Origin of the sequence: Chelativorans salis (assembly GCF_025336525.1) — a bacterium.
GTDB lineage: Bacteria > Pseudomonadota > Alphaproteobacteria > Rhizobiales > Rhizobiaceae > Chelativorans > Chelativorans salis.
The window spans coordinates 112,394-169,131 of record NZ_JAOCZP010000008.1; the positions used below are offsets into that span (position 1 = coordinate 112,394).

The window sequence follows — 56,738 nt, forward strand, 5'->3', positions numbered from 1 at the left end:
CCCGCAGGCGTTGATCGGCGGCCTTCGCGGTGCACTGAAGCCCGGCGGCGTCTATCTGATGCAGGATATCGGCGGCTCGGCGAAACTCGAGAACAACCACGATTTCCCGATGGCCGGTTTCCTCTACGCGATCTCCTGCGCCCACTGCACAACGGTTTCGCTGGGTCAGGGTGGCCTGGGGCTCGGCACCATGTGGGGGTGGGAAACGGCAAAGGGAATGCTAGAGGCCGCCGGTTTCCGTTCAGTGGAACGGCTCGTTTTGCCGCACGACCCGATGAATGTCTGGTTCGTGGCGCGCGTATGACTCGCGTCGCCACCGTCCCGCTGCCTGTATCTCACCCTCCAGCTGTGCCATTCTGTCGCCGCTTCGACGGATCGATGAAGGTGGAACGATATGGGCGTCGCCCCGAACACAAGCGTCGACCGGCTCCATGCCCGGCTGGTCGGCGTTTTGCGCGCTAGTGGAGACCCGGACCGGGCGGAAAAGGAAAAGGCCTATCAGAAGTCGGCATGGGGACATTGGGGCGTCTCAATGCCGAAGATGGACGCGGTCATCCGGGAGACGCTGAAGGGTGTGGCCGAGGAGGGCATGCTTCTCGACTTGAGTGAACGGCTCTGGAGTTCTCCCGTATGGGACCTGAAGATCGCCGCCGCACGGATTCTGGCGGGCAGTCTGTGTCGCCCGTCGGCGTCAATATGGCGGTTCGTGCTTCGCCGCATGAGCGACCTCGACGGCTGGGCGGTGGCGGACAATCTGGCCAATGTCGGCGCACGCTGCATCATCGACGATCCGCGGCGGCTCGATAAGGTCGAGACATGGGTCGAAAGCCGCCATCTGTGGACCCGGCGCGCCGCGCTCGTCTTCACCCTGCCGTGGACCAAGCCAGGGCGCGACCCAGAGCGGATGCTCAGCTGGGCCGCCCGCTTGGCGCCCGACCGGGAATGGTTCATCCAAAAGGCCATCGGCTGGTGGTTGCGCGAACTCTCCAAGCACGATCCGGCGCGGGTGCGCGGCTTCCTCACCGACCATGGCGCCGCGCTCAAGGGCTTTGCGCGGCGGGAGGCGACGAAATATCTGCCGGAGGAGGAGGCTCCCGCTAGTCCTCCAGGCTGACATAGCCTTCCGGGCGGAAACGCGGGGTACAAAGGCAGTAGAACTCCAGATCATCGGAGCCGGTATTGGTGATGCATTGCGCGGCGTCGGCCGGGATCACCGCCTGGTCGCCGACGGCGAGTGGCTGGCGGACGCCGTCGATCTCGATGACACCCTCGCCCTTGCGAACGATGTAGCGCTCCGAGATGCCGGACAGCTTGTGCAGTTGCGTCGTGACTCCTGGTTCTACGCGGGCGACGGCGAGCGAGGCGTCTGGCGAGGCTGGTGTGTTCAGAAGCTCCGTGATGAAGCACCGCTCCTCGGTCCAAAACTCCTTCCGACCCGTGTCGGGCACAAACCATTCGGGCTGCATCGCTTCCTCGCCGTAAACAATTTCAGCAAATACTAGATCGCTTGACAATTGTTAGAAATGGCATCCTAAATTGTCAAAAGCAGCGGTCGGGCTTGCGAAGCGGCGCCGTTTCCCGTTGCATGGAAACGTGGCTTTGGGCGACCTCCATCCTTGACCTCATGCTGTTGGCGGCTGCCTGCATACAATCGTCGTGCCGCCATCCTTGGTGGATCTGCGACCACTTCAGGCGAAAGCCGGCGCGAGGGGATGAATAGGGAGATTACCGGAATGAAATTCTTGAAAGCACTGCTCGCCGCCGGCTTGGTGGGCACGGCAGGAATGGCAGCCGCCCAGGAGGACAAGCTCTTCGTCTACGTCTCGCCGGACCCGATCGGCGTCAACGCGTTCCTGCAGATGGGCCGGGACGGCATCGAGGCGGCGGGCGAGGAGTACGGCGCCGATGTGAGGACCTACGAGAGTAGGACCGCTGCCGACCGCCTGGAGAACGTGAACGCGGCGGTGAATGAAGGGGCCGACATCGTCGTCCTTCTCGGTTTTGAGTTCAACGACATCGTGCGCGAGGTGGCGCCGACGGCGCCCGACACGGAGTTCCTCATCGTTGACCAGTGCATCGAGGACCGGCCGGAGAACGTGCATTGCGCCGTCTTTCGGGAGTACGAGGCGAGCTATCTGATGGGGGTTGCCGCCGGCATGCTGTCGGAAAGCGGCAAGGTGGGCGTGGTCGGTGCGCTCGATATCCCCTTCCTGCATCGCTACACGGACGGTTATGCGCAGGGTGTGAAATCGGTGGCACCGGAGACGACGGTCGACGTGCGCTGGGTGGGCGGGGAAAACCCGTTCTCTGATCCGGTGCGCGCCAAGGAGCAGGCGGTGGCCATGCACTCGGCCGGCTCCGATCTCATCTTCACGGCGACGTCCGGCGGCGATTTCGGCGTCTTCGAGGCTGCCGAGGAACGCGACTTCCTGGTCTTTTCCGTCGATATCAATCAGTGCCCGCAGGCGCCCGGCCACGTCGTCGACGTCACGCTGAAGCGGGTCGACAACGCCATGTTGCAGGCTATCGGTGCCATTCTGGAGGGCGAGCATGCGATGATGTCGCTCGGTCTTGCGGAGGGCGGGGTGTCGGCTATGGCTCTCGAAGAGGATCAGCTTGCCGACAGCCAGTGCGTGGTCGCCGAGCATCCGGAGGTGGTGGAGAAGATGCGCAGCGTTGCCGCCAGCATCATCGACGGTTCCCTGACACTCGAAGACCCGATGTTCGCCCAGTGAGGGTGCTGACCGAAGGGACACCGGGCACGCGCTTGGCCGAAGGGTAGTCAGATGCGTGCGTCGCTTTCCGGCATCACGGTGCGTTTCGGTGCGCTGACCGCCGTCGACAATGTCTCGCTGGACATCGAGCCGGGTGAGATTCACGCTATTGTCGGCGAGAACGGGGCGGGCAAGACGACGCTCATGAACGTGCTCTTCGGCTTGGTCCAGCCGGAGGCCGGGGCGATCAGCCTCGACGGCAAGGCGATGCGTTGGGCCTCGCCGCAGGATGCGATCCGCCACGGTCTCGGCATGGTGCACCAGCACTTCATGCTGCAGGAATCGATGACGGTCCTGGAGAATATCGTGCTGTGCGCCGAGCCCGTCACCCGTTTCGGCTTCATCGATTTCGCAGCCGCGCGTCGGCGTCTCGCCGAGGTTGCGGAGGAGCACCGCATCTCGATTGCGCTTGATCGCCCGGTCGGCCGGCTCTCGGTGGGAGAGCGGCAGGTCGTCGAGGTGCTGAAGATGCTCTACCGGGAGGCGGAGGTGTTGATCCTCGACGAGCCCACCTCCGTGCTCACCCCGCTCGAGAAGGACCGGCTCTTCGCCACCCTGCGCAGCTTCCGGTCGGCCGGCAAGGCCATCGTCCTCATCACCCATAAGCTCGACGAGGTGATGGAACTCGCCGACCGGGTGAGCGTCATGCGGGGCGGCCGGCTGGTGCGTTCCGGGCGGCTTTCCGAGACGAGTAAGGAGGAGATCGCGCGCGGGATCATCGGCGGGGAACTGCCGCCGGCGCGGCAACGCACCGCACGCACGCCCGGCGAGGAGGTGCTTTCGGTGTGCGACCTGCAGGTCTCCGGCCGGGGCGGCGCGATCGGCCCGTTGTCGCTTTCGGTGCGCGCGGGCGAGATTGTCGGCATCGCGGGGGTCAGCGGCAACGGGCAGGCGGAACTGATACAGGCGGTCACGGGGCTCATGCCGTTGCTGTCGGGGGAAATCATGCTTTGCGGCAGGCCGATCGGACATCTGGACGTGGAGGACCGGCGGCGGATCGGCATGAGCTACATTCCCGAGGACCGCCAGCGCATGGGGCTGGCGCTGGGGGCGACGGTCAGCGAGAACGCCAATGCCGGCCGTGATGACCGCGCGGCCTATACGCGCGGCCCCTTCCTCAACCGCGCGGCGATGGCGCGTTTCGCCCGCCAGCTGATCGAGCGTTATCGCATCCGTGTTGGCGGGACCTCCGCATTCGCCTCCACCATGTCGGGTGGCAACAAGCAGAAGCTCGTCGTCGGGCGCGAGTTGGCGCGGGATACACCGCTCGTCATCGCCGAGAATCCCACATGGGGTGTCGACATCGGCGCCATCGATTTCATCCACGGCGAGTTGATGCGGAAGCGTGACGAGGGGCATGCCGTCCTCCTCGTCTCCACCGAACTTGACGAGGTGCTGGCGCTCTCCGACCGCATTCTGGTCATGTATTCCGGCGCCTTGGCCGGCGAGGTGGCGGGGGCGGAGGCCGATCGCGAGCGCATCGGCAGCATGATGACGTCGCGCGCGGCGGATGCGCTGCCGGAGGTGGCATGAACGGGACCTTGGGCCGCGAGGCGATGTCGTGGGCGGTGGCGCTCGCCTGGATCGCGGCGGTGCTCTTCATCCTCATGGCGCTCGTCGGAGCGCCCTTCGGTGACGCGCTTTCGGCCTTCCTGCAGAATGCCTTCGGCGGTCGGCGCTTCTCCTATCTCATGGCAACGCTCAGCCGGGCAGCGCTGATCGCCGGCATGGCGGTCTCGGTAATGCTCAGCTTCCGCGCCGGGCTGTTCAACATCGGCGGAGAGGGGCAGTTGGTGGCTGGAGGTTTGGTGGCCGCACTTGCCGCGCTCCTTTTGCCGGGGCCGCCGCTCTTCGTGCTTACCGCTTCGATCCTCGCCGCCATGCTGGCGGGGGCGGGCTGGGCGCTTTTGGCCGGTGCCTTGCATCTCTACGTCGGCGTGCCGCTTCTGGTGGGCTCGCTGCTTCTCAACTATCCCATCCGCTACATCGCTTCCTATCTCGTCGCGCATCCCTTCCGCGACGTGCAGTCGGGCATGGTGCAGTCGCACCTTGTCCCGCAGGCGACCTGGCTTCCCTATTTTCCCGGCACGCGGCTCGACATCGGCATCCTGTTCATCATCGCCGCGAGCCTCTTTGCCATCGTCTACAGCCGCGCCACGGTCCATGGCTACCATGCGCGCATGAACGGGCTGTCGCCCGCCTTCGCGCGTACCGTCGGGCTGCCGGTCAGGAAGCTCACGCTGCAGACGCTTGCCATGAGCGGGGCGATCGCCGGGCTGGTCGGGGCCATTGCCGTCTTCGGGATCCATCACCGCTATATCGACGGCATGCTGGTGCAGCCGCTCTATGCCTGGACGGGCATCATCGCCGTACTCCTGGTAGGCATGATCCCCTGGGCGGTGCCGCTTTCGGGCCTGTTCTTCGCGGCGATCCAGACGGGGGCGGCCGGCATGGAGCGCTCGGCCGGTGTGCCGAAGGAGATCGCGCTCGTCATGCAGGCGGTCATCATCCTGTTCGTAGCGAGCCGCGTTTCCGGCGCGCTCGTCGCCTCTTCCGAACGCAAGGCAGGTGCGGCCGAAGATGCTTGACCTGCTTTTCGATCCCTCATTCGCCGCCTCAGTGCCGCGCTTCGTGACGCCGATCCTGCTTGCTGCGCTGGGCGGTGCGCTGTGCGAGCGGGCAGGTGTCTTTAATATCGCGCTCGAAGGCTTCCTGCTCGTCGGCGCCTTCGCCGCCGTCTTCGGTTCTTTCTTCTCTGGCTCTCCCTATCTCGGCGCGCTTGCCGCGGTCATGGCCGGCACTGCCATGGGCCTTGTCTTCGCCGAGTTCAATTTGCGGCGGGGAGGGGATGCCATCGTCGTTTCCATTGCCATCAATATCCTGGCCGCCGGACTCACCACCTATCTCCTGCGCGCCGTCTTCGATGCCATGGGGGCCTTCAGCGATCCGGCGATTGCCGGTTTCGGGCGGGTCTCCATCCCCGGCCTTGCTTCCCTCCCGCTCATCGGCCCTTTCCTCAGCGGGCAGTCGCCGCTGTTCTATCTGGCGCTTCTCGCGGTGCCGGCGCTCAGCTTCTTCTTTGCCCGCCACCGGCTCGGCCTGCGCATCCGCGCGGCCGGCGAGAATCCGGCGGCACTCGAGGCGGGTGGTGTCGGGCGGCGGCGCGTGCAGCTCTACGCGCTGATGGGCTGCGGGGCCTTGTGCGGGCTGGGTGGAGCACAGCTCTCCATCGCCAACGTCACTCTTTTCGTGGAGAATATGAGCGCCGGGCGCGGCTGGATTGCGGTGGTTGCCGTCCTTCTGACGCGCGGGCGGCCCTGGCCGCTCTTCATCATCGCCGTCATCTTCGGCGCCGTTGACAGCCTGTCATTCCGCGTGCAGGGGCTGGGCATGCCGCAGCAGTTCACGGACATGATGCCGTATCTCGCTACGCTCGCAGTCCTGGTAGCGCTGTCGTGGTGGCGCCGCGGACGCACAGCGAACGGAGGAACGCTATGACGGATCTCGTCATCACCAACGCAACCGTGGTCACCTGTGACGCCATGGGCACGGTGATCGCCGACGGTGGCCTTATGGTCGACAATGGCCGCATCGAGCGGATCGCCCTCAGCGCTGACCTCGAAGCCGCCGCGGCAAGCGCCCGACGTGTGATCGACGGCACGGGCTATATCCTGATGCCGGGCCTTATCAACACCCACTGCCATGCCGCTGACAGCCTGTTCCGCGGATTGGTGGAGGACCTGCCGCTGGAGCCGTGGCTGCAGACTGTGTGGAAGGCGGAAGGGGCGATTCTCAACCCCGAGACCTGCCGTCTCGGCAGCGTGCTCGGTTTTGCCGAGCTCCTGCTTTCCGGCGTCACCACGGTGATGGACATGTTCTGGTATCCGTCCGAGACGGTGAAGGCGGCGCGTCAGGTGGGGATGCGTGTTTCGACCGGCGGCATCTTCTTCGATCCGCCGGGTGTCACTGGCCATGATCTGGAGGGCCGCATTGCGGAGGCGGAGCAGTTCTTTGAGGAATTCGGGGCGGCCGAGGACGTCTTTCCGGCGGTTCTGCCGCATGGTGCCTATACGGTGGCGCCGGAGAATCTGAAGGCGGCCAAGGAGATTGCCGACCGCCACGGTGCCCTCTTCAGCACCCACGCCGCCGAGACCAGGGCCGAACAAGCTGACATCACCGGTCGTTACGGCCGCTCCGTCATCCGCCATCTCGACCATCTGGGCCTGCTCGACGAACGCACGGTGCTTGCACACTGCGTGCATCTCGACGACGAGGAGATCGACATCCTCGCGCGCACGGGTGCTACAGCCGTCCACAATCCGATGTCGAACCTGAAGCTCGCCTCCGGCTTTGCCCGCGTGCCCGAGATGCTTGCGGCCGGTGTGCGGGTGACGCTTGGCACCGACGGAGCCATCAGCGGCAACGACCTCGACATGTGGATGGCGCTCAGGTTGGCCGCTACGCTGCACAAGGCGGTTTCGGCCAAGGCCGACGCAGTCTCCACGGCCCAAGCGCTGGCCATGATGACCTCGGCGGGTGCCGCGGCGCTGAATGCGGGAGACCGCATCGGCAGCCTGGAGCCGGGCAAGCTGGCCGACATGGTTCTTGTCGATGTGAAACGGCCGCATGCCGTGCCGATGTTCGATCCGATCACTCACCTGGTCTATTCGACTGCGAAGTCCGACGTGCGCCACGTTTTCGTAGGCGGCGAGCAGGTGGTGCGCGACGGGGTTCTGACCCGCCACGCGATCGAGGAAACGATCGAGGACGTCGAACTATTGACACCGAAGATTGCCGCTAGCATCGCCTGAAATCACCGGTACACGAGGGATAACATGACCGAGAGCCAGCTTCCGCGCCTTGAGAAGGCCCATGCATCGATCGCTGAGCGCGCCGGCGCGCCTTGCGAGATCGCTCTCATGCTTGGCTCCGGCCTCGGCCATCTTGCCGATGCCGTGGCGGATGCCACCATCATTCCCTATCAGGAGATCGAGGATTTTCCCGTCTCCACGGCCCCCGGCCATAAGGGGCAGCTCGTCATCGGTACGCTCTATGGCCGCCGCGTTGTCGTGATGCAGGGCAGGCTGCATCTTTTCGAGGACTGGTCGCCGCGCGATATCGCGCTCGCGGTCTACCTCTTGAAGCGGCTCGGCGCGGGGACGCTGGTGGTGACGAACGCCGCCGGTGGCTTGAACCCGGATTATCAGGCTGGCGAGGTGATGCTGATCGAGGACCATCTGAACTTCACCGGCCATAACCCGCTCCGCGGACCGAATGACGATGCGATCGGCCTGCGCTTTCCCGATATGTCGCGTGCCTACGATCCGTCACTGCTCGACCTTGCCGCGCAGGCCGCCGGGCGGGCGGAGGTTCCTGTTCGCCACGGCATCTATGCGGGCGTGCTCGGCCCCTCCCTCGAAACCTCCGCCGAGCGCCGCTTCCTGCGTGCCGCGGGGGCGGATGCGGTCGGCATGTCCACGGTTACCGAGGTGATCGCCGCCAACCATACGAGCCTGCCGGTCGTCGGCTTCTCTGCGATCACCAATCAGGCGACCGGCGGGCCGGAACAGCAGCCCGACACCGTCGAGGAGATCTTCGCCCATGCTGCCGTCTGCGGCGAAAAGATTGCGGCGATTCTGAGCGAGCTTGTGCCCGTCCTGCCGGGCCGGAAGGAGGGGTGAGCGATGGCGGTGGGCGCTCCTCCCGTCGCCGCGCTTCTCGACCTTGCCGGACGGTCGGTGATCGTTACCGGGGCGAGCGGCGGCATAGGGTCGGGCGTTGCAGGGCGTCTCGCCGAGGCGGGTGCCAACGTCATCTGCCACTATCACGGCAACCGCGCGGCGGCGGAAAACCTCGTCTCGCAAATTGGGCAGGCGGGAGGGACGGCGGCTGCCTGCGGGGCGGACCTCACCGACGAGGCTGACACCGAGGCGCTTGTACGGGAGGCGGTGAAGCAGTTTGGCGGCCTTTACGGCGTCGTCAATAACGCGGGACACCAGCCGGTGGAGCCGCTAACGGAGATTTCTCAGGCAAACTGGGCACGAATGATGGCAGTCAATGCCGGTGGGCCGTTCCTGCTCACGCGCGTCTTCGCCGATTATGTGCGCACATCGGCTTCCGGCTCGGGCGCTGTGGTCAATATCGCCTCGATCGAAGGGTATCAGCCGGCAAGGGGACACGCCCACTATGCGGCGTCGAAGGCGGCGCTTCTCATGTTCACAAGAGCGGCTGCGCTGGAATTAGGTGCGCTCGGCATCCGCGTCAACGCTGTCTCGCCGGGGCTCGTTCATCGCGAGGGCATCGAGGAAGGCTGGCCGGATGGTGTTGCTCGGTGGAAGAAGGCAGCGCCGCTCGGCCGGCTCGGCCAGCCGGAGGATATCGCGGACGCCGTGCTCTTCCTCCTCTCCGACGCCGCCCGCTGGATCACCGGCGCCGACCTTTTGGTCGACGGGGGCGTTAGCGCGCGGCCGACATGGTAGATCAGGCCAAAGCTTTCAACGCCCCATGCCGCTCGATAAAGGCAATGGCATCCTCCAGCCCTTTGCGGCGTGAGAGGTCCGTCATCACGTATGGGCGCCCCTCGCGCACCTTTTCTGTGTCCTCCCGCATCACGTCGAGATCGGCGCCGACATGGGGGGCGAGGTCGGTCTTGTTGATGACAAGCAAGTCCGAGCGGGTGATGGCCGGGCCGCCCTTGCGCGGGATCTTTTCGCCCTGGGCGACGGAGATGACGTAGATCGTCAGGTCGGCAAGGTCCGGTGAAAAGGTGGCGGCCAGGTTGTCGCCGCCGCTCTCGATCAGCACCACGTCGAGGTCCGGGAAGCGGCGGTTCAGGTCGGCGATGGCGGCGAGGTTCAGCGAGGCGTCCTCGCGGATCGCCGTGTGCGGGCAGCCGCCGGTCTCCACACCGACGATGCGGTCTTCCGAGATCGCCTGCAGGCGGGCGAGGATGAGGGCGTCTTCCTTGGTGTAGATGTCGTTGGTGACGACGGCCATCGAGTAGCGCTCGCGCATGGTCTTGAGCAGCATTTCGCACAGTGTCGTCTTGCCGGAGCCGACAGGCCCGCCGATGCCGATGCGCAGGGGTCCGTTGGGTGAGGTCATGAGCGGAAAATCCTCGTGGGAAGGGTTTCGTGTTCCATCGCGGCGATGTCGGCGGCATAGGCGGCCGAGCCGAGGTCGTCCAGGCTCGCGTGGGAGAGTGTCTCTGCCGTTACCGCGATCAGCGGCTCTAGTGTCGCCAGGATGGCAAGCCCGTCGGTCTGGCCGAGCGGCACCAGCCTGATCGACACCGAAATCTGCGCCTGGGTATAGGCGGTCAGGAAGGCTACCAGCGTCTCCTCCACAGCGATGCCGCTTGCGCCGGCGACAGCGCCGAAGGCGATCGCGTAGGGGCAGGGGTCCGGGAGCCGATCCAGCACCGGGTCCGGCCAGGCGTTTGCCGCCTCCGTGAACGCCTTGCCGGTAACCAACATCTCCTCGTGGCGCTGGCGCGCCGGGGTGAGCGCCAGGCAGAGATCGGCAAGCCGGGCCAGTTCCGCCGTATCTCCATGCGCACGGCAGGCCGCGGACGCCAGGATCGCATCGTTGCGCGCCGCGCCGCTTTTCAGGCTGCCCTCGATCCAGTTTCGCGTTGTGGCGGAATCGGTTACGCGCTTTTCCTCGATTGCCGATTCAAGCCCGGCCGAATAGGCGAAGGCGCCTACCGGAAAGGCCGGCGAGGCCCATGTGAGCAGTTTCTGCAGGGCTTGTACGTCAGACATGATGATGGTGGTGTCCGGCGTCGTGATCGTGGTGATGGGAATGGCTGTGATAGGCGCCGCGTTCCGGCGAAAAGGGCGCCGCGATCTCCCTTACCGTTGCGCCGAGGCCGAGGAGCATTTCGCGGATGACGTGGTCGCGGCCGATGAGGATGCGCTCCTCGTCGATCTGTGCGGGCAGGTGGCGGTTGCCCAGGTGCCAGCACAGCTTTGCCAGATGGTTCCTGTCGCGCGCCGTCACTTCGTAAAGCAGTTCCTCGGCGGCGACGATCTCCACCAGGCTGCCATCCTCCAGCACCAGCGCATCGCCGTGGCCAAGCGCCACTGCCCCGGGCAGGTCGACCACCACATCGCCGCCCTCCTTGAGCGTGAGAAGCTTGCGGCGCAGGTGGCGTTCGTCGTGGGCGAGCACGACGTGGCCGACGGGCGTGCCGTCAAATTCTCCGGCATGGGCGTGCGAAATGGCGCGGGGCATGGTCTTTCCTTTTCGGGCTTGCCGCTGGTTCAGTTGGGCGTGTTGAACAGCGTCGTGATCCAGACGGCTTCGTAGATCATATTAATCGCCACCATAGCGAGATGGAACTTGCGATTGGCAGTCCGCATCGCCACCAGGCACAGGATGAAGAAGACCGGTGTGCTGACCAGCAGCTCCATGCGATACGCGTCGAAATGTGTCTCGCCTTTGATGTAGGTGTCGACGACATCGAGGATGAGCGTGGAAGCGAGCAGGCCAAAGAACCACTTTCGGCGGTTGAGAAAGAAGTCTTCGTAGCTCGCGTATTCGCGGATGTCGTCGGGGAACAACAGCACGCTCATCAGGAAGAGCACGATGGTGTAGATGATGAGGAAGAAGAAGACGCCGAAGGACCAGTGCCGGACGTCGTAGAGCGCAACCTCCCACCACCAGAAATGCACCAGCATCAGGAGCATGGTTGCGACCCAGGCAAGATGGATGGTGGAGATGCTCTCGCGCGCCGGGTGCTGGACGAAGCGGGCGATGCCGGCGAGCAGGCGGGTGATGCCCATGCCGATGATGATGCCCATGACGATGCGGATATGCGGGAAGATCTCCACGCCCGTCAGTTCATGTTCCATCGCATCCCGCTGATACTGGCGTCATGGATGATCCCCCTCACGTCGCGCGTGGCAAGCAAGTGTGCGCCAGCGGCAGTTTTGGCGCAAGCAGCCGGATCTCTGGCAGAAAAAACCCCGGCCGCGCCAGCGCCGCCGGGACTTTCGATTGGCCGGGCAATGGCGTCAGGCGGCGACGGCTTCGCCGGCCCGCAGGTTATCCAGAATATTCTGCGGGGAGGAGACGCCGTAGGGGTCGGTCTCGCAATTGTCGGCGAAGCCTTCCTCCTCGAACCACTGCTCGATGACGCCGTCGTTGACGACCGCCGCATAGCGCCAGGAGCGCATGCCGAAGCCGAGATTGTCCTTGGCGACCAGCATGCCCATCTTGCGGGTAAACTCGCCCGAGCCGTCGGGTATGAGCCTGATGTTCTTGATGCCTTGCGCCTTCCCCCAGGCGTTCATGACGAAGGCGTCGTTGACCGAGATGCAGTAGATCTCGTCGATGCCTTCGGCCTGAAACTCGTCGTAGAGCTTCTCGAAATCCGGAAGCTGGTAGGTGGAGCAGGTGGGGGTGAAGGCGCCCGGTAACGAGAAGAGGACGACCCGCTTGCCCGCGAAATAGTCGGCGGTGGTCTTCTCTTCCCAGCGATAGGGATTCGGCCCTTCGATGCTCTCGTCGCGCACGCGGGTGCGGAAGGTCACGTCGGGGACTTTTCTCAACCTCATGAATGCAATCCTTCGACAACAGATGAACCAGCCCCGGAAAACCCGGGGAGGCTACAGACTTGGTTCTGGTCATGATCCGGTGCGGGGGAGGACCGCACCGAGTGTGGCGCTGCAATAGAACATGTTGCAGGTGCGAAGCCAAGTGCGGCAAGTTGCCGATTCTGTTGAGAGAGCGAAGAAAGCCGAGGCTCTTCCTGGTCAGTGCCGCGAAAGCGCCATCGAGGCGCCCGAGGCGATCAGGACGCCGCCGACCAGGCGATTCAGATGCACGAAGACGCGACCTGACTTCAACACCTTTCCAAGCAGCACACCCGCCACGACGTAAAGCAGCACGGCGACCACTTCGAGCAGAAGAAAGACACCGCCCATGGCCGCAAGCTGGCTCCAGGCCGGCGCGGAGGCCGTGATGAACTGCGGAAAGAAGGCGGTGAAGACGGCGATTGCCTTGGGATTTGAGATGGCGATGAGGAAATCCCGTCGCATCAACAGCTTCACAGCCGACTCCTCGGACTGTGCCGCAGCCAGCGCCCGCGCCTTGCGCCAGAACTGGATGCCGACATAGACGAGGTAGGCCGCGCCTATGAACTTGATGATCGTGAAGGCGGTGGCTGAGGCGGCGAGCACGGCGCCAAGGCCGACAATCGTGATCAGGATCAGGATAGCGAAGGCCGGCATGCGGCCGAGACCACCCGCCATCGCGCGGACGAGGCCCAGCCGGGCGCCGTTCGAGAAGGCCAGCATATTGTTCGGTCCTGGCGCGCAATTGAGCGCAAAGCAGGCGGGAATGAAGATGGACCAGGCGATCATGGCGTATCCAGGTGATGGAGGCGCGACCTTAAAACAGAAAATACCGCTGCGCCATCGCCAGCTCCGTCGCCGGCTCACAGGTGAGCAGCTCGCCGTCGGCGCGCACCTCGTAGGTCTCCGGGTCGACCTCGATATGTGGCGTGGCATTGTTGAGGAGCATCGCCTTCTTGCCGATCTGGCCGCGCGTATTTTCCACTGCAAGCATGCCCTTCTCGACGCCCAGCTTCTCCTTTAGCCCATCATCAAGCGCGGCTTTAGACACGAAGGTGACCGAGGATGCGGAAATTGCCTTGCCGTAGGCGCCGAACATCGGGCGGTAGTGCATGGGCTGCGGCGTGGGGATGGAGGCGTTGGGGTCGCCCATGGGGGCGGCGGCGATGGTACCGCCGAGGAGTATCATCTCCGGTTTGACACCAAAGAAGGCGGGGTTCCAGAGCACGAGGTCCGCCCGCTTGCCCACCTCTACAGAGCCGATCTCCTTCGAGATACCGTGGGCGATGGCCGGGTTGATCGTGTATTTGGCGATGTAGCGCCTGACGCGGAAATTATCATTGTCGCCAGTCTCTTGCGCCAGTCGGCCGCGCTGGCGCTTCATCTTGTCTGCGGTCTGCCAGGTGCGGATGACCACCTCACCAACGCGCCCCATCGCTTGGCTGTCGGAAGAGATGATTGAGAAGGCGCCCATGTCGTGCAGGATGTCTTCCGCGGCGATCGTCTCCTTGCGGATACGGCTTTCGGCGAAGGCCACGTCCTCGGGGATCGAGGCGTCGAGGTGGTGGCAGACCATGAGCATGTCGAGATGCTCGGCGATGGTGTTCACCGTATAGGGCCGTGTCGGGTTGGTGGAGGAGGGGATGACGTTTTCAAGTCCCGCAACCTTGATGATGTCCGGCGCGTGTCCGCCGCCGGCGCCTTCGGTGTGATAGGCATGGATTGTGCGGCCCTTGAAGGCGGCAATGGTGTTCTCCACGAAGCCGCTCTCGTTGAGCGTGTCTGTGTGGATCATCACCTGCACGTCGTAATCGTCGGCAACGGAAAGGCAGTTGTCTATCGCCGCCGGGGTGGTGCCCCAATCTTCGTGCAGCTTCAGCGCGCAGGCGCCACCCTTCACCATCTCGAGGAGCGGTGCGGGCAGGGAGGCGTTGCCCTTGCCGGCGAGCCCGATGTTCATGGGAAAGGCGTCGAAGGACTGGATCATGCGGCCGATGTGCCAGGCGCCCGGCGTGCACGTGGTGGCAAGCGTCCCGTGCGCCGGGCCGGTGCCGCCGCCAAGCATGGTGGTGAGGCCGCTCATCAACGCCTCTTCGATCTGCTGCGGGCAGATGAAGTGGATATGTGCGTCGAAGCCGCCGGCGGTGAGAATTTTTCCTTCGCCGGCGATCGCCTCCGTGCCGGGGCCGATGACGATATCGACGCCGGCCTGCATGTCCGGATTGCCGGCCTTGCCGATAGCCGCGATGCGGCCGTCCTTCAGCCCTACATCGGCCTTGTAGATGCCGGTGACGTCGACGATCAGCGCATTGGTGATGACGGTGTCCACAGCACCGTCCGCGCGCGAAGCCTGGCTCTGCCCCATGCCGTCGCGGATCACCTTGCCGCCGCCGAACTTCACCTCTTCGCCATAGGTAGTGAGATCTCTCTCCACCTCGATGAAAAGCTCGGTATCGGCCAGCCGCACCTTGTCACCCGTGGTCGGACCATACATGTCCGCGTAGGCGGCGCGGGAGATTTTTGCGGGCATCAGAGCTCTCCCATGATCTTCTGCTGGAAACCGTAGACCCTGCGTGCACCGGAAAGCGGCACCAGCCGCACCTCGCGCGTCTGGCCCGGCTCGAAGCGCACCGCCGTGCCGGCAGCGATGTCGAGGCGCATTCCGCGTGCCTTTTCGCGGTCAAAAGACAGAGCCTCGTTGACCTCGAAGAAGTGGTAGTGCGAGCCGACCTGCACCGGCCGGTCGCCGGTGTTGCTTACCTCCAACATTAACTGTTTCGCGCCGGCGTTGAGTTCGATTTCGCCAGTTTTCGTAATAACTTCACCCGGTATCATGAGAAACTGATTCCTCCTTCAAATTGTCAGCCGGCGAAAGCTAGCCAGAGGCCGGCAAGGGCCGTGGCGAAGCCGGCTATGCGGGTCAGCGCCCGGCCTATGACATCCTTCTGCCAGCGGCCGAAGGCGAGGCCCAATGCGATGCCGGCGGCATGCAGAAGCGGGGTGGCGAGGGCAAAGCCGATGGCGAATTGCAGCGCGCCGGCGGTGCCGAGTTCGCCACCATGGGCATGGCCGTGAAAGAACGCGAAGAAGGCGACGACGCCGGCCACACCCGCAGCGGGCATCGGAATGGCGAGTGCCACCATGAGCCCGATGAAGACGACGGAAGCAAGGATCACCGGCTCCACCAGCGGCAGCGATGCGCCGAGAAGGGCGATGGCGAAGCCGAGCACCATCATGCCGGCGAAGGCGGCCGGCACCAGCATGAGAGCCCGCTGCCCGAGCGTTGCCGCCCACAGGCCTACTGCCACCATCACCAGAACATGGTCGAGGCCGAAGAGCGGATGCGAGACACCGGCCATGAAGGAGCCGTGCTCGGCGGGGTTCAGATGCGCGAGGGCGGGTGCGGTGGCGGCGACGAGCGCTATGGCAGCAAATGCGAGACGTTTGAACATGCGGGTTCCCTCGGAGTTCCTGGTCAGCGGATGGGTTCGTGGACGGTGACGAGCTTTGTGCCGTCGGGAAAGGTGGCTTCGACCTGGACGTCGTGGATCATCTCGGCGACGCCCTCCATCACCTGGTCACGAGTGATCACGTGGGCGCCCGCTTCCATGAGTTCGGCAACGGGCCGGCCGTCGCGCGCGCCCTCGACGACGAAATCGGTGATCAGGGCGATCGCCTCGGGGTGGTTCAGCTTCACGCCGCGTTCCAGCCTGCGGCGGGCGACTTGCGCCGCCATGGCGATCAGCAGCTTGTCCTTTTCGCGGGGCGTCAGGTTCATGGCAGTCTCGTTTCCGTTTCAGATGGTCCATAGGCGGGGCAGGGCGCCGGCGCTTGAAAGGAGGGCGATGGCCGGCGCGAGCGTGCGCCGCAACATAAGGCCGGAAGGCGCGAGGATGCGCAAGACAAGGCGCTCACCGATGGCGCTCGCCGCGGCATGGGCGTGCGGCGCGATCATCGCTCGCAGCGCTTCCAGCTTCTCTCCGGCGTCGGGCGTGACCGCTAGGAGGGTGGCGAAGGCGTTGTGGCCGGACAGCAGCGAGAGCCCGTCGCGCTCGATATCGTCGCCGGTGAGCCGCGTCGTCTCGGCGTGGATCAGCCGGCCTGAACGATAGATGTGCCATCTATCCTTGAGTCGTGCGGAGCGTGCTGCCTCGCCCATTGCCTCGCGGCCGAGAAGGACGGCCTCGATGGCGGTGAATGTGGCGCCCTCCGCAAGCTCCACCTTCAGCGTGCGGTCGAGCCGGCTTGCCTCGAACAGGATCGTCTCCTGCGGCAGCCAGTCGACATGGGCGCCTGGGCCGACGCGTAGCGCCGTCGATATGCGGGCATCATCCCCCGTCGAGCGGTAGATGCGTTCGCAGGCTTGCGTGGTCAGCACCAGCTTGGTGCCCGCCGCCGCTTCCGCCTTCCATTCCATGTGATCGCCGCCGGTGAGCCCGCCGGAGGTGTTGATCAGCACCGCCTCCAGCGCCTCGCCATGGCCGCGCGGCAGACGGATCTTACAGCAGCCTTCCTGGTAGAAGGTGTCGAGGCACGTTCGGCCGGCGCGCAACTTTGTGCCAAGCCGGCCCGCGCCGCGCGCGCGCTGCATGGAAGCAGGCGGGAGTGGTGGGGCATTGGAAATGGTCAAGGGGGCGGGCTGCACGGTCACACCATCAAATGCCGCTTGATTTCCGGCTTATCGAGATCGGAGGCGGGGCCCGAATGGAGGATTTCCCCCCGATCCATGACGTAGATACTGTCGGCCAGTTCGCGGCAGAAGTCGAGATACTGCTCCACCAGCAGAATGGTCATGTCCAGTTCGTCGCGCAGGAATTGCAGCGCCCGGCCGATGTCCTTGATGATCGAGGGCTGGATGCCCTCTGTCGGCTCATCGAGGATCAGCACGCTCGGCCGCGTGACCAGCGCCCTGCCGATGGCGAGCTGCTGCTGCTGGCCGCCGGACAGGTCGCCGCCCCGCCGAGAAAGCATCTCCTTCAGCACCGGAAAGAGGGTGAAGACCGCGTCTGGAATGGAGCGCTCGCTTGGTTTCAAAGGCGCAAAGCCTGTCTGCAGGTTCTCCCGCACCGTCAGAAGCGGAAAGATCTCGCGGCCCTGCGGCACGTAGCCGAGGCCGAGGCGGGCGCGCCTGTAGGGCGGGGACTTGTCGAGGGCCGCTCCGTCCAGGCGGATGTTGCCCCCCGAGATCGGGTGGACACCGGCGATGGCTCTGAGCAGCGAGGATTTTCCCACGCCGTTGCGGCCGAGGACGGCGGTGATGGCGGCGGGTTTGGCTTCGACACTCACCGATTTCAATGCCCGTGCGGCGCCGTAGTAAAGGTCGATGCCTTCGACGGCTAGTGCCGTTGCCATCCTCACCTCCCCAGATAGCTTTCGATGACGCGCGGGTCCGCACTCACATGGTCGAGGCTGCCCTGGGCCAGTACGGAACCTTCGGCCAGCACGGTGACGCGCGCGGCAAGGTCGCGGATGAAGCTCATATCGTGCTCCACCACGATGACGGAGCGAGACGCGGCAATCTCCTTCAGAAGCCTTGCCGTCTCCACCGTCTCGGCGTCGGTCATGCCCGCCACCGGCTCATCGACGAGCAGGAGCTTGGGGTCCTGGGCGAGCAGCATGCCGATTTCCAGCCACTGCTTCTGTCCATGGCTGAGATTCGCGGCGAGTTCGTCGCGACGCACTGTCAGGCGGATGGTGGCGAGAATTTCTTCGAGGCGCTCCTCGTCTTCCTTCGAGGAGTTGTAGAACCAGGCGGAGAAGACGCCGCGCGGTTTCTTGAGCGCCAGTTCCAGATTGTCCCACACTGTGTGGCTTTCGAAGACGGTGGGTTTCTGGAATTTCCGGCCGATCCCCAGTTCGGCGATGGCCGCCTCGTCGAGCCGGGTCAGGTCTATGTCGCCGGTGAAGAAGACTTCGCCTTCATCGGGCCGCGTCTTGCCGGTGACGATGTCCATCATGGTCGTCTTGCCGGCCCCGTTGGGGCCGATGATGGCCTGGAGTTCGCCATGCTGGACGATCAGCGACAGGTTGTTGATAGCCTTGAAGCCGTCGAAGGAGACGGACACGCCGTCGAGATAGAGGAGAGGGGGATGGTTCTGATCCATGGGCCGATTCCTATTCCGCCGGCGAGGGTTCGGGCGCGATGTCGCTGCCGCCCTCCGCCCTTGCTGAAGTGCGCCGCGCCTTCAGCGCCGTCCACCCCTGGGTTAGTGCGCCGACGATTCCCTTGGGCAGGAACAACGTGACGGCGACGAAGAGGCCGCCCAGCGCAAACAGCCAGAACTCGGGCCAAACGCCGGTGAACCAGGATTTGCCGGCGTTCACCAGCACTGCGCCGACGATGGGCCCGACGAGCGTTCCGCGTCCGCCGACGGCGGTCCAGATGACGATTTCGATGGAGTTGGCGGGCGCGAATTCGCCGGGGTTGATGATGCCGACCTGCGGCACGTAGAGCGCGCCCGCGATGCCGGCCATGACGGCCGAGGCGGTGAAGGCGAAGAGCTTGTAGTTGTCGACGCGGTAGCCGAGGAAGCGGGTGCGGCTTTCGGCGTCGCGCACAGCGACGAGTACTTTGCCGAGTTTCGAGTTCACGATGGCGGAGCAGACGATGAAGGCGAGCGCCAGGGCAATCGCCGAGGCGGCGAAGAGGGCGGCCCGCGTCGTGTCTGCCTGGAGGGGTGCGCCGAGGATGTCCTTGAAGTCGGTGAGGCCATTGTTGCCGCCGAAGCCCATATCGTTGCGGAAGAAGGCCAGGAGAAGCGCGTAGGTCATCGCCTGGGTGATGATGGAGAGGTAGACGCCGGTAACGCGCGAGCGGAAGGCGAACCAGCCGAAGACGAAGGCAAGCAGCCCCGGCACGAGCACGACCATAATGGCGGCGAACCAGAACATGTCGAAGCCGTGCCAGAACCAAGGTAGTTCTTGGTAGTTCAGGAACACCATGAAATCTGGCAGGATCGGATTTGCATAGACGCCGCGGTCGCCGATCTGGCGCATCAGGTACATGCCCATGGCGTAGCCGCCGAGCGCGAAGAAGGCGCCGTGGCCGAGCGAGAGGATGCCGCAATAGCCCCATACGAGATCGAGCGCGAGGGCAAGCATCGCATAGGTGAGATACTTGCCGAACAGCGGCACGAAATGGTTGGCCACGCGCAGCGGGTGGCCGACGGGCAGATAGAGGTTGGAGGCCGGTACGGCGACGGCGATGATAAGCAGGATCGCCACCACCCATATGGCCTTGCCGTCGAAGGCGCGCAGGAGCGTTTTCGTGATCATGCGTCCACTGCCCGGCCCTTGAGCGCGAACAGTCCGCGCGGGCGCCGCTGGATGAAGAGAATGATGAAGACGAGGATGAAGATCTTGGCGAGCACGGCGCCGGCATAAGGCTCCAGGAACTTGTTGGCGACACCAAGCGTCAATGCCCCCACCAGCGTACCCCACAGGTTTCCCACACCGCCGAAGACGACGACCATGAAGGAGTCGATGATGTAGCTCTGGCCGAGGTTGGGCGAGACGTTGTCGATCTGCGAAAGCGCGACGCCCGCCATGCCGGCGATACCGGAGCCAAGGCCGAAGGTCATGGCATCGACCCAGGGAGTGCGAATGCCCATGGAGGAGGCCATGCGGCGGTTCTGGGTCACGGCGCGCATCTGCAGGCCGAGCGGCGTGCGGTTGAGCACAGCGAGGAGGACGGCGAAGACGGCGAGCGCGAAGACGACGATCCACAGCCGGTTCCAGGTGATCGACAGGCCAGCGAGATCGAAGGCGCCGGACATCCAGGAGGGATTGCCTACCTCACGGTTGTTGGGGCCGAAAATGGTGCGCACGGTCTGCTGGAGGATGAGGCTCAGGCCCCAGGTGGCGAGCAGTGTTTCGAGTGGGCGTCCATAGAGCCAACGGATGATGCCGCGCTCGATGGCAATGCCGACGAGGGCGGTGACCAGGAAGGCGAGGGGAAGCGCGATGGCGAGCGAATAGTCGAAGAGGCCGGGGAAGGAGGTGCGGATCACCTGCTGCACGGCGAAGGTGGTATAGGCACCCAGCATGACGATCTCGCCATGGGCCATGTTGATGACGCCCATCGCGCCGAAGGTGATGGCCAGGCCGATCGCCGCCAGAAGGAGCACGGAGCCGAGCGACAGCCCGTACCAGACGTTTTGCAGTGCGTCGCGCAGGGCCAGCTTGCGTTCGATACCAGCGATGCCGCGCTCGATGACCGGCTGAAGCTCAGGCGCGGCGGAGGGGAGGGCGCCAGTCAGCATAGCCAGCGCCTCGCGGTCTCCGCGCGCGGCGAGGAGGTTGATGGCGGCCGCCTTCTCCTCGAGGCCGGCATCGGTCTTGATGATGATCGCGGCGCGCGCCGTCTCCATCATCTTCTTCACCTGCGGGTCTGTCTCGGCGGCGAGTGCCGTGTCCAGCAGTTCCAGGGAATCGGGATCGGCGTTTCTCAAGAGGCTGCTCGCAGCCCTGAGGCGCACTGGCGGGCTGGGGCTCATCAACGTCAGTTGCCCGATGGCGCTGCGGACGGCGCGGCGCAACCGATTGTTGACGCGGATTTTTTCCAGAGCAGAGGAAGGGGCAGTACCCAGTTCCTCACCGGTGAGCGCGTCAGTCAGCGCATAGTCGCGACCGGAGCGCTTGCCCACCACCACGCGGCCGTCTTCCTCATGCACGTAAAGGTCGCCTTCGCCGAGCGCATTGAGCAGCCCCGCCACGCGATCGTCACCGGTGGCTGCAAGGTCGAAAATCACCTTCTCGCGATCGGAATAGCTGCCATCGGGCAGGGCGTTCACGAGAGCTTCAACGTCCTGCGCCAAGGCGCCGGGCAGGGCGGCGAGCAACAGGGCCAGCGCGAGGAGAAGCTTCGGGAAGAGGCGGGTCGGGTACATGGCTTTTGTTCTGCTTTTGCGGAAAGACCATCGCTTTGTCGCGCGCCCTTCTGGCCTGCCGATACCTCTCCCGGAAGGGAAGTGGCCGGTAGGCCAAAGAGGGTGTGAAGGGCGCGGCCTTGGCCACGCCCTTCAAGCAGTCAGCTCGCCCCACCGCAGCTCTTCGTCTCGGTGTTGTAGTTCCCGCAGTTGATCGGAGCGGTCCAGTCGGCCTCGATCATCTTCGATTCTGGCAGGAAGTCGGACCAGGCGTCGCCCGGCACCACCTCTTCCGTCTCCCACACCACCTCGAACTGGCCGTCGTCCTGGATCTCGCCGATCAGCACGGGCTTTGTGATGTGGTGGTTGGGGAGCATCTTGGCTGTGCCGCCGGTCAGGTTTGGGGTCTCGAGCCCGATGATGGCGTCGAGCACAGCGTCGGTATCGGTCGTGCCGGCCTTCTCGACCGCCTGGACCCAGAGGTTGAAGCCGACCACATGGGCTTCCATCGGGTCGTTGGTCACGCGGTTTTCGTCGCCGATGAACTCACGCCACTTGGCGATGAACTCTTCGTTCTCGGGCGTCTCGACGGATTGGAAGTAGTTCCAGGCGGCCAGATGCCCGACCAGCGGCTCGGTGTCGATGCCGGCAAGCTCCTCCTCACCCACGGAGAAGGCCACGACGGGAATGTCTTCCGCCGCGATGCCCTGGTTGGCGAGTTCCTTGTAGAAGGGCACGTTGGCGTCGCCGTTGATGGTGGAGACCACTGCCGTCTTCTTGCCCGCAGAGCCGAAGGCCTTGATATCGGAGACGATCGTCTGCCAGTCGGAATGGCTGAAGGGCGTGTAGTTGATCATGATGTCCTCGGCAGCCACACCCTTGTCCATCAGGTACTGCTCGAGGATCTTGTTGGTCGTGCGCGGGTAGACGTAGTCGGTGCCAGCCAGCACCCAGCGCTCCACGCCTTCTTCGTTCATCAGGTAGTCGACGGCGGGGATGGCCTGCTGGTTCGGCGCGGCACCCGTGTAGAAGACGTTGCGCTGGCTCTCCTCGCCTTCGTACTGAACAGGATAGAAGAGGATCGAGTTCAGCTCCTCAAAGACCGGAAGGACGGATTTGCGGCTGACCGACGTCCAGCAGCCGAACACGGCAGCAACCTCGTCGACGGCGATCAGTTCGCGCGCCTTCTCGGCGAAGAGCGGCCAATCGGAGGCCGGGTCGACGACGACCGCCTCGAGCTTCTTGCCGAGAAGCCCCCCCTTCTTGTTCTGCTCGTCGATAAGGAAGAGCATTGTGTCCTTCAGCGTCGTCTCGGAGATCGCCATCGTGCCCGAAAGCGAATGCAGGACGCCGACCTTGATGGCCTCTTCCTGGGCATACGAGATGCCGGCGGAAAGGCTTACGGAGCCGGCGAGAGCCGCTGCGAGAATCGCGCGGCGGGTGAATGTGGTGCTCATCTGTTTGTTCCCCTGAGAGAGATCGGTTGGGCCGAGAGGCTCGAGCCGGAGGGCACTTTGCAGACGCGGGCGCACGCCTCCTATACGTCGAACAACGTAGGTGAGGCGGCAGGAAGAGAGGCTTCGGGTGTGAAAGGCTGGATTTCCGGGGTATTTCGGCTGGAAAAGGAGGCGCACAATTTTTTGGCATATTGCAGAATTGATGAAAAAGTAGTCATCTACCGGGCTGGCGACCGGTCGTCTTCGTGATCAGCTTTGCAGTTTGTGCTTCCTGGCTGTGGACCGTCCGGCCCCGGGGGGAAAATGTCGCAAGAGCGGCGGCGGTGTGATGCCGGCCACAGGGGGACACGAAAAAGAGCGATGGCGCGGCAGCGGATTCTTCCCATCAGGCGCGAGTATAACCGCTGGGTGGCGAACCAGACGCTGGAGGATTATGCGCTGCGCTTCACGGCAAAGAGCGCGCGGCGCTTCTCCAGCCAACGCATCTCACAGACCGCAATCGGCGCCATCTCTTTCCTGGCGCTGGAGGCGATCGGCGGGGCAATCACGCTGTCCTACGGCACGGCGAATGCGGTTGCCGCCATCGTCATCGCCTCGATCGCCATTCTGGCGGTCGGCGTGCCGATTTCGCGCTATGCTACGCGGCATGGGCTCGACATCGACCTGCTGACGCGGGGAGCCGGCTTCGGCTATATCGGTTCCACCGTCACCTCGCTCGTCTATGCAAGCTTCACTTTCATCTTGTTTGCTATCGAAGCCTCGATCATGACAGGCGCGCTCAGGCTCGCCTTCGGCATTCCGCCGTGGATCGGCTACATCATCAGCGCCGTGGTGGTGATCCCGCTGGTCACCCACGGGGTGAAGCTGATCAGCCGCTTTCAGCTTATCACCCAGCCCGTCTGGATCGTTCTCAACATCCTGCCCTTCCTCTTCATTGCCTGGCTCGACTGGGAGAAGTTCGACCTGTGGCGCGCCTTCCCCGGCATTCATGCGCCGGCCGGCAGCGTTTCAGCGCTGGAGGTGGCGAAGTTCGGGGCGGCCTCGGCCGTCATCCTGGCGCTGATGACGCAGATCGGTGAGCAGGTCGACTTCCTGCGCTTCCTGCCGGCCGACGGCGAGAAACGGAAGCGCTATCGGCTCGGCGTCTTCCTCGCGGGTCCCGGCTGGGTGGTGGTCGGCGCGCCGAAGCTGCTCGCTGGTTCCTTCCTCGCCGTCCTGGTGCTGTCGAGCGGTGTGGCTCCGGAACATGCCTCCGAGCCGGCGGAGATGTATGCGATAGCCTTTGGCTACATGATCCCCAACGAGACCCTGGCGCTGGTGCTGATGGCTATTTTCGTGGTGGTCAGCCAGCTCAAGATCAACGTTATGAACGCCTATGCCGGGTCACTTGCCTGGTCGAACTTCTTCTCGCGTCTCACGCACAGCCATCCCGGCCGCGTGGTCTGGCTGGTCTTCAACGTTGCCATTGCCCTTCTCCTGATGGAGCTCGGCATTTACCGGCTGCTCGAAGCCACGCTCGCCATCTTCTCGATCGTTGCCATGGCATGGCTGTGCACCGTCTCGGCCGATCTCTTCGTCAACAAGCCGCTGGGGCTTGCGCCACCGGGCATCGAGTTCAAGCGGGCACATCTCTACGATATCAACCCCGTTGGCCTCGGCTCTATGTCGCTTTCGGGGGCGCTGGCGCTTGTCGCCCATTTCGGCGCCTTCGGGGAGATGGCGGCGGCGCTTGCACCCTACATCGCCCTGGTTACGGCTTTCATCGCAGCCCCGGCCATCGCCTATGCTACCGGCGGCAAATACTATCTGGCGCGCAAGCCGCGCAGGGCCTGGGCCGGCAAGGGAGAGATTAGATGCTCCATCTGCGAGCATCCTTTCGAGCCGGAGGACATGGCTTGGTGTCCTGCCTATGCCGCGCCCATCTGTTCGCTCTGCTGCTCGCTCGATGCGCGCTGCCATGATCTGTGCAAGCCTAAAGCCAATGCCAGGGCACAGGCCCTGACGCTAGCGACAAGCCTGCTGCCTGCGCTGGCGGTAGAAAAGTTGCAGACGCGGCTCGGCAAGTTCGGCATGGCGATGGCTTTCGCCGTAACGCTCATCGGCGCCCTCCTGGCGCTGGTCTACTCCTTCGCCACGAAGGTCGCGCCCGATACGGCGGAGGTGGTGGGCGGCACTATCCTCGTCGTCTTCTTCGCCTTCTCGGTGGTGGCCGGCATCGTCGCCTGGTTTCTGGTGCTCGCCCATGACAGCCGCAGGATCGCGGAGAAGGAGAGTGCCCGGCAGAACACGCTGCTCTTGAGGGAGATCTCGGCGCACCGAAAGACCGATGCTGCATTACAGATGGCCAAGGAGAAGGCCGAAGCGGCCAACCGGGCCAAGAGCCGCTATGTCGTCGGCCTGTCGCATGAGCTGCGCACGCCGCTCAATGCCGTGCTCGGCTACGCGCAAATCCTTGAACGGGAAACGGAGGCGCCTGCCCCCTGGCGCTCATCGATCAGAGTGATCCGCCGCAGTGCCGAACATCTGTCGGGCCTGATCGACGGCCTGCTCGATATCTCCAAGATCGAGACGGGGCGGCTGCAGGTCTATACCAATGAGGTCAACATTTCCGATTTCCTCGACCAGATCGTCGGCATGTTCCGCCTGCAGGCTGAGGCCAAGGGGCTTATCTTCCGGCATGAGCGCGATGCGGGCCTGCCGCAATATGTGCGTACCGATGAGAAGCGGCTGAGGCAGATCCTCGTCAACTTGCTTTCCAACGCCATCAAGTTCACCGACAAGGGCCACGTCGACTTCACGGTCGACTATCGTTCAGAGGTAGCTTCGTTCCGGGTCGCCGACAGCGGTCCCGGCATCGGCGCGAGTGATCTGGAACACGTGTTCGAGGCTTTCGTGCGCGGCCCGGCCGAACGCAACCGCCTGTCGCCTGGGCTGGGTCTCGGCCTCACCATCACAAAGCTGCTCACCGAGACGCTGGGCGGCGAGATCACGGTCGAAAGCGCACCGGGAGAGGGTTCCGTCTTCCAGGTGCGCCTGATGCTCGCCAAGGTTGATCGGCCGGGGGCTTTTGCCGCGCAGGATCTCACCGTCAAGGGCTACAAAGGCGCGCGCCGCACTGTCATGGTGGTGGACGACAATGCCGAGCACCGGGAGATGATGCGGCAGATGCTGCAGCCGCTCGACTTCACGGTGCTCACCGCCGTAGATGGGCCGGACTGCCTGACGATGATCCAAAGCGTGCAGCCGGACCTGCTCTTCGTCGACATTCTCATGCCCGGCATGACGGGCTGGGAGTTGGTCGAGCGCTTGCGCGAGAAGGGCGTTTCAGCCCCGATCGTCATGCTGTCGGCCAATATCGGTGACGGCACTGCCAAGACCAATAGCGATGCCGGCCACAGTGATGCCATGGCAAAGCCGTTCGGCCTGCGCCAGCTTCTGGAAAAGATTGCCACGCACCTGCAGCTCGAATGGATCGAGGAGGGGACGGAGAAGCCGGTGCGTGCCGCCGGGGGCAACGGGCTCCATTCGCCCGGCGCCGATCATGTCAGCGAGCTTCTGAGCCTCGGCAAGATCGGCCATGTGCGCGGGATCGACCGCAAGCTGACGGAGCTGGCGGCCATGCCGGAGAACGCCCTGTTGGTCGAGCGTTTGAGGGCGCATATGGAAGTCTACGACTTTGCCGGCTACACCAAGCTTCTGGAAAGCGTGAGCGAGCATGAGTGAGGTTATCCCAGAAGGGGAGATCGTTTTAGTCGTCGACGATTCGCCCGAGGCCTTGGGCTTCCTCACCCATGCACTGGAGGAGGCGGGCATCACCGTGCTGGTCGCCACCAGCGGCGAGAAGGCCCTGAGCATCGCCGGGAAGGTGACGCCGGACGTTGTGCTGATGGACGCCATGATGCCGGGCCTCGACGGGTTCGAGACCTGCCGCCGGATGAAGGCGCTGCCGGGCGCAGCACATGTGCCGGTGATCTTCATGACGGCGCTGACCGAGACCGAGCACGTGGTGCACGCGCTGGAATCGGGCGGTGTCGACTACCTCACCAAACCCATCAATCTGGAGGAGATGCGGGCGCGCATGCGCGTACATCTGGCCAATGCGCGGCGTGCGCAGAGCGCACGCGTTGCGCTGGACGCCGCGGGAAGGCACCTGATCGCGCTGTCTTCGACGGGGAAGGTGCAGTGGGCAACGCCGCAGGCGGACAGACTTCTCAATGCACCGGAGGCCGGAGCGGGGGTGCTCGTAGCGCTGGGCGAGCGGGCGCGGCAATGGCTCAGCGGGCGCGATCCGGCTGCACTCGCCGGCGAAAGCCTGACGTTGAGGCTTGCCGATTCGAGTGAACTGCAGTTGGTGTGCCTCGGCACGATCGCCCCAGGTGAGCATCTCTTCCGTCTAGTCTCCCAAGGCGGTGCCAAGGAGGAGGAGACGCTGCGCCAGCATTTCGGCCTGACGCTGCGGGAAAGCGAGGTGTTGGTGTGGATCGCCCGCGGCAAAACCAACCGCGACATCGCCGACGTCCTGAAGCTGAGCCCGCGCACGGTGAACAAGCATCTCGAGCAGATCTACGTGAAGCTGGGCGTGGAGAATCGTGCCTCGGCAGCCGTCAAAGCGATGCACGTGCTGACGTAGGCGCTTTCGCTGAATTCGTGCGGCCGGCGTTCCGCTTTCAGGTAGGTGGCTGGGTGAAAGGTCTGCGCTCCTTCCGATTCCATCCGGGTACATCCTGCTCTAAGGTCCCCGCGAAGTGCGATTCCTGTTGAAAGGTGAGGGTGATGGTTATCGAGCGGGACGAGATGGAGCGGGGCCGGTTTGTCGGGCGGGTATGGCGGCCGGATGTACAAGGGCCGGCGCTGGTGGCCCTGCGCAAAGGGCGGCTGGTGGACGTCACCTCGCGCGCAATCCCGACCATGCGCGACCTGATGGAGCATGACGACCCGGCCTCGCTCGTGGACGGCGCCGAGGGCGAGGATCTCGGCTCGCTGGAGGAGATCGCTCAAGGCTCGACCGAGGGAGAAGGCGCGGCCGACCGGCTTCATCTCCTTTCCCCGTGCGATCTGCAGGCCGTGAAGGCGTGCGGCGTCACCTTCGCCCGCTCAATGATCGAGCGCGTCATTGAGGAGAAGGCCGCCGGCGATCCCGCCAAGGCAGTGGCGATCCGCGAGCGGGCGGGCGCCATCATCGGAGAGAGCCTGCGAAGCCTGGTGCCGGGCTCCCCCGAGGCCGAGCGCGTGAAGCAAGCGCTCACGGAGGAGGGCGTGTGGTCGCAATATCTGGAGGTCGGCATCGGCCCGGACGCCGAGGTCTTCACAAAGGGTCAGCCCATGTCGACGGTCGGCTGGGGTGCTGCCGTCGGGCTGCACCCGGCCTCGCAGTGGAACAACCCCGAGCCGGAGGTGGTGCTGGCGGTGGACAGCCGCGGCACGGTGAAAGGTGCCACGCTCGGCAACGACGTCAACCTGCGCGACGTGGAAGGACGTTCGGCCCTGCTCCTCGGCAAGGCGAAGGACAACAACGCTTCCTGCGCGATCGGTCCCTTCATCCGCCTCTTCGACCGCTCTTACGGCATCGACGACGTGCGCGCTGCCGAGCTGGAACTCCGTGTCGAGGGCGAGGATGGCTTCGTGCTCAAGGGACAAAGCTCCATGAAGGAAATCAGCCGCGACCCGCTCGACCTGGTCTCCCAGACCATCGGCCGACACCATCAGTATCCCGACGGCTTCCTCCTGTTCCTGGGAACGCTCTTCGCTCCGGTCGAGGATCGCGATGCGCCGGGCCAGGGGTTTACGCACAAAACTGGCGATGTGGTCACCATCTCGGAGCGGCATCTAGGCCGGCTGGTCAACACGGTGCGCCTGTCCACCGAATGCCCCGAATGGACTTTCGGCACCGCCGTGCTCATGCGCAACCTTGCCGGACGCGGCCTCTTGTGAGGTGCGGAACCGCCTGCACCTCTTCGACCGCATTCCCGCTTTCAAAAAACGCAAAACTTGCGTAAGAGGAGAAAAATCTCCTTTGCACGAGGCGGAGCACCATGAGCATCACACCCCGGCGCCCCAACCAGGCCGACATCGCGGCCCGCCTGGGCGTGTCGGTGAGCACCGTGTCGCGGGCCTTGACGAACGAAGCGGGAGTCAGCGAGACGGTGCGGCGCGACGTGCACAAGGTTGCCCGTGCGCTAGGTTACAAGAGCAAGCACTCCGGCGTCATCAACCTTGACCGGCGGGCGGTCGCGCTGGTGCCACTGGGCGGCGCCATGAGCGGCATGTCGGGATTTTACGTCGGCATCGCAGAGGGCATGCGCGCGGCCGCCGAAGAGGCGGGACTGGCGCTCGACGTGCGGCTGGTGAACGAGGTCCAGGTGCCGCTCCAGCTCATCGAGCGTCACCTCACGCAATCGGAAGCTAATGGCATTCTCCTGGCGGGCATCGATGCCTGGGAAGGGCTGGTCTCCTGGTGCGCCGAGAAGGCCGTTCCCGCCGTGCTGGTCAACGGCACCGATCCCTTGATGCGGCTGAGCTCTGTCGCGCCTGCCAATTTCTACGGCGCCTATCTCGCCACGCAGCGTCTGCTGGACGCCGGTCACCGCCGCATCCTGCACTACACGCACGGGCTGCGCCCGACCATCCTGGAGCGCCGGCGCGGCTTTGAGACGGCGATAGCCGCGGCCGGCGGCGCCGAGGCCGTGGTGGTGAGCACCGCCGAGCGCAGTTCTAATGAGCTGGCTCAGGATATCCTTGCCGACCGCTATGGCGTGACGGCGCTCTTTTCATGGAACGACCTCGCCGCAGTCGAGATCATCGAGGGGCTGCATGGCGGTAGCGGAGTGCTCCCCAAGACCTTCTCCATCGTCGGTTTCGACGACCTGCCGCTAGCCGCCATGACAAGCCCGCGGCTTTCAACCATGCGCATCGACCGCGAGGCCATCGGCCGCGGCGCCATCCGCCTGCTTATCCGGCAGATGGAAGGGGAGACGGCCGTGCAACAGCTGGAGATCGGTGTCACGCCGGTCGAGGGGCAGACGGTGCGGCAGGTGGCGTCGTAGGGGCTGCCTCCAGCCATGTCCGCGTCTCTGGCTGCGCGATTCCACTTGGCGCTTCATCCCGTGCAAAATTTGCGTTCTTGCAAATCCTGTGGCGCCTCATAGTCTCGCTGAATGGAAGGAGACACGATGGTCCCGCTTCGACTTTGGAACGTGCGCCGAATCGATGCTGCCTTGGCGCATGGAGGCATATTTGCGCCGTTCGCACCGGGCGCCGACCGCAAAGGCTGGGCGGCCATCGCCGTGCGGGCGGGAGAGGGCGCGGTAACCCTGCTTCAGGCGCAGGCGAGTGCTGATGCAGCGGCGCTGATCCCCGCGCTGCCGGCCAGCCTTTATCTCGACTTCCAGCGCACCGGCCGGCGCGAGGCCTACGAGGACGCACAGCGCCGCCGCCGGAACATGCTCTACCGGCTCGTTCTCGCCGAATGTCTGGCGTGGCAAGGAACGTTCCTCGACGCGATTTCCGATATCATCTGGGCACGGCTGGAGGAAACCAACTGGGCATGGCCGGCCCACGCTCACACCCTTGATGCGCCTAACCGCCCGACTCTCGATCTTGCTGCCGCCATGACGGCGCTGGATTTGGCCGAGATCGACTACCTCCTCGGCGAGCGGTTGGACGAAAACTTGCGCGCGCACATCCGCGGCGAGGTCGACCGGCGCGCGATCTCGCCTTTCCTTGATCGGCACGACCATTGGTGGCTGCATTCGACGGGGGACAAGCAGGTCAACAACTGGACCGCCGTCTGCGTGGCGGGTGTGGCGGGCGCTGCCTGCTATCTGGAGCCCGACCGGGCGCGGCTGGCGGAAGTCCTCGCTCGCGGCATGGCCTGCCTTGCCGACTATCTCGACACCTTCGACTCGCGCGGCGGCTCCACCGAGGGGCCGGACTACTGGAGCTACGGCTTCGGCAATTTCGTCGTGCTCGCCCAGCTTGTGGATGTCCGGACAGGCGGCGCGCTGCGCTTGCTGGACGATCCCTTCGTGCGCGAGATCGCGCAGTTTCCGCTGCGCACGATCCTCGCGCCGGGCTGTTGGGTGAGTTTTTCGGATTCCGATCTGGAGGCGGGCTTTCATCCCGGCCTGCTGGCCTACCTCGCCGAGCGCCTTGCTCTCCCGGAGTTGACGCAGATTGGTGTTGCCAACGACTTTGCCGTCGACCACTTCAACCAGTTCGCCTGGCCGCTGCGGCAATATCTATGGCCGCTGCCGGAGGAAGCGGTCTCCTTCACCGGTGGTACCCACGACTGGTTCCCCAAAATGGGATGGATGATCTCGCGCCTCGACCCCGCCGATCCGGCTTCGCTCAAGGTCGCCGTCAAGGGCGGCCACAATGCGGAGATGCACAACCAGAACGACGTCGGCTCGCTGATCGTCATGACGCGCGGCCACGCCGTCGTTACCGATCCGGGGCGCGGACGCTATTCGAAGGCGTATTTCGGGGCCGAGCGCTACGAGAACTTGATGACCTCCTCGCACGGACATTCCGTACCGGTGGTCGACGGCCATCTTCAGCGACCGGGTGGCGACTTTGCCGCGCGCGTGGTCGAGCACCAACACGATGCCGCCGGCGACCGTCTGCTCCTTGACATGACTGCCGCCTATCCTGCCGAGGCAGGACTCGCCTCGTTGCACAGGACGCTGGAGATTGATCGGCGCCCGCCGGGCGGGGCAATCACGCTCACGGATGAATTCGCTTTCGCGGACAGGGCCCGGTCATTCGAGAGCGTGCTGGTGACCACGGGCGACGCCGAGTTCGGCGGCGGCACCGTTGTCATGCGTGCGGGGGAGGGGGCTCTGGAGGTGTCATTCGACCCGGAGAGCGTGTCGGTGCGGGTGGAGCGGCATCCCGACGTGGAGAAACAATATGCGCCCTCCGTCGACGTGACGCGGGTCATTTTCGCCCTAACGAACTCCGAAAAGGCGGGGCAGGTTTCCCTTATTATGCGGCCTCTCCGGTGAAAGATTACGTAAGATCAGCTGTTTGCGTATAAACTGCGCAAAAAACGCAAATTACCGGAAAATTGTTGTGCCAACGCAAATTTGTGTTAGCCTTGGGCGTTGTTAAGGAGAGGCCGCCCGTGCGCGGTCGGATGGGAGGAGAAGTTCAATGCTCAAGCGTATCCCGCACCCAAATGCCTGTGTCCGAGCAATCCGCTCACGCAAGATCCTGGCGGCGCTGCTGCCGGGCCTCATGCTTTCCGCTGCCCCGGCTCTCGCCTATGAGCAGGCGCCGATGCTCGACGAACGCGTCGAAAGCGGCGACCTTCCGCCGGTGGACGAGCGCCTGCCGAAGAACCCGCTGGTGGTCGAGCCCTATGAGAGCATCGGCAAATATGGCGGGGTGTGGCGATCCGGCCTGCGCGGCGGCAACGATAACGGCTGGATCGCCCGCACGGTCGGCTATGAGGGCCTGGTGCGCTATGACCGCGAATGGAAAAAGGTCATTCCCAATATCGCCGAGTCGTGGGAAGTCAACGACGACGCCACCGAATATACCTTCGAGCTGCGCGAGGGGCTGAAGTGGTCGGACGGCCATCCTTTCACCTCGGAGGACGTCGCTTTCACGGTGGAGATGTTCAAGAACCCCGAATACCCGGCGAACACCTGGATTGATGCGCAGAGCAACCCCACCAGCGTTGAGGTGATCGACGACACCACGTTCAAGCTCGTCTACGACAAGCCGAACGGCATGCTGATGGACCAGCTCGCCGACATCAACGGCACGATGATCGTCACTATCCCCAAGCACTACTGCAGCCAGTTCAACCCAGACTACAACGCCGACGCCAACGAGATGGCGAAAGAAGAAGGTTTCCAGAACTGGACCTTCCTGATGCAGGACAAGTGTGCCTGGGGCTGGGAGACCGAGCGCTGGACCAACCCGGACCTGCCCACCATAGGCGCCTGGATCGTCAAGGAGCCGCTGTCGGGCGACGCGGCGCGGGTCGTCTGGGAGCGCAATCCTTACTACTTCAAGGTCGATCCGGAGGGCAACCAGCTTCCCTATATCGACCGTCTCAACATGCGGGTGTCGGAGAGTGCCGAGGAGTTGACGCTGATGGCGCTCAACGGCGAGATCGACTGGCAGGACCGCCACATCAACACGAACGCCAACCAGGCGGTGTTCTACGACGGGCAGGAGAAGGGGGGCTACCACCTGGGCAAGGAGGTACGGGCGACCTCGTCCACTCTCGTGTTCCAGCTCAACTTGAATCATGATGACCCGGCCATGCGCGAGCTGTTCCAGAACAAGGATTTCCGCATTGGCATCTCGCACGCCATTGACCGGCAGGAGATCATCGACGTGGTCTTCATCGGCCAGGGCGAACCCTTCCAGGTAGCGCCGCGGCCGCAGTCGCAGTTCTATGACGAGAAACTGGCCAAGCAGTACACCGAGTTCGACCCTGAACGCGCGGTCGAGCACCTGGAGGCGGCCGGCCTCACGGAGACGAATGCGGACGGCGTCCGCCTGATGGAAGACGGGCGCCCCGTGCGCATCGTGGTCGACGTCATCGCTGCTCTTCGGCCGGAATGGGTCGACATGCTTGAGCTGATCCAGCTTCAGCTTGCCCAGGTCGGCATCGAGATCGAGATCAACAACATCGACCGCACGCTCTTCTACGACAAGCGTCCGGGCAACGATTACGACGCCCAGGTCTGGTCCGGCGACGGCGGTCTCGATGTCATGCAGGAGCCGCGCTACTACTTCCCCGCAAACGAGGAATCCGTCTGGGCCTACAAGTGGCAGGCCTGGTACACCGGCGCCAACCCGGACATCGCCGAAGAGCCCGCCGACTGGGCAAAGAAGCAGATGGCGCTCTATGACGAGTTGAAGAGCGAGGGTGACCCGGACCGCCGCGCCGAGCTGATGAAGGAAATTCTCACCATCACCAAGGAGAACTTCCCGGTGATCGGGGTCAGCTTGATGCCGGATGGCTATTACATCGCTCAGAACAACCTGAAGAATGTTGCGCCGACTATGATCGATGCCTGGCTGTTCCCGCAGCCCGGCGCCTACGATCCGGCGCAGTGGTACTTCGAGTAGGTCACACTGAGCCCGAACTGGCTCTGCACTTCTTCTCCAGGTGCAGGGCCGCCGGCCAAGAGCCGGCTCGTGAGCGGCGGCGGAGGTCTTCCTCCTCCTGCGGCCCCCGCCGCCCTCGATATTGCTGCTAAGCCCGGAACCCGTCGCCATGCTCCGCTTCCTCACCACACGGCTGATCTCGATGGTGCTCACCATCTGGGCCGTCTCGTTCGTGGCCTTCGCCATCATCCAGTTGCCCCCGGGCGACTATCTGACGGCCTACATGGCCAGGATCGCTGCCGAGGGAGAGCGCGTCACGGCGGCAGAGATGGAGGCGATGCGGCAGCAATACGGCCTCGGTGATCCCTTCCTCATCCAGTATTGGAAATGGATCTCCGGCATCTTCGGGAGCGGCGACTTCGGTCAGAGCTTTGAGTGGAAGCGGCCGGTGACTTCGCTGATCTGGGGCCGGCTTGGCAATTCGATCCTGCTTGAAGGCCTCGCCGTTCTCGTCATGTGGCTGGTGGCGCTGCCCATCGGCGTTTATGCGGCGGTGCGCAAGTACTCGCTGGGGGATTATCTCGCTACCGTCTTCGGCTTCCTGGGCCTTGCCGTACCCAATTTCCTCTTCGCGCTGGTCTTGATGTACCTCTCCTATGTCTGGTTCGGCACTACGTTAGGGGGGCTGTTCTCGCAGGAGTTCGAGCGGGCGCATTGGAGCCTGCCGCGCATTTGGGACTTCTTCTCCCACGCCTGGGCGCCCATCATCGTGCTGGCCACCGCCGGCACGGCGCAACTCATCCGCATCATGCGAGCCAATCTGCTTGATGAGTTGAAGAAGCCCTACGTCACCACCGCCCGCGCAAAAGGTCTGCCGGAATGGAAGGTAATCGTGAAGTATCCGGTGCGTGTAGCGCTTAACCCGCTGGTCTCCACCATCGGCTGGCTGTTGCCGACGCTCGTTTCCTCTTCCGTCATCGTCTCGGTAGTGATGAGCTTGCCGACGGCCGGGCCTCTTCTGCTCCGTTCGCTCACCAGCCAGGACATGTATCTTGCCGGCGCCATCATCATGCTTCTGGGCGTGCTCACCGTCGTCGGCACTCTGATCTCCGACCTGATCCTGGCATGGATCGATCCGCGCATTCGCCATGGAGGCGGGCGATGACGGCCGAAACGCTCCCCCGCGAACACGTGCTGCCGGAGGCAGTGCCTGTCCGTGAATCCCAGGCGGGGCTGATGTGGCGCCGCTTCCGCCAGCACCGGCTGGCAGTGTGGAGCCTGTGGATCGTCGCCGCTTTCTATTTCGTCGCGCTCTTCGCCGAGTTTCTGGCGCCTTTCGAGCCGTCCGCCTATAACCCGCGCTACACATACGCCGCGCCGCAGGGGCTCCACTTCTCCTACACGGACGAGGAGGGGAGCTGGCGTTTCGGGCCTTATGTCTACGGCTATAAGGTCGAGATCGATCAGGCCGCCATGCGGCGCACCTTTGTCGTGGACAAGGAGGTGAGACATCCCGTCGGCTTCTTCGTCGAAACGAAGCCTTATCACCTCCTCGGCATCATCCCGATGAATGTCAAACTCTTCGGCCCCACGGAGCCGCGTGCGCCGCTCTACATCCTCGGTGCCGACCGCCTCGGCCGTGATCTTTTGAGCCGCCTCATCCACGGCACGCGCATCTCGCTCTCCATCGGCCTTATCGGCGTGGTGCTGAGCCTTTTCTTCGGCGTCATCATCGGTGGCTTTTCCGGCTACTATGGCGGCTGGTTCGACAGCGTCGTCCAGCGTGTCATCGAGTTCATTCGCTCACTCCCCACCATCCCACTGTGGCTGGGGCTTGCGGCCGCGCTGCCGCGTGACTGGTCGTCGCTGCAGATTTACTTCGCCATCACCGTCATCCTTTCGCTCATCGGCTGGACGGAACTAGCGCGCGTCGTGCGCGGGCGCTTCCTGGCGCTGCGCACGGAGGATTTCGTCACCGCCGCAAGGCTTGACGGCGCAAGCGACTGGCGCGTGATCACCCGCCACATGGTGCCGAACTTCATGAGCCACATCATCGCCGCGACCACGCTCGCCATTCCCGGCATGATCCTGGCCGAGACGGCGCTCTCCTTCCTCGGTCTCGGCCTACAGGCGCCCATCGTCAGCTGGGGCACGCTGCTTCAGGAGGCGCAGAACATCCGCACGCTCGCCAGCGCGCCATGGCTGCTTTTGCCCGGCGTTGCCGTGGTGGTCGCAATCCTTGCCCTCAACTTCCTTGGAGACGGACTTCGTGATGCCGCCGACCCCTATGGCCGATAAGCCGCTTCTCAAGATCGAGGACGTCGAGATCGCATTCTCGTCGCCGGACGAGGCGGATATCGTCGCCGTGCGCCAGGTGGACCTGTCGCTTTATCCCGGCAAGACGCTCTGCCTTGTCGGCGAAAGCGGCTGCGGGAAATCGGTCACGGCGCGGGCGGTTCTGCGCCTCAACGACCAGAACTCCCTCATCCGCTGCGGCCGTATCCGCTTTTCCCCGTCGGATGGAGAGACCGTCGACATCGCCGCCCTGAAGCCCGACAGCCTTGCCATGCGGAAGATCAGGGGCAATCAGATCTCCATGATCTTTCAGGAGCCGATGAGCTCGCTGTCGCCGGTCCACACTGTGGGTGACCAGATCGACGAGATGATCATGCTGCACGAGGGGCTGAAGCCGAAAGACGCGCGCGAGCGGACGGTGGCGCTTCTCGACCAGGTGGGGGTGCCGGGGCCGCGCGAGCGCGCCAATTCCTACCCTTTCCAGCTTTCCGGTGGCCTGCGCCAGCGCGCCATGATCGCCATGGCGCTCGCCTGCAAACCGAATCTCCTGATCGCTGACGAGCCCACCACGGCGCTTGATGTCACGACGCAGGCGCAAATCCTCGATCTCCTGAAGGAGCTGCAGGAGGAGTACGGCATGGCCATGCTCTTCATTACCCACGATCTCGGCGTGGTAGCGGAGATCGCTGATGAGGTGGCGGTGATGTATCTGGGCGACGTGGTGGAGCAGGGCAACGTTTTCGACGTCTTCCGCGCTCCGAGCCACCCCTACACCCAAGCGCTGATGCGCTCGATCCCGACCATCGCCCGCAAAAAGGAGCGGCAGCGCCTTTCACCCATCAAGGGCACCGTGCCTTCGGCGAAGGATCGGCCCGAGGGCTGCGCCTTCACCAGCCGCTGCCCCTATGCTTTCGAGCCCTGCGCCGGCATGATGCCCGGCCGTACGTCCGTCAGCGGGAATCACGTGGCGCGCTGCCACTTGCTCACTGAAAACGCCCGGAAGGCAGAGGTGCCGGCATGACAGCGCTTCTCTCGGTCGAGAACGTCTCCAAGACCTTCTCCTTCCGCAGCGGCTGGTTCGGCCCGCTCACCACCCTCGATGCGCTGTGTGACGTCACCCTTTCGGTCGCGCCCGGCGAAACGCTGGCGGTCGTCGGCGAAAGCGGCTGCGGCAAGACCACGCTCGGGCGCAGCATTGTGCGGGCGCAGCCGGTGACGGCGGGCAAGGTGACCTACCGACCCCCGGGCCATGACCCGGTGGAACTGACGGCCCTCGACAAGCGGGCGATGAAGCCCTGGCGGCGCGACATCCGCATGATCTTCCAGGACCCGATGAGCTCGCTCAATCCGCATATGCGGGTGTTCGACATCGTCGCCGAGCCGCTGCGCATCCACCGCCTCGCCAGGGGGCAGGAGTTGGAAGAGCGCGTGGCCGGCGTACTCGAAAAGGTCGGTATTCCCCGCGATGCCATGGGCCGCTACCCGCATGCCTTCTCGGGTGGCCAGCGCCAGCGCATCGGCATCGCCCGCGCCCTTGTGCTCGACCCCAAGCTCGTCATCGCCGACGAGGCCGTCTCGGCCCTCGACGTTTCTATCCAGGCGCAGGTCTTGAACCTGCTTGAAGACCTGAAGGACGAGTTCGGCCTCACCTACATCTTCATCAGCCACGACCTCGGCGTCGTGAACTACATCGCCGACCGCGTCGTCGTCATGTATCTCGGCCACGTGGTCGAGAATGCGCCCACCGAAGCGCTGTTCGAGCGCCCGCGCCACCCCTATACCGAAATCCTCCTCGAGGCGCTGCCGATCGCCGATCCGGCCCGCAGGATGCGCCGCGCCAAGACGGTGCGCGGCGAGATTCCCTATCTCGGCAGCCGCCCCACCGGCTGTCCCTTCCATACCCGCTGCCGTTTCGCCGAAGACCGCTGCCGCACCGAAAAGCCGGCATTGCGCAAGGTCGGCGAGACGGAGGTTGCCTGCCATTTTGCCGAAACGCTGGAACTGAAGGGCGCTTACGGGGACGCGCCTGCGACAAGGACTTTTGCCAAAGCATGACCTACGATCCCTCAAGCGCCAATCCGCTCGCCGGCAATCCGCTGCAGACGCGAGCCGATGTCGAGAAGGCGCTGCACGACCTGTTCAATCCTTTGCTGCCGTTCTTTTCCGAAGGCGGTGCGCGGGTGCGCCTCGATGGTGCGGCCGCCCATTTCGATCGCATCGCAGCCGATATTGAAGGTTTCGCTCGCCCGCTGTGGGGGCTAACCCCGCTGGCCGCCGGCGGCGGGCGGTTCGACCATTGGACGCTCTACCGCGAAGGCCTTGCCAACGGCATGGACCCGGAGCATCCGGAATACTGGGGCGAAGTGAGCCGTACCGACCAGCGCATGGTCGAGATGGCGGCGATCGGCTTTACGCTGAAGATGGTACCGCATCTCGTGTGGGAGCCGCTGCCGGAGCGGGCGAAGAAGAATGTTGCCGCTTACCTGAAACACATCCGTCGCTTCGACTACGCCGACAACAACTGGAAATTCTTCCGCATCCTCGTGGATCTCGGGTTGGAAGAGATCGGCGTCGACTTCGATCGCTCACTGACGGACAAATACCTCGAGGAACTCGACGGCTTCTATCTCGGCGACGGCTGGTATCGCGATGGGAACGTGCGGCGCATCGACCACTACATTCCCTTCGCCATGCACTTCTACGGCCTGATCTATGCCAGGCTTGCCAAGAGCGACGAGGAACGCACCGCCCGCTACCGCGAACGGGCCGAACGGTTCGCCCGCGATATCCGTCACTGGTACGACGAGGATGGCGGCGCGCTCGCCTTTGGCCGCAGCCTCACCTACCGCTTCGCCTGCGCCGGCATCTGGGGCGCTTATGCCTTTGCGGACGTGGAGGCGCTGCCGTGGGCCGAGGTCAAGGGCCAGTACATGCGCCATCTGCGCTGGTGGTCGAAACAGCCGATCGCCAACCGCGACGGAGTGCTCTCCGTCGGCTATGGCTATCCGAACCTTCTCATGAGCGAGAGCTACAACTCCGCCGGCTCCCCCTATTGGGCGCTGAAGGCCTTCCTGCCGCTGGCATTGCCCGAGAGCCACCCGTTCTGGCAGGCGGAGGAGGCTCCTGCCGTCACCACGCCGGAGCCGGTGCCGCTCAAGCACCCCGGCATGGTGATGATGCACACGCCCGGTAACGTGGTGGCGCTCTCCTCAGGGCAGCAGAACTATCAGATGCGCTTCGGCGCGGAGAAGTACGCCAAGTTCGCCTATTCCTCCCGCTATGGCTTCTCGGTCGAGGCGGACGAGCGCGCGTATGCCAACGCCGCCTTTGACGGCATGATCGGCTTCTCGGATGACGGTCGGCACTACCGGGTGCGCGAGAGCAATGAAGCGGCGCTGATTGCCGGCGATACCCTCTACGGCAAATGGAAGCCGTGGAGTGACGTGACGGTCGAAACCTGGCTGGTACCGGCCAACCCTTGGCATATCCGTATCCACCGGATCGAAACGCCGCGACCGCTCAACGCCACCGAGGGCGGCTTCGTCATTGCCCGTGCCGATCTCGACGCAGATACCTGCGAGGAGGGTGAGGGCAGGGCGCTCGCCCGCTCCGCCACGGACATCAGCGCCGTTCTCGATCTTTCGTCCGGCGTGAAACGCTCCGGTCGTGCCCATCGCGCGCTCCCCAACACCAACCTTATTTGCGCGAAAACCATCGTCCCCCAGTTGCTGGGCGACATCTCCGCCGGCACCACGGTTCTCGTAACGGCCGCCATGGCTCTGCCGGCGGGCGAGGCAGCCGAAGCCGTCCTTGCCGGTGCACCGCCGCCGCCGGATCTTGCCGCCCTTGAAGACCTTTTCGCCCGCGAGGGCATCGACGTCAGCGCCATCCAGGTGCCGGAGAGATTTTGATGCGGCCGAAACTCGTCTTCGCCATGGCGCCGAGCAGGACGCGGCACGTCTTTGACGAGCGTTTGCTCGCCCGTCTCGGCCAGAGCTGCGATGTTCTCTCCGCTACGCCGCTGGAGGAGTTTTCCAGTAATGTCGCGCGCGATCTCCTGCAGCAGACGGAAATCCTGGTGACCGGCTGGGGCTGTCCCTTCATTACGCCCGAGGTGCTGGCGGCGATGCCCAATCTCCGCCTCGTCGCCCATGCCGCCGGCACCGTCAAATACACACTCGACCCCGCCATTTTTGAGGCTGGCATTGCCGTCACCCATGCGGCGGAAGCCAATGCGGTGCCGGTCGCCGAATTCACGCTCGCCGCCATCATCTTCGCCAACAAGCGCATCTTCGACCTGCGCGACCTCTATCGCTCCGACCCCTCCCGCCGCTCCGTCTGGGCGCTGATGGACAAGCCTATCGGCAACTATCGCCGCACGGTTGGCCTCGTCGGCGCCTCGCGCATCGGCCGCAAGGTGGCTGCTCTCCTCGAGATGCTGGAGGTCGAGGTGCTGTTGGCCGATCCCTATGTCGATGGCACCGATCCTATCGCCCGTATCACCGAGATCACTGATCTCGACGACCTTTTGATCCGCGCCGACATTGTCTCCCTCCACGCCCCTTCGCTCGCCTCCACCCGGCAGATGATCGGCGCGCGCGAACTGAAGCTGATGCGGGACGGCGCCACCTTCATCAATACCGCGCGCGGGGCGCTGGTCGACGAGGCTGCCCTTCTTGCGGAACTTCAAACGGGTCGCATCCAGGCGGTGATCGATGTCACGGATCCGGAGATTCCACCGCGCGGCTCTCCCTTTTACACGCTCCCCAACGTCTTCCTTACCCCGCATGTGGCCGGAGCAGCCGGGCTCGAGCGCCTGAGGCTCGGCCAGATGGCCGTTGAGGAGATCGAGCGCTTCGCCGCCGGAGAGCCGCTTCTTTACGCCATAGAACCGCACATCCTGGAGCGGCTGGCATGAGCGAGGCCAGGCGCACTCTCAGCGAGGCGCCGGAGGAACATGAGGTGCGCCTACAGTTCCTTACCTGGGAGCGCACGCCGGCCGATATCGACAGCCCCCCGCATCGTGCACGTAGAGAAAAGCTCGCCCGCGACGCCGGCGCCAGCATGGCCGACACGGCTTATGTGGCGGCCGAGGCACGTATCTTCACCGACCGCCTCGTCATGGGCGAGCGTTCCTGGATCGCCGGCCATGCGCTGGTGCGTGGCGACGTCGAATTCGGTGCCCACTGTACGGTCAATCCCTATGCCTGCATCTCCGGCAAGGTCGTCTGCGGCGATGGCGTGCGCATCGCCTCTCTGGTCTCCATCGTCGGCTTCAATCACGGCTTCGAAGATCCCGACCGCCCGATCCACACGCAACCGCATGAAGCCCGCGGCATCACCATCGAGGACGATGTCTGGATTGGCGCCAACGCCGTTGTCGTCGACGGCGTCACGATCGGTCGCGGCGCGGTGATCGCCGCCGGTGCGGTGGTGACAAAGGATGTGCCGGAAATGACCATCGTCGCCGGCGTTCCGGCAAAGATCGTGCGCCGGCGCGGCGAGCCCACATCCCGCCCCCGCCGCAGTGCGGCGGAGACAGCGATTGAGAAGATCGGACGTACCGCTGCTGCCGAATGGCCGGCGGTACTGGCGAAATACCGCACCGCCGAAGGTTATCTCTCGCCGGAGGCGGACGGCACCGCACGCATGAACACCCGGCACTTGTGCGACGCGATCGAGATCGCGGCTGGCTTCGATGCGCAACCGGAGCATCTCGATATTCGCAAAGCCATCGTGCATCTCCAGTCCATCCAGGATTCCGCCACCGGCCTCTTCCCGGATCCCTACCGCCTACCGGAGCAGGGTAAGGCCCTGCACGAGGATGGGCTTGCGCTCTACAATGTGCTGGCTGTCGGCTACGCGCTCGAAGTGTTGGGCGCTAGGCCGCTGCACCCGATCTCCGCAGTCGAGATCGATGCTCCCGCGCTGTGCGCCTGGCTCGAAAGCCTGCCCTGGAAGACGCACGCCTGGTCCGCCGGTGCGCATGTGGATGCCATAGCCACCGCGCTTTATTTCAATGCACGCTACTTCACCACCGGCCGCGCCCGCGAGGTGCTGTTCGGCTGGTTGGCGATGAATGTCGACCGCGCCACCGGCCTGTGGGGCAGTCCTACTACTGGAGAGGGTCTACTGCAGCCAGTCAACGGCTTCTACCGTCTCACGCGCGGTGCCTATGCCCAGTTCGGCCTGCCGGTGCCACGGCCCGAGGCCGCCATAGAATCTGTCCTTGCGAACTACCGCAATCACGGCGGGTTCTCCGGCGTCACCTACACTGCGTGCAACCTGCTCGACACCATCCACCCGCTCTGGCTCTGTCTCAAGCAGACGGATCACCGCCGTGGAGAAGCAGAGGCGATCGCCGAGGCCATCATCCTGCGCGCACCGGAGCGCTGGCGGCCGGGCGAGGGCTTCCCCTTCGCAGACAGCCAGCCGGGCAGCCTGCAAGGCACTGAGATGTGGCTGTCGGTGCTGCATCTTGCCGCCGATCTCCTGGGCCTCACGGAGGCCTTCCCCTTTGTGCCCAAAGGCGTGCACCGTACGCGCCCTGTCGGCCTCGGATTATAGGAGCTCGCCCATGACCAACCGAAGAAAAGCCCTCGTCGTCTATGGCGGGATGGAGCTGCACACACCGAAGCGTGGTGCCGAGACAGTACGCGACCTGCTCGAGGCGGAGCTTTTCGCGGTGACCCTCACCGAGGACTGCGAGGCGCTCGGCGCCGAGGATATCGGCACCTATGACCTCGTCATGCCCGTCGTCACCGGCGGCACGCTCAGCCGCGAGAGGGGGGAGCGGCTGACGGCGGCGATCCGCGCCGGCACCGGTCTTGCCGGCTATCACATGGGGCTTGCCACCAGCTTCCGCGATTGCGTGCCTTTCCGCTATGCAGCCGGTTGCTACTGGGTCGCCCACCCCGGCAACATTATCACCTACCGCGTCGACGTCACTGCACCCGACCACCCGATCATGGCCGGCATCGAAAGCTTCGAGCACACCTCGGAGCAGTACTACCTTCACTACGATCCGGCGGTCGAAGTACTCGCCACCACCACCTTCTCCGGTGAGCACCACCCTTGGCGCAAGGATGTGGTGATGCCCGTGGTGTTCACCACGACGCACGGGGCGGGAAGAGTATTCTATTCCTCCCTAGGCCATACGGCAGACGAACTGGAAATCCCTGAGGTGCGCACGATCCTGCAACGCGGGCTTTTGTGGGCGGCACGCTAGGAGAGTAAGTCTCCACAACCCTCCCGGAAAAGTGAAGGACAAAAGCGGCTTCCCATAGTACTATCGATCTACGGCAAGGGTTGCGGTTTCACGTGACCGGCCCATCGTCAGGCTACGTGAGCCGCAGCCATACCGGGACCCGATGGAGGGAGGAAGGTTATGGCAGGTTTTCATGTTCTTGCAGGCGCCCAGAAAACGGTTGCGCATCCCAAAGTCCGTACAGTCGATTTCGCGGATATTGTCGATGTTCTTCGCCGCGGCCTGGATGATTTTTGGGAGAAGCCCTCCCACTACGTTTTCCTGTGCCTGATCTATCCTATTGTCGGAATTATCCTGATCACGTGGGCATCGAGCGGCCACGCTCTGCAACTCATCTTCCCCTTGATCGCCGGTTTTGCCCTTCTGGGGCCGTTTGCGGCCATCGGTCTTTACGAGATCAGCCGGCGCCGCGAGTTGGGGATGGATTCGTCCTGGCGGCACGCTTTCGAGGTGCTCAGGTCGCCGGCGATCCCATCCATGGTTGCCGTCGGCGCCATGCTCATGGTGATCTTCCTGGCGTGGATTTTCACCGCCCAGGCGCTCTTTGTCTGGATTTACGGGCCTGTCGTGCCGGAATCCTTCCTCGGCTTCATAGGCGAGATCTTGGCCACGCAGCAGGGTTGGACGCTGCTTCTATTGGGTAATGCGATCGGCTTTGTCTTCGCGTTGGTCGTCCTCAGCACCACATCGGTGGCTTTTCCACTGTTGCTCGATCGGGACGTCGGCGCCTACGCGGCCATCCAGACCTCGGCGCGCGTCATGTTGGCCAATCCGCTCCCCGTGCTCTTCTGGGGCCTGATCGTCGCCACGCTTCTGGTGATCGGCTCGGTGCCGTTCTTCGTCGGTCTCGCCGTGGTCATCCCCGTGCTCGGGCATTCGACCTGGCACCTCTACCGCAAAACGGTGATCGCGCCTGGGGTCAGGAAGCGGCAGTCCAAGGAGTAGGGGATCGTTGAAGAGCGGGGGGCACTTTTGCCCCTCATCCCCCGCCGGAGAACAATGTCATGCGTGTGAGCGCCGTATAGTCGGATTCGATCGCCATGATGGTGACGAACACGAGGACGGCGATTGGCGGCAGCAGGATGGCGTATACCAGCGCCAGCCGCTCCCACACCATGTGCATGAACACCGCCACGATCAGCCCTGCCTTCAGCATCATGAAGACGAGGATCAGGCTCCAGCGCAGGTAGCCTTCGAAGCCGGCATAGTCGACCAGGTAGGAACAGGCGCTGAGCACGAACAGCCAGAACCAGACGAGCAGATAGAGCCGGACCGGGTGCTGCTGGCCTTCGGCATGGGATGCCGCGGCGTCCGTTTGGCTGGAGGTGTGCACGGGGGTTGAAGGTGGTGCCGACATGATCGTCCCTCACCAGAGATAGAAGAATGCGAAAATGAAGACCCAGACGAGGTCAACGAAGTGCCAGTAGAGCCCCATCGTCTCCACGTGTTCGTAATCACCGGGGCGGCTGGTGAAGAAGCCGCGCGTGCCACGGTCGTAGTCGCCGCGCCAGACCTTGCGCGCGACGATGAGCAGGAAGATCACGCCGAAGGTCACGTGGGTGCCGTGAAAACCGGTGATCATGAAGAAGGTAGCGCCGAACTGTGGCGCCCCCCACGGATTGCCCCATGGCCGTACGCCCTCGGTGATGAGCTTGGTCCACTCGAAGGCCTGCATGCCGACGAAGGTGGCGCCCATCAGCGCCGTCAAGAGGAGCAGGATCACCGTCATCCTACGGTTGCGCCGATAGGCGAAGTTGACCGCCATCGCCATCGTGCCGCTTGAGGAGATCAAGACGAAGGTCATGATAGCAATCAGAATGAGAGGCATATCGGCCCCGCCGATATGCAGCGCGAAGACCGAGCTGGCGTCGGGCCACGGTACCGTTGTCGACATGCGCGCCGTCATGTAGGCGAGCAGGAAGCAGCCGAAGATGAAGGTATCGGACAGAAGGAAGATCCACATCATGGACTTCCCCCAGGAGGCACTCTTGAAGGCACGCTGATCCGACGCCCAGTCGGCGACGACGCCGCGCATGCCGTTCGGGCGGGTGGGCTGTGCTCCGAATCCGTTCAGCGATGTCTCAGCCATCGTCGTTTCCCCTTCACGTCAGTATCTGCCGGCAGAGCGCGAGCAGGTCCCCGGCCCAGCCGGCCAGAAGGACGAAGACGCCGAGCCAGACGAGGAGCAGGAAGTGCCAGTAGGCGGCGCACAGTTCGACGCCGAGGCGCAGTTGCTCCGCCGCCACGTTATCGTCCCATGCCTTCACCGTGGTCCGCCCGAGAGCGACGAGGCCGCCCAGGATGTGCAGCCCGTGCACGCCTGTCATCAGATAGAAGAAGCCGTTGGCCGGGTTCATGTCCAGATAGTGCCCGCCAGCCGCCAAATCCCGCCATGCCGTCACCTGGCCGGCCAGGAAGACCACCGTTGCAAGCCCGGCCGTCACCAGTGCAAGGCGTGTCATCTTGCGGCGCTGCTCGCGGGCAGCGCGCACGGCGCAGGAAAGGGCGACGCTGGCAAGGATAAGGATCGCCGTGTTGACCCACAGGATGCGGGGGAGCGGTGGCGCCTGCCAGTCGGAATAGTCCATGCGCATGAAATAGGCGCTGGCGAACAGCGCGAAGAGGCTGCCGACGACGGCAAGAAAGACGGCCAGCGCGACCTTGGCCGTCGGCATGCCTGAAACGTCGGTCTCAGGCAGGGCTGTGTGCACGCCATGCTCCAGCCAAGGCTTCTCCATCACCTTCTGGTGGAAGAGCCACCAGAAGGAGAAGCCGATCACCACAGCCAGGAAGACGAGGATGACGCTCATGCGGGCCTCGCTGCTACCTTCTCCGGCCACGGATCATTCTGGGGGATGAAATCCTCCGGCGCGCCGGGCACCGAGTAGTCGTAGGCCCAGCGATAGACCACCGGCCGCTCATCGCCCCAGTTGCCGTGCGGAGGAGGGGTGGTGGGCGTCTGCCACTCCAGGCTCGTGGCGCGCCAGGGGTTGGGCCCGGCCTCCTTGCCGAAGCGCAGGCTCCAGACGAGATTGAACAGGAACACCATCTGCGCGAAGCCGACGATCAGCGCAGCGACGGAGATGAAGGCGTTGAGATTGTCCACCGGCGCGGTCATGAAGGCCGCCTCGCCGATCTCGGGATAGCGCCGCGGCACGCCCACGAGCCCGACATAGTGCATGGGGAAGAAAATCGCGTAGCTGCCGACGAAGGTGACCCAGAAATGAAACTGGCCCATCCAATCCTCGAGCATGCGCCCGGTGATCTTGGGATACCAGTGATAGATGGCGCCAAAGATGACCATGATTGGGGCCACGCCCATCACCATGTGGAAGTGGGCGACCACGAACATCGTGTCGGACAAGGGTACGTCGACCACCACATTGCCAAGGAAAAGCCCCGTCAGCCCGCCATTGACGAAGGTGACGATGAAGGCGAGCGCGAACAGCATCGGCACGGTGAGGTGAATGTCGCCGCGCCACAGGGTCAGCACCCAGTTGTAGACCTTGATGGCGGTGGGTACGGCAATGATCAGTGTCGTCGTGGCGAAGAAGAAGCCGAACCAGGGATGCATGCCGGAGACATACATGTGGTGCGCCCAGACGATGAAGGAGAGTGCGCCGATGATGACAATCGCCCACACCATCATGCGGTAGCCGAAGATGTTCTTGCGCGCATGGGTCGAGATCAGGTCCGAGACGATGCCGAAGGCCGGAAGTGCCACGATGTAGACCTCCGGATGGCCGAAGAACCAGAACAGGTGTTGGAACAGGATCGGGCTGCCGCCGCCGTAGCTCAATTGCTCGCCCATCTCGACCAGCGCCGGCATGAAGAACGAGGTGCCGAGCACCCGATCGAACAGCATCATGACGCAGGCCACGAACAGAGCCGGGAAGGCGAGCAGCGCCATCACGGTGGCGGTAAAAATACCCCAGACGGTCAGCGGCATGCGCATTAGGGTCATTCCGCGCGTGCGGCCCTGGATGACCGTTACCGCGTAGTTAAGCCCACCCATGGTGAAGCCGATGATGAACAGGATCAGCGAGACCAGCATCAGGATGATGCCCCAGTCCTGGCCGCCGGGCGTGCCGCCGAGGATCGCTTGCGGGGGGTAGAGCGTCCAGCCCGCCCCTGTCGGCCCGCCGGGTGCGAAGAAGCTCGCTGCCAGCACGAGGACCGCCAGCAGATAGATCCAGAAGCTCAACATGTTGACGTAGGGGAAGACCATGTCCCGCGCGCCGACCATGAGCGGGATCAGGTAATTGCCGAAGCCGCCGAGGAAGAGCGCCGTGAGCAGGTAGATCACCATGATCATGCCGTGCATGGTGATGAACTGGTAGTAGGCTTCCGGGGTGATGAAGTCGAAGGTGCCGGGAAAGCCGAGCTGCAGCCGCATCAGCCAGGAAAGCACCAGCGCCACTAGGCCGATGGCCACCGCCGTGCCGGAATACTGGATGGCAATGACCTTGGCGTCCTGCGAGAAGACATAGGTCGTCCACCAGCTTTTCGGATGGTAAAGCTCGAGCTCAGGGACTTCCGCAGGCGGAATGTCCCGTTCCGCGCGAGGTGTGGCATCGACCATCGCTTCACCTCCTTAGGCCTCCCGGCGAGGCCCGACCGAATGCCGGGTGCGCCGGAACGTGCCGCGTTAAACCGTCTCCCGTCTCATCTCACGGCTCGGCCTCCTCGGCCGCACCGAGTTTCTGTGGGGCGGAAAGTTCGGCGAAGGTGGACTGCCCCTCGAGCCAGGCCAGATAGTCCTCCTCCGTCTCCACGGCGACTATGCCGCGCATATAGCCGTGTCCGGTGCCGCACAGCTCCGCGCACAGCACCTCGAACGTCCCCGTCCTTGTCGGTGTGAACCAGAAATAGGTGACCATGCCCGGCACCATGTCCATCTTGGCGCGGAACTCGGGCACATAGAAATCATGCAGCACGTCGATCGAGCGCAGCAGCATCTTCACCGGCTTATCTATGGGCAGGTGCAGATCACCCGCTTCGATGACGATGTCATCCTGGCCGGCGGGGTCCTCCGGATCGATACCCAGTGGGTTCTCGAAGGTGACGAGCCGATTGTCGGACTTGCCAAGCTTGCCGTCCTCGCCGGGCAGCCGGTAGTTCCACTGCCACTGCTGCCCCACCACCTCGACCTCGGTTGCATCGTCGGGAACGGTGACGAACTGCGACCAGACGTAGAGCCCCGGCGCCAGCATTGCCGCCACGCCCACCGCCGTCACGATCGTTAGCCACCATTCCAGCCTCTTGCTCTCCGGCTGGTAGGCCGCCTTGGCGCCTTCCTTATGGCGAAAGCGGTAGACGCAATAGGCCATGAACAGGATAACTGCGCTGAAGACAGCGCCGGTAATCCAGAAGGTGATGATGAGCGTATCGTCGATATAGCCCCAGTTGGACGCAATGGGCGTCCACCACCACGGGCTCAAGATATGGAACAATATCGAGCCCAGGACCACAAGAACGAGTATCAGTGCGACGGCCATTCTCCGTCCCTCCCGGCTCCCTAGTAGACCTCTCCTCCGTCAGGAAGCCGGCGACATATTAGCCTGAAATGACCGGGGATATCCAGAGCCGGCCAACGCGCCTCCGGTTAGCCGGAAGATTTCAAACCCCTGAGCCACGGCGCTTTCTTCTTTTTTTCTGCCGACGCCTTGCCAGCCGACTTGGCTTAACTTGCGTCGTCTCATGCTTTTTTGAGACGGCATGCCGAACAGGCTGCTGCACAAGGCTGGCGCCGGCGGTTATTCTTCTGTAACCTGTGGAAAGTGAGGCAAACCGGTATGTTCGGATGTTGCCGAGATGCCTCCGATTTCGTCCCGGGAGGTCGTGCGATGGACGCCAAAACCTCGCTGTTGGTCGCGCTTTCTGTGCTGATACTGCTGTTGATCGGCTTCGGTCTCATTCCTGTTTGAGACGGCGGGTCGTGCTGCTCGGCACCGGGTTTGCGGCCTTATGTCACAGGAGCATGCGACAATTTGCCCATTGTTGGTGTGGGGGAGGGGCAACAGGATGAATGTCTGGGGAGGCGTTTGCGTCGCCGAATGCATGGCGGCGTCCGAAAGGGAGGAGGATTCGTCATGAAATCGGTATCCCATTGCATTCGGATCGGCTTTGCCGCCGCGTTGCTCGCCCCGATTCCAGCATTAGCCCAGGAGGGAGACCCGGCCGCCGGCAAGACGGTATTTAACAAGTGCCGGGCCTGCCATGAGGCGGAGACGGACAGAAACAAGGTCGGCCCGTCACTGCTCGGCGTTATCGGCCGCACCGCCGGCACGCTGGAATCGTTCCAGTCGCGCTATTCCCCAGCGATGAAGGAAGCGGGCGAGCAGGGGCTTGTCTGGGACGAGGAGAACCTGGCAGCATATTTGCGTGACCCCAAGGGGTTCATGCCGGGCAACAAGATGGCCTTCGCCGGCCTTAAGAGCGACGAGGATATCGCCAATGTCACCGCCTATCTAAAGGCCGACCCCAAGCCGTGAATGGCGGCTGGGCGGAATTAAACGGAGGTGCCGGGCGCCGACACCTCCCGACAGCTACACTTCCTCCGCGATCCACACCTGCATCGGTCCCGGCCCACGGTTGTTCCAGAGGAAATAGGGGATTGCCGTCAGTGTGGCCGGGCGTTCGCGCGGCGGCTCGGTGCGGTAGAGGGCGCGCTGCCAGCCATCGTCGTCTATAGCCTTTCCCTCGGCGGTGAGGAGCGTTGCGCCGTCGAAGAGGTCGTTCCTTGCCAGCGCCCGTACCTCTGAATTTCGCGGCAGGCGCGTCTGCCGGACGGGGATACCGGGATTGTCAGCTTGCTCCAGGCAATAGACCAGCGGTCCGCGCCTCAGCGCCACGCGACCGAAATCCGCCGAGACCTGCGGATTGGCGTAGACGCGCTCGGGGCGCATGGGCAGGTCGAGCTCGACGCGATCGCCCTTTGCCCAACGGCGGCGGATGCCGAGGTAGCCGTTGACAGTATTCGCCGCCACGTCGATCTCTTCGCCGTTTACCTTCGCCCGCGCCCCGCGCGCCCAGCCGGGGATGCGCAGCTTGAGGCCGAACTCGGTTTCGGCTTCCGGGGTGAGCGTGATTGAGACGGCGCCAGACCAGGGATAATCGCTTTCCTCCATGACGCCGACCCTGGTGCCGGCGACATCGAGCGTGGTCTCGGTGCCGCCGTAGAGGTGCACGATCAGCGAGTCGGCACTAGTGGCGTAGAAATAGCCGCTGACCGAGGCGATCAACCGCGAGGCGTTCATCGTGCAGCAAGGGCAGGGATGCCAGGCCCAGCGCGTGTGGCTGCCGTCGCTCTCCAGCGGATTGTCGTAGAAATAGTGCTCGCCGTCGCGGCTCAGCCCCGTCAGCGCGCCGTTGAAGAGGGCGAGTTCGAGCGTGTCTGCATATTTGCCTTCGAGGTCAAGGTTGAGCATGCGCTGCGCCCACAGGATGAGGGCAACGGAGGCGCAGGTCTCTGCGTAGGCGGTATCGTTGGGGAGGTCGTAGTCCTTCGTGAAGCCTTCATTGTGCGCCGAGGGGCCGACGCCGGCCGTCACGTACATGCGTTTGGTGGTGATGTCTTCCCACAGCCGCTCGCAGGCCCTCTTGAGCGCCGCGTCGTCGAGCTCGGCGGCGAGATCGGCCATGGCCGTGTAGAGATACATGGCGCGCACAGCGTGGCCGACGGCCTTGTCCTGCTCGCGCACCGGCTTGTGGGACTGTGAATATTCGTGAGTGCCCGCCCAGTAGTGATCGTCGCCGCGGGCTTCGGCCTCGATGTCGAAATAGTTCGGCTTTGCGCCCCGCTCGTTGACGAAATAGGCGGCTAGGTCGAGGCGGCGTTTATCGCCAGTGAGGTGATAGAGCTTGACCAGCGCCAGCTCGATCTCCGGGTGGCCGGGATAGCCGCGCTTCTGGCCGGGGCCCGTGCCGAAGGTCTCAGCGATGTGGTCGAGATAGCGCTCCATGATGTCGAGGAAGCGGCGGCGGCCGGTCGCCTGGTAGTAGGCGATGGCACCTTCCAACAGGTGTCCGGCATTGTAGAGCTCGTGGTTGTCCCTGAGGTTTGTCCAGCGGTTTTCAAGCTCGCGTTGGATGTACCAGCAGTTCAGATAGCCGTCGGGAAGCTGGGCCTTGGCCAAATCCTCGACGACGGCGTCGATCTGCGCTTCGATCTCGGCGTCGCGCTTGTGGGCGAGCGCGTAGCTGGCCACCTCGATCCATTTGCCGACGTCGGAATCCCAAAAGATCTGCGTTGTGAAGTTATGCCGGTTGGGCGGGATGGAGACCGGCGGCACGGGCTTCGGCAACTTCAAGGATTCCAGGATGCCGTGTGCGGCGAGCTGGCGGTGCTGGCTAGGCACTGTTCGGGCAAGGACAGTATCGAGCCGCTCGCGCCAGAATGCGCCGGTGAGTTTGACGTCTGTGAATCTGGCCGGAGTGTATCTACGCATAGTCTTCCGTTCCCGTTAGAGTGTCCGTCTTGGCACCGCAGGATTCGCGGATCACCAGGGTGCATGGCAGGCGGCTGACGCCCCGCATCGGCGTACCGTCGATCATGGCAATCAGGCGGCGGCCAGCCTCGCGGCCGAGCGCGCGGAGATTGAGATCGACGCTGGTGAGCGGCGGACGGCTGGCCTCGGTCATGACGTTCCAGTTGTCGAAGCCGACGATGGCGACATCCTCGGGCACGGCGATGCCGCGCTCGCGCAGCGCGTCGGCGGCACCGCGGGCGATCTGGTCATTGCCGCAGAAGAGCGCGTCCGGCGGCTCCCGCCCGTGGGCGAAGAGCCGAGCGGCTGCATCGTAGCCCCATTTCTCCGACCAATCTCCGCTCAGATAGTAGCCTTCGCCTTCCGCAAGCCCCGCTGCCGTCAGCGCTTGGCGATATCCGTCGCGGCGCAGGCGCACGGCCTCGAAGCGCTCCGGCCCAGTGATGTGGGCTATGCGCTGCCGTCCCAGCCCGATCAGGTGCTCGACGGCCATGCGCGCGCCGCCCTCGTCGTCGGGCAGCAGGCACACGGCCTCGGGATCGTCGGACTGGGAAAATACGTAGATGACCGGTAGCCCGCGCAGCGCACCGTCGAGTCCCGGCCGACGGTCGGCGCGGCGGGCGGTGATCACCATGCCGTCAACCCGCTTGCCCAAGAGCTGCTCCACGTGCTGGCGCTCGCGCTCGGGGTCGTCGGTGGCATTGCACATGAAGACGGCGATCTGCCGGTCGGCCAGGCATGCCTCAAGGCCCTCGGCGATCGGCATGGTGAAGCGGCCGAAGCTATCGTTGGAGATCAGGCCGACGGTGAAGCTATGCCGCCGGTGCAGGCTCTGAGCCAGGCTGTTGGGGCGGAAGCCGAGCGCGTTGGCCACGGCGATGACGCGCTCGCGCGTCTCGGCCTTGAGGCTGCCGTTGTTGTTAAGCGCCTTCGAGACCGTGCCGATGCTCACATTGGCCATGCGCGCCACGTCGCGGATGGTAGGGCCGATCCGGCGCCGCAGCCGGTCATCTTCCGGTGTGCGGCTCGTGGGATTGGCTGGATCTTTCATCGCGGGACCGCCTATTTCACCGCGCCGCTCAGGAAGCCGGACACGTAGTGGCGCTGCAGCAGGAAATAGATGGCGATGCATGGAATGACGGAGACCATCACGCCAGCCTGCAGCGGGCCCCAGGCTACAGAACCGTAGAAACTGCCGATCACGCTAGTCAAAAGCACCGGCAGCGTGAAGGAGGTCTCCTTGCTCATGAAGATGAGGGCGGCGAGGAACTCGTTCCAGCTCATGATGAAGGCAAACAGCGCGACCGTCACCATGCCGGGCACAGCCAGCGGCATGAAGACACGGCCGAGGATCTGCAACGGGCTGCACCCGTCGACGATCGCCGCCTCCTCCAGTTCGCGGGGGATACCCTCGAAGGCATTGCGCATCACGTAGACGCTGAACGGCAGTTGCAGGATCGTGTGGATGATCGCCAAGCCGACATGGTTGTTGGTCAACCCGAGCTTGGTGAACATCAGGAAGAGTGGCGTCAAAAGCGCTTGGTAGGGGATCATCATACTCGCGAGCAGGAGGAGGAACAGGACCTCCTTGAACGGCACGTGGAAGCGGGCGAGCCCGTACCCTGCCGGCACGGCGAGCGCGAGACAGAAGAGGATGGTCAGGAAGGCCACCATAGAGGAGTTGAAAAGGTAGGTGGGCAGTCCCGCCTGGTATTCATAGACCGTCAGATAGCTCTGCAGGCTCAAGGAATGCGGCAGGTAGTCGGGCGGGATGGCCGTCACCTCCGCCTGCGGCTTCAAGGAGGCAAGGAAGGACATGATGAGCGGCCAGGCCATGATGGCGATCACCAGCCAGCAGATCAGCGCGACGATCACCCGTGCCGGCAATCTAGTGCCGACCCTACGGGTGGAGACGCCGACGGCGCTTCTTTCGAGGGGAATGTCGCTCACGAGCGCCCTTTCCGGCTGGTCAGCGCGATCTGGACGGCCGCGCCCGCCATGATGATCACCATCAGGATAAGCGACAGCGCACTGCCATAGCCGAGTTTGAAGTAGACGAACGAGTTCTGGTAAATCCAGTAGACCGAGGTGAAGGTCTGCCCGCGCGGGGCGCCGCTGGTCATGATGTAGAACTGGTCGAAGGCAAGCATGGAGCCGATGGCGCTGATGAGCGTCGCCAGCAGAATGCTGCGGGCGGCGAGCGGCAGGATGATGCGGCGCACGCGCTGCCAGTAGCTGGCGCCGTCGATCATCGCCGCCTCGATAAGGTCGTCGCCGATGGACTGGATGCCGGCGACCATAAGGATCATGCCGAAGCCGACGATCTTCCACGTCACCGAGATGATGACGGCAAGCTGGCCGAGTTCGGCCGAGCGAAACCACACCAGCGGCTTGTCGAGAATGCCGATGTCGACTAGGAGCCTGTTGAACAGGCCCACCTGCTGATCGAACAACCACAGCCAGATGAAGCTGGAGGAGGCCAGGCCGATGACCACGGGCAGAAAGATGGCGCCGCGCGTGACCTGCTTGAGCCTCGTGTTCTCGGTGGTGAGCAGGGCAGCCAGAAAGCCGAGCCCCATCAGTACCGGAGTGATGTAGAGCGTGTAGCTGACGGTGAACCAGAGCGAGCGCCAGAAGCCCCTGTCCGAGAACGCCTTGGCGTAGTTCTCGAGCCCTACGAACTTGCCGCCGCCGAGCAGCGAGGCGTCGGTCATCGAGGTGTAGACAAGCTGCCCCAGCGGATAGAAGACGAACACGGCCACGAACAGGAGGGCCGGCGTCATGAACAGGAGCCCGACATATCTGCTGGAGTTGGCGTACATGTGCTTGGGTTCGTGCCTCGTTATGGTGTTTGGTGATGCCGACGCCCTGCGGCGCCCCCCTCTGTCCTGCCGGACATCTCCCCCACGAGGGGGGAGATTGCGCCGTCGCGAAGACCTTCGCCAATCGTCGGCGCCGCAGGAAAAGCGACGGCGCGAACAGTCGGCTGATCTCCCTCCTTGTGGGGGAGATGTCCGGCGGGACAGAGGGGGGCGACATAGGGTGCCTGCATCTCCGAACTTCCTGCTTTCACGCAGTCACGCCCCTCGCGCCTCCTACTCGCTGGCGATCTCGATCATGCGCTCGCGCGCTTCCTCGATGGCTTCATCGATCTCGCCGTCGAAGACCGCGCGCTGCAGCATATTGATCCACGGGCTCGAATCCGAATTCACCATGTCAGCGAAGTGGAAAACCCACGGGACGTAGCCGACCTTGAGCGCTTCCGCCGTCACCTGCACCTTTGGCTGGTCCGCGAAATACTTGTTGTCGGTGGCGAGATCGGCGCGCACTGGCAGGATGCCGTTCTTGGCCAGCCCCTCCAACTGAGCCTCGTCTGAAAGCGACCAGTTGATGAACTCGCGCGCCAACTCCTCGTTATTTGAACCGCGCGGGATGGCGATTGTATCGCCGCCCACGAAGGCGGAGACCTGGCCTTCCTTGAGGCCCGGCAAGAGGGCCACGCCGTAGTCGAGGTCGGGGAAGTCCGATTCCACCAGCGGAATGACGAAGCCGCCCGTGCCCGCGATGCCGACATTTCCGTTGGTGAAGCCGGAGACGAAGTTCGCCCCGTTGTCGGTCTCCGCGCTTTCGGGGATCAGGCCCTCGGTCCACATGTCGCGGTAGACCTGGAGCACCTCCTTGACCGCTTCGCCCTCGAGTGCGGTGTCCTCGCCATTGCGCGGCAGCATCTTGGCACCGCCGGCGACCATTAGCGGCGAGGTGACGAAGATGTTGCAGCCCGGGCAGGAGCCCGAGAAGTAGAAACCGTAGGTGTCGTCGCCGAGCGCGGCGACCTTCTTCGCCATCTCATGAATCTCGTAGATTGTGCGTGGCGGCTTCTCCGGGTCGAGGCCTGCTTTGCGGAACAGGTCCTTGTTCCAGGCGATGACCGAGACGTCCGGCGTGAAGCCGGTGCCGTAGGTGCGGCCTTCATAGGTGGAGATCTCCTTATAGGCGTCGATCACCTTGTCGAAATTGGGGTTCTTTTCCGCCTCGTCGGTGATGTCGACCAGCGAGCCGGCGCGCATGAAGTCCGGCATGTAGATCAGGTCGAGCGAGATCAGATCCGGCGGGTCGCCGGCGGCGATGCTGGTAGCGAGCTTGGTCACCATCTGCAGGTTGGGGATGACGGTGACTTCGATCTGGTTGTCGGGATGCGTCTCGTTCCACAACTCGGCGAGCACCTTGCCGGCGTTCGCAGCACTTCCGTCGCGCACCCACATGGTCATGTCCTGGGCAAGTGCCGTGCCGGCCATGAAGACGGCCGCAGCCGTGGCAAGCACGGCTTTCCCGACACCCCGGGCGTTCAACACTTTCATGATTTCCTCCCATATAGCGGAACCGGTCACGGAGCTCGCCATGCTCCGCGGCAGGAGCAAGCTTTCCCTTACGCTGGCAGCGGCTCCTCCCGCCGATTGCCAATTAGGAAAACCTTTTCCTTAACTGAAGGTGACACGAAACAGCGTTGGTGGCAAGGATTTTGGAAAAGGTTTTCCGATATCCTGCCACCATCGCTACAGCCTTTGGGAGGAGAGCCTTCAGGCGGAGCCGGTCCTGCTGATCGCAGCCGCCACTGAAGCCAGAATGCCGCCGGTCTGGGGGGTGCTCACGCCGGTGGTCTGCGGGAAGCTCAGCGGCAGCCCGCGCAGGGACCTTATCGCCAGATAGGCGAAGCATTCCGCCTCCACCGCGTCTCCGCGCAGCCCCACGTTCTCCGCTGGCAGCACCTCGACAGCGGCCCGCTTGCCGATCTCCCGCATTATCACGGGATTTTTGCGGCCGCCGCCGCAAACGACGAGGCGCTTCGGCCTCCTCGGTAACAGGTCAAGCGCCTTACCGACGGCACCGGCGGTAAAAGCCGCCAGCGTCGCCGCCCCGTCGGCAAGCGTTAGTCCATCGGCCATC

General features: G+C 64.1%; 53 protein-coding genes (2 of these 53 running past the window's edge). 25 read left to right on the plus strand and 28 right to left on the minus strand.

From position 1 onward, the window contains the following. Positions 1 to 304: the end of a class I SAM-dependent methyltransferase gene (locus tag N5A92_RS21500; protein WP_260906182.1), read on the plus strand. It extends 779 nt beyond the left edge of the window; only the last 304 of its 1,083 coding nucleotides appear in the window; its start codon lies beyond the left edge, outside the window; its stop codon occupies positions 302 to 304. Positions 305 to 394: 90 nt separating this feature from the next. Beyond that, positions 395 to 1,114, plus strand: a complete 720-nt coding sequence (locus N5A92_RS21505) for a DNA alkylation repair protein (protein ID WP_260906184.1) — start codon at positions 395 to 397, stop codon at positions 1,112 to 1,114. Here the strand turns inward: N5A92_RS21505 and N5A92_RS21510 are convergent. Then, complete coding sequence (locus tag N5A92_RS21510; RefSeq protein ID WP_260906186.1) at positions 1,098 to 1,466, minus strand: cupin domain-containing protein; 369 nt, start codon at positions 1,464 to 1,466, stop codon at positions 1,098 to 1,100. The two genes, N5A92_RS21505 and N5A92_RS21510, sit on opposite strands and share 17 nt — an antisense overlap. A 267-nt stretch (positions 1,467 to 1,733) precedes the next feature. Here N5A92_RS21510 and N5A92_RS21515 point away from each other — a divergent pair, with 267 nt between their 5' ends. Genes N5A92_RS21515 through N5A92_RS21545 form a run of 7 tightly spaced genes read left to right on the plus strand, consistent with a single transcriptional unit; the run spans position 1,734 to position 9,253 of the window. Next, on the plus strand, positions 1,734 to 2,735 hold the full coding sequence (locus N5A92_RS21515; RefSeq protein WP_260906188.1) for a BMP family ABC transporter substrate-binding protein: 1,002 nt from the start codon (positions 1,734 to 1,736) through the stop codon (positions 2,733 to 2,735). A gap of 51 nt (positions 2,736 to 2,786) precedes the next feature. After that, complete coding sequence (locus N5A92_RS21520; protein ID WP_260906189.1) at positions 2,787 to 4,307, plus strand: ABC transporter ATP-binding protein; 1,521 nt, start codon at positions 2,787 to 2,789, stop codon at positions 4,305 to 4,307. Further along, entirely contained in the window at positions 4,304 to 5,362 is a 1,059-nt protein-coding gene (locus N5A92_RS21525; protein WP_260906190.1) for an ABC transporter permease, read from the plus strand. Before N5A92_RS21520 ends, N5A92_RS21525 begins: the two co-directional genes overlap by 4 nt. Then, entirely contained in the window at positions 5,355 to 6,272 is a 918-nt protein-coding gene (locus tag N5A92_RS21530; protein WP_260906191.1) for an ABC transporter permease, read from the plus strand. Before N5A92_RS21525 ends, N5A92_RS21530 begins: the two co-directional genes overlap by 8 nt. Continuing rightward, positions 6,269 to 7,585 carry an amidohydrolase family protein gene (locus N5A92_RS21535; RefSeq protein ID WP_260906192.1) on the plus strand — a complete coding sequence of 439 codons (1,317 nt, stop codon included), beginning with the start codon at positions 6,269 to 6,271 and terminating at the stop codon, positions 7,583 to 7,585. Before N5A92_RS21530 ends, N5A92_RS21535 begins: the two co-directional genes overlap by 4 nt. A gap of 24 nt (positions 7,586 to 7,609) precedes the next feature. Then, entirely contained in the window at positions 7,610 to 8,455 is an 846-nt protein-coding gene (locus N5A92_RS21540; RefSeq protein WP_260906193.1) for a purine-nucleoside phosphorylase, read from the plus strand. Positions 8,456 to 8,458: 3 nt separating this feature from the next. Then, a complete protein-coding gene (locus tag N5A92_RS21545) occupies positions 8,459 to 9,253 on the plus strand; it encodes an SDR family NAD(P)-dependent oxidoreductase (protein ID WP_260906194.1) in 795 nt (264 codons plus the stop codon). A 1-nt stretch (position 9,254) separates the two neighbouring features. Here the strand turns inward: N5A92_RS21545 and ureG are convergent, their stop codons facing one another. The 16 genes from ureG to urtA all read right to left on the minus strand — a co-directional run bounded on the left by ureG (position 9,255) and on the right by urtA (position 22,676). After that, positions 9,255 to 9,878 carry an urease accessory protein UreG gene (ureG, locus tag N5A92_RS21550; RefSeq protein ID WP_260906195.1) on the minus strand — a complete coding sequence of 208 codons (624 nt, stop codon included), beginning with the start codon at positions 9,876 to 9,878 and terminating at the stop codon, positions 9,255 to 9,257. Then, positions 9,875 to 10,537 carry an urease accessory protein UreF gene (locus N5A92_RS21555; RefSeq protein ID WP_260906197.1) on the minus strand — a complete coding sequence of 221 codons (663 nt, stop codon included), beginning with the start codon at positions 10,535 to 10,537 and terminating at the stop codon, positions 9,875 to 9,877. Before N5A92_RS21555 ends, ureG begins: the two co-directional genes overlap by 4 nt. Further along, a complete protein-coding gene (locus tag N5A92_RS21560; protein WP_260906199.1) occupies positions 10,530 to 11,009 on the minus strand; it encodes an urease accessory protein UreE in 480 nt (159 codons plus the stop codon). Before N5A92_RS21560 ends, N5A92_RS21555 begins: the two co-directional genes overlap by 8 nt. A 29-nt stretch (positions 11,010 to 11,038) precedes the next feature. Beyond that, positions 11,039 to 11,629, minus strand: coding sequence for a hypothetical protein (locus N5A92_RS21565; RefSeq protein WP_260906201.1), 591 nt, complete (start codon positions 11,627 to 11,629; stop codon positions 11,039 to 11,041). A 162-nt stretch (positions 11,630 to 11,791) separates the two neighbouring features. Then, positions 11,792 to 12,334, minus strand: coding sequence for a peroxiredoxin (locus N5A92_RS21570; protein ID WP_260906203.1), 543 nt, complete (start codon positions 12,332 to 12,334; stop codon positions 11,792 to 11,794). A gap of 198 nt (positions 12,335 to 12,532) precedes the next feature. Next, positions 12,533 to 13,141: a LysE family translocator gene (locus N5A92_RS21575; RefSeq protein WP_260906205.1), complete on the minus strand. Its 609-nt coding sequence runs from the start codon at positions 13,139 to 13,141 to the stop codon at positions 12,533 to 12,535. Between the two features lie 28 nt (positions 13,142 to 13,169). Further along, on the minus strand, positions 13,170 to 14,882 hold the full coding sequence (ureC, locus tag N5A92_RS21580; protein ID WP_260906207.1) for an urease subunit alpha: 1,713 nt from the start codon (positions 14,880 to 14,882) through the stop codon (positions 13,170 to 13,172). After that, a complete protein-coding gene (locus N5A92_RS21585; RefSeq protein ID WP_260906209.1) occupies positions 14,882 to 15,187 on the minus strand; it encodes an urease subunit beta in 306 nt (101 codons plus the stop codon). Before N5A92_RS21585 ends, ureC begins: the two co-directional genes overlap by 1 nt. 26 nt (positions 15,188 to 15,213) lie before the next feature. Continuing rightward, positions 15,214 to 15,804: a HupE/UreJ family protein gene (locus N5A92_RS21590; RefSeq protein ID WP_260906210.1), complete on the minus strand. Its 591-nt coding sequence runs from the start codon at positions 15,802 to 15,804 to the stop codon at positions 15,214 to 15,216. Positions 15,805 to 15,827: 23 nt separating this feature from the next. Beyond that, entirely contained in the window at positions 15,828 to 16,130 is a 303-nt protein-coding gene (locus tag N5A92_RS21595; protein WP_159590232.1) for an urease subunit gamma, read from the minus strand. An 18-nt stretch (positions 16,131 to 16,148) separates the two neighbouring features. After that, positions 16,149 to 16,982: an urease accessory protein UreD gene (locus N5A92_RS21600; RefSeq protein ID WP_260906211.1), complete on the minus strand. Its 834-nt coding sequence runs from the start codon at positions 16,980 to 16,982 to the stop codon at positions 16,149 to 16,151. 17 nt (positions 16,983 to 16,999) lie between these two features. After that, positions 17,000 to 17,704, minus strand: coding sequence for an urea ABC transporter ATP-binding subunit UrtE (gene urtE, locus N5A92_RS21605; RefSeq protein ID WP_260906212.1), 705 nt, complete (start codon positions 17,702 to 17,704; stop codon positions 17,000 to 17,002). 2 nt (positions 17,705 to 17,706) lie between these two features. After that, positions 17,707 to 18,456 (minus strand): urea ABC transporter ATP-binding protein UrtD, encoded by a 750-nt coding sequence (gene urtD / locus N5A92_RS21610; RefSeq protein WP_260906213.1) that lies wholly within the window; start codon positions 18,454 to 18,456, stop codon positions 17,707 to 17,709. Positions 18,457 to 18,466: 10 nt separating this feature from the next. Further along, positions 18,467 to 19,627: an urea ABC transporter permease subunit UrtC gene (gene urtC / locus N5A92_RS21615; protein WP_260906214.1), complete on the minus strand. Its 1,161-nt coding sequence runs from the start codon at positions 19,625 to 19,627 to the stop codon at positions 18,467 to 18,469. Next, complete coding sequence (gene urtB / locus N5A92_RS21620) at positions 19,624 to 21,240, minus strand: urea ABC transporter permease subunit UrtB (RefSeq protein WP_260906215.1); 1,617 nt, start codon at positions 21,238 to 21,240, stop codon at positions 19,624 to 19,626. The genes urtC and urtB overlap by 4 nt, the downstream gene beginning before the upstream one ends. A gap of 140 nt (positions 21,241 to 21,380) precedes the next feature. Further along, on the minus strand, positions 21,381 to 22,676 hold the full coding sequence (gene urtA, locus N5A92_RS21625; protein WP_260906217.1) for an urea ABC transporter substrate-binding protein: 1,296 nt from the start codon (positions 22,674 to 22,676) through the stop codon (positions 21,381 to 21,383). 360 nt (positions 22,677 to 23,036) lie between these two features. Between urtA and N5A92_RS21630 the strand changes: the two genes are divergently transcribed. The 15 genes from N5A92_RS21630 (at position 23,037) to N5A92_RS21700 (ending at position 44,250) form a co-directional block, all read left to right on the plus strand. After that, the gene (locus N5A92_RS21630) at positions 23,037 to 26,399 is read left to right on the plus strand and encodes a hybrid sensor histidine kinase/response regulator (RefSeq protein ID WP_260906219.1); all 3,363 of its coding nucleotides are present in this window, start codon (positions 23,037 to 23,039) and stop codon (positions 26,397 to 26,399) included. Continuing rightward, positions 26,392 to 27,306 carry a response regulator transcription factor gene (locus tag N5A92_RS21635; RefSeq protein WP_260906221.1) on the plus strand — a complete coding sequence of 305 codons (915 nt, stop codon included), beginning with the start codon at positions 26,392 to 26,394 and terminating at the stop codon, positions 27,304 to 27,306. The genes N5A92_RS21630 and N5A92_RS21635 overlap by 8 nt, the downstream gene beginning before the upstream one ends. Positions 27,307 to 27,449: 143 nt before the next feature. Then, a complete protein-coding gene (locus N5A92_RS21640; protein WP_260906223.1) occupies positions 27,450 to 28,607 on the plus strand; it encodes a fumarylacetoacetate hydrolase family protein in 1,158 nt (385 codons plus the stop codon). 101 nt (positions 28,608 to 28,708) lie between these two features. Beyond that, positions 28,709 to 29,719: a LacI family DNA-binding transcriptional regulator gene (locus tag N5A92_RS21645; RefSeq protein WP_260906225.1), complete on the plus strand. Its 1,011-nt coding sequence runs from the start codon at positions 28,709 to 28,711 to the stop codon at positions 29,717 to 29,719. Between the two features lie 126 nt (positions 29,720 to 29,845). After that, complete coding sequence (locus tag N5A92_RS21650) at positions 29,846 to 31,678, plus strand: heparinase II/III-family protein (RefSeq protein ID WP_260906227.1); 1,833 nt, start codon at positions 29,846 to 29,848, stop codon at positions 31,676 to 31,678. Positions 31,679 to 31,826: 148 nt separating this feature from the next. After that, positions 31,827 to 33,764 carry an ABC transporter substrate-binding protein gene (locus N5A92_RS21655; protein WP_260906228.1) on the plus strand — a complete coding sequence of 646 codons (1,938 nt, stop codon included), beginning with the start codon at positions 31,827 to 31,829 and terminating at the stop codon, positions 33,762 to 33,764. Positions 33,765 to 33,912: 148 nt separating this feature from the next. Beyond that, complete coding sequence (locus N5A92_RS21660; RefSeq protein ID WP_260906230.1) at positions 33,913 to 34,908, plus strand: ABC transporter permease; 996 nt, start codon at positions 33,913 to 33,915, stop codon at positions 34,906 to 34,908. Then, entirely contained in the window at positions 34,905 to 36,041 is a 1,137-nt protein-coding gene (locus N5A92_RS21665) for an ABC transporter permease (RefSeq protein WP_260906232.1), read from the plus strand. The genes N5A92_RS21660 and N5A92_RS21665 overlap by 4 nt, the downstream gene beginning before the upstream one ends. After that, positions 36,031 to 37,059: an ABC transporter ATP-binding protein gene (locus N5A92_RS21670; protein WP_313958444.1), complete on the plus strand. Its 1,029-nt coding sequence runs from the start codon at positions 36,031 to 36,033 to the stop codon at positions 37,057 to 37,059. The genes N5A92_RS21665 and N5A92_RS21670 overlap by 11 nt, the downstream gene beginning before the upstream one ends. Next, positions 37,056 to 38,093, plus strand: a complete 1,038-nt coding sequence (locus N5A92_RS21675; protein ID WP_260906236.1) for an ABC transporter ATP-binding protein — start codon at positions 37,056 to 37,058, stop codon at positions 38,091 to 38,093. Before N5A92_RS21670 ends, N5A92_RS21675 begins: the two co-directional genes overlap by 4 nt. Beyond that, the gene (locus tag N5A92_RS21680; protein ID WP_260906237.1) at positions 38,090 to 39,949 is read left to right on the plus strand and encodes a DUF2264 domain-containing protein; all 1,860 of its coding nucleotides are present in this window, start codon (positions 38,090 to 38,092) and stop codon (positions 39,947 to 39,949) included. The genes N5A92_RS21675 and N5A92_RS21680 overlap by 4 nt, the downstream gene beginning before the upstream one ends. Next, the gene (locus N5A92_RS21685) at positions 39,946 to 40,956 is read left to right on the plus strand and encodes a hydroxyacid dehydrogenase (protein WP_260906239.1); all 1,011 of its coding nucleotides are present in this window, start codon (positions 39,946 to 39,948) and stop codon (positions 40,954 to 40,956) included. Before N5A92_RS21680 ends, N5A92_RS21685 begins: the two co-directional genes overlap by 4 nt. Continuing rightward, positions 40,953 to 42,605 carry an acyltransferase gene (locus N5A92_RS21690; RefSeq protein ID WP_260906241.1) on the plus strand — a complete coding sequence of 551 codons (1,653 nt, stop codon included), beginning with the start codon at positions 40,953 to 40,955 and terminating at the stop codon, positions 42,603 to 42,605. Before N5A92_RS21685 ends, N5A92_RS21690 begins: the two co-directional genes overlap by 4 nt. Before the next feature lie 10 nt (positions 42,606 to 42,615). Next, complete coding sequence (locus tag N5A92_RS21695; RefSeq protein ID WP_260906243.1) at positions 42,616 to 43,266, plus strand: ThuA domain-containing protein; 651 nt, start codon at positions 42,616 to 42,618, stop codon at positions 43,264 to 43,266. 159 nt (positions 43,267 to 43,425) lie between these two features. Continuing rightward, positions 43,426 to 44,250, plus strand: coding sequence for a DUF2189 domain-containing protein (locus N5A92_RS21700; protein WP_260906245.1), 825 nt, complete (start codon positions 43,426 to 43,428; stop codon positions 44,248 to 44,250). Between the two features lie 34 nt (positions 44,251 to 44,284). Here N5A92_RS21700 and N5A92_RS21705 read toward each other — a convergent pair whose 3' ends face one another. The 5 genes from N5A92_RS21705 to N5A92_RS21725 form a co-directional block, all read right to left on the minus strand. Continuing rightward, on the minus strand, positions 44,285 to 44,662 hold the full coding sequence (locus tag N5A92_RS21705) for a cytochrome C oxidase subunit IV family protein (protein WP_260906247.1): 378 nt from the start codon (positions 44,660 to 44,662) through the stop codon (positions 44,285 to 44,287). Between the two features lie 9 nt (positions 44,663 to 44,671). Then, positions 44,672 to 45,394 carry a heme-copper oxidase subunit III family protein gene (locus N5A92_RS21710; protein WP_260906248.1) on the minus strand — a complete coding sequence of 241 codons (723 nt, stop codon included), beginning with the start codon at positions 45,392 to 45,394 and terminating at the stop codon, positions 44,672 to 44,674. Between the two features lie 13 nt (positions 45,395 to 45,407). Then, the gene (locus N5A92_RS21715) at positions 45,408 to 46,115 is read right to left on the minus strand and encodes a cytochrome c oxidase subunit 3 (protein WP_260906249.1); all 708 of its coding nucleotides are present in this window, start codon (positions 46,113 to 46,115) and stop codon (positions 45,408 to 45,410) included. Further along, complete coding sequence (locus tag N5A92_RS21720; protein ID WP_260906250.1) at positions 46,112 to 47,887, minus strand: cbb3-type cytochrome c oxidase subunit I; 1,776 nt, start codon at positions 47,885 to 47,887, stop codon at positions 46,112 to 46,114. Before N5A92_RS21720 ends, N5A92_RS21715 begins: the two co-directional genes overlap by 4 nt. 88 nt (positions 47,888 to 47,975) lie before the next feature. Continuing rightward, the gene (locus tag N5A92_RS21725) at positions 47,976 to 48,803 is read right to left on the minus strand and encodes a cytochrome c oxidase subunit II (RefSeq protein ID WP_260906252.1); all 828 of its coding nucleotides are present in this window, start codon (positions 48,801 to 48,803) and stop codon (positions 47,976 to 47,978) included. Between the two features lie 594 nt (positions 48,804 to 49,397). Between N5A92_RS21725 and N5A92_RS21730 the strand changes: the two genes are divergently transcribed. Beyond that, on the plus strand, positions 49,398 to 49,799 hold the full coding sequence (locus tag N5A92_RS21730) for a c-type cytochrome (protein WP_260906253.1): 402 nt from the start codon (positions 49,398 to 49,400) through the stop codon (positions 49,797 to 49,799). 54 nt (positions 49,800 to 49,853) lie between these two features. Here the strand turns inward: N5A92_RS21730 and N5A92_RS21735 are convergent, their stop codons facing one another. From N5A92_RS21735 to N5A92_RS21760, 6 genes are all read right to left on the minus strand, one after another. Then, the gene (locus N5A92_RS21735) at positions 49,854 to 51,755 is read right to left on the minus strand and encodes a glycoside hydrolase family 127 protein (protein WP_260906254.1); all 1,902 of its coding nucleotides are present in this window, start codon (positions 51,753 to 51,755) and stop codon (positions 49,854 to 49,856) included. Beyond that, positions 51,748 to 52,845 (minus strand): LacI family DNA-binding transcriptional regulator, encoded by a 1,098-nt coding sequence (locus N5A92_RS21740; protein WP_260906255.1) that lies wholly within the window; start codon positions 52,843 to 52,845, stop codon positions 51,748 to 51,750. The genes N5A92_RS21735 and N5A92_RS21740 overlap by 8 nt, the downstream gene beginning before the upstream one ends. Before the next feature lie 11 nt (positions 52,846 to 52,856). After that, positions 52,857 to 53,744: a carbohydrate ABC transporter permease gene (locus N5A92_RS21745; protein ID WP_260906256.1), complete on the minus strand. Its 888-nt coding sequence runs from the start codon at positions 53,742 to 53,744 to the stop codon at positions 52,857 to 52,859. Further along, a complete protein-coding gene (locus N5A92_RS21750) occupies positions 53,741 to 54,616 on the minus strand; it encodes a carbohydrate ABC transporter permease (RefSeq protein ID WP_260906257.1) in 876 nt (291 codons plus the stop codon). Before N5A92_RS21750 ends, N5A92_RS21745 begins: the two co-directional genes overlap by 4 nt. Positions 54,617 to 54,889: 273 nt before the next feature. Then, positions 54,890 to 56,152, minus strand: a complete 1,263-nt coding sequence (locus tag N5A92_RS21755) for an ABC transporter substrate-binding protein (protein ID WP_260906258.1) — start codon at positions 56,150 to 56,152, stop codon at positions 54,890 to 54,892. Between the two features lie 219 nt (positions 56,153 to 56,371). Continuing rightward, positions 56,372 to 56,738, minus strand: the 3' portion of a protein-coding gene (locus tag N5A92_RS21760) for an anhydro-N-acetylmuramic acid kinase (protein WP_260906259.1). Its footprint extends 779 nt past the window's final position; only the last 367 of its 1,146 coding nucleotides appear in the window; the start codon falls outside the window, past its right edge; the stop codon is at positions 56,372 to 56,374.

Coding starts and splice junctions, on each gene's coding strand:
- urtA (WP_260906217.1), bottom strand. CDS start 22,676: ATGAGCACCACATTCACCCGCCGCGCGATTCTCGCAGCGGCTCTCGCC.
- N5A92_RS21650 (WP_260906227.1), top strand. CDS start 29,846: ATGGTCCCGCTTCGACTTTGGAACGTGCGCCGAATCGATGCTGCCTTG.
- N5A92_RS21655 (WP_260906228.1), top strand. CDS start 31,827: ATGCTCAAGCGTATCCCGCACCCAAATGCCTGTGTCCGAGCAATCCGC.
- ureC (WP_260906207.1), bottom strand. CDS start 14,882: ATGCCCGCAAAAATCTCCCGCGCCGCCTACGCGGACATGTATGGTCCG.
- N5A92_RS21735 (WP_260906254.1), bottom strand. CDS start 51,755: ATGCGTAGATACACTCCGGCCAGATTCACAGACGTCAAACTCACCGGC.
- urtB (WP_260906215.1), bottom strand. CDS start 21,240: ATGTACCCGACCCGCCTCTTCCCGAAGCTTCTCCTCGCGCTGGCCCTG.
- N5A92_RS21640 (WP_260906223.1), top strand. CDS start 27,450: ATGGTTATCGAGCGGGACGAGATGGAGCGGGGCCGGTTTGTCGGGCGG.
- N5A92_RS21515 (WP_260906188.1), top strand. CDS start 1,734: ATGAAATTCTTGAAAGCACTGCTCGCCGCCGGCTTGGTGGGCACGGCA.
- N5A92_RS21505 (WP_260906184.1), top strand. CDS start 395: ATGGGCGTCGCCCCGAACACAAGCGTCGACCGGCTCCATGCCCGGCTG.
- N5A92_RS21585 (WP_260906209.1), bottom strand. CDS start 15,187: ATGATACCGGGTGAAGTTATTACGAAAACTGGCGAAATCGAACTCAAC.
- N5A92_RS21755 (WP_260906258.1), bottom strand. CDS start 56,152: ATGAAAGTGTTGAACGCCCGGGGTGTCGGGAAAGCCGTGCTTGCCACG.
- N5A92_RS21535 (WP_260906192.1), top strand. CDS start 6,269: ATGACGGATCTCGTCATCACCAACGCAACCGTGGTCACCTGTGACGCC.
- N5A92_RS21725 (WP_260906252.1), bottom strand. CDS start 48,803: ATGGCCGTCGCACTGATACTCGTTCTTGTGGTCCTGGGCTCGATATTG.
- N5A92_RS21510 (WP_260906186.1), bottom strand. CDS start 1,466: ATGCAGCCCGAATGGTTTGTGCCCGACACGGGTCGGAAGGAGTTTTGG.
- urtE (WP_260906212.1), bottom strand. CDS start 17,704: ATGGCAACGGCACTAGCCGTCGAAGGCATCGACCTTTACTACGGCGCC.
- urtD (WP_260906213.1), bottom strand. CDS start 18,456: ATGGATCAGAACCATCCCCCTCTCCTCTATCTCGACGGCGTGTCCGTC.
- N5A92_RS21705 (WP_260906247.1), bottom strand. CDS start 44,662: ATGTCGGCACCACCTTCAACCCCCGTGCACACCTCCAGCCAAACGGAC.
- N5A92_RS21570 (WP_260906203.1), bottom strand. CDS start 12,334: ATGAGGTTGAGAAAAGTCCCCGACGTGACCTTCCGCACCCGCGTGCGC.
- N5A92_RS21520 (WP_260906189.1), top strand. CDS start 2,787: ATGCGTGCGTCGCTTTCCGGCATCACGGTGCGTTTCGGTGCGCTGACC.
- N5A92_RS21730 (WP_260906253.1), top strand. CDS start 49,398: ATGAAATCGGTATCCCATTGCATTCGGATCGGCTTTGCCGCCGCGTTG.
- N5A92_RS21545 (WP_260906194.1), top strand. CDS start 8,459: ATGGCGGTGGGCGCTCCTCCCGTCGCCGCGCTTCTCGACCTTGCCGGA.
- N5A92_RS21710 (WP_260906248.1), bottom strand. CDS start 45,394: ATGGCTGAGACATCGCTGAACGGATTCGGAGCACAGCCCACCCGCCCG.
- N5A92_RS21645 (WP_260906225.1), top strand. CDS start 28,709: ATGAGCATCACACCCCGGCGCCCCAACCAGGCCGACATCGCGGCCCGC.
- N5A92_RS21690 (WP_260906241.1), top strand. CDS start 40,953: ATGAGCGAGGCCAGGCGCACTCTCAGCGAGGCGCCGGAGGAACATGAG.
- N5A92_RS21700 (WP_260906245.1), top strand. CDS start 43,426: ATGGCAGGTTTTCATGTTCTTGCAGGCGCCCAGAAAACGGTTGCGCAT.
- N5A92_RS21555 (WP_260906197.1), bottom strand. CDS start 10,537: ATGTCTGACGTACAAGCCCTGCAGAAACTGCTCACATGGGCCTCGCCG.
- N5A92_RS21575 (WP_260906205.1), bottom strand. CDS start 13,141: ATGATCGCCTGGTCCATCTTCATTCCCGCCTGCTTTGCGCTCAATTGC.
- N5A92_RS21540 (WP_260906193.1), top strand. CDS start 7,610: ATGACCGAGAGCCAGCTTCCGCGCCTTGAGAAGGCCCATGCATCGATC.
- N5A92_RS21715 (WP_260906249.1), bottom strand. CDS start 46,115: ATGAGCGTCATCCTCGTCTTCCTGGCTGTGGTGATCGGCTTCTCCTTC.
- N5A92_RS21525 (WP_260906190.1), top strand. CDS start 4,304: ATGAACGGGACCTTGGGCCGCGAGGCGATGTCGTGGGCGGTGGCGCTC.
- N5A92_RS21565 (WP_260906201.1), bottom strand. CDS start 11,629: ATGGAACATGAACTGACGGGCGTGGAGATCTTCCCGCATATCCGCATC.
- N5A92_RS21590 (WP_260906210.1), bottom strand. CDS start 15,804: ATGTTCAAACGTCTCGCATTTGCTGCCATAGCGCTCGTCGCCGCCACC.
- N5A92_RS21530 (WP_260906191.1), top strand. CDS start 5,355: ATGCTTGACCTGCTTTTCGATCCCTCATTCGCCGCCTCAGTGCCGCGC.
- N5A92_RS21680 (WP_260906237.1), top strand. CDS start 38,090: ATGACCTACGATCCCTCAAGCGCCAATCCGCTCGCCGGCAATCCGCTG.
- ureG (WP_260906195.1), bottom strand. CDS start 9,878: ATGACCTCACCCAACGGACCCCTGCGCATCGGCATCGGCGGGCCTGTC.
- N5A92_RS21635 (WP_260906221.1), top strand. CDS start 26,392: ATGAGTGAGGTTATCCCAGAAGGGGAGATCGTTTTAGTCGTCGACGAT.
- N5A92_RS21675 (WP_260906236.1), top strand. CDS start 37,056: ATGACAGCGCTTCTCTCGGTCGAGAACGTCTCCAAGACCTTCTCCTTC.
- N5A92_RS21560 (WP_260906199.1), bottom strand. CDS start 11,009: ATGCCCCGCGCCATTTCGCACGCCCATGCCGGAGAATTTGACGGCACG.
- N5A92_RS21695 (WP_260906243.1), top strand. CDS start 42,616: ATGACCAACCGAAGAAAAGCCCTCGTCGTCTATGGCGGGATGGAGCTG.
- N5A92_RS21665 (WP_260906232.1), top strand. CDS start 34,905: ATGACGGCCGAAACGCTCCCCCGCGAACACGTGCTGCCGGAGGCAGTG.
- N5A92_RS21740 (WP_260906255.1), bottom strand. CDS start 52,845: ATGAAAGATCCAGCCAATCCCACGAGCCGCACACCGGAAGATGACCGG.
- N5A92_RS21750 (WP_260906257.1), bottom strand. CDS start 54,616: ATGTACGCCAACTCCAGCAGATATGTCGGGCTCCTGTTCATGACGCCG.
- N5A92_RS21595 (WP_159590232.1), bottom strand. CDS start 16,130: ATGAACCTGACGCCCCGCGAAAAGGACAAGCTGCTGATCGCCATGGCG.
- N5A92_RS21720 (WP_260906250.1), bottom strand. CDS start 47,887: ATGGTCGATGCCACACCTCGCGCGGAACGGGACATTCCGCCTGCGGAA.
- N5A92_RS21660 (WP_260906230.1), top strand. CDS start 33,913: ATGCTCCGCTTCCTCACCACACGGCTGATCTCGATGGTGCTCACCATC.
- N5A92_RS21670 (WP_313958444.1), top strand. CDS start 36,031: ATGGCCGATAAGCCGCTTCTCAAGATCGAGGACGTCGAGATCGCATTC.
- urtC (WP_260906214.1), bottom strand. CDS start 19,627: ATGATCACGAAAACGCTCCTGCGCGCCTTCGACGGCAAGGCCATATGG.
- N5A92_RS21630 (WP_260906219.1), top strand. CDS start 23,037: ATGGCGCGGCAGCGGATTCTTCCCATCAGGCGCGAGTATAACCGCTGG.